This is a genomic window from Gorillibacterium massiliense, from assembly GCF_000455485.1.
Classification (GTDB): Bacteria; Bacillota; Bacilli; order Paenibacillales; family NBRC-103111; genus Gorillibacterium; species Gorillibacterium massiliense.
Map to the genome: position 1 here is coordinate 1 of NZ_CBQR020000177.1, position 55397 is coordinate 55397.

General features: G+C 51.0%; 71 protein-coding genes and 1 other annotated feature (1 of these 72 running past the window's edge). Of the genes, 4 read left to right on the forward strand and 67 right to left on the reverse strand.

Features of this window, described 5'->3' with window-relative positions; translation table 11 throughout:
- Positions 1-262: 262 nt before the first annotated feature.
- Positions 263-484, reverse strand: a complete 222-nt coding sequence (locus TJ79_RS25090; RefSeq protein ID WP_040953091.1) for a hypothetical protein — start codon at positions 482-484, stop codon at positions 263-265.
- 203 nt (positions 485-687) lie between these two features.
- Here TJ79_RS25090 and pdaB point away from each other — a divergent pair, with 203 nt between their 5' ends.
- Positions 688-1452, forward strand: a complete 765-nt coding sequence (pdaB, locus tag TJ79_RS25095; protein WP_040953092.1) for a polysaccharide deacetylase family sporulation protein PdaB — start codon at positions 688-690, stop codon at positions 1450-1452.
- A 15-nt stretch (positions 1453-1467) separates the two neighbouring features.
- Here the strand turns inward: pdaB and TJ79_RS25100 are convergent, their stop codons facing one another.
- On the reverse strand, positions 1468-2103 hold the full coding sequence (locus TJ79_RS25100) for a KinB-signaling pathway activation protein (RefSeq protein WP_052340010.1): 636 nt from the start codon (positions 2101-2103) through the stop codon (positions 1468-1470).
- 141 nt (positions 2104-2244) lie between these two features.
- Between TJ79_RS25100 and gerD the strand changes: the two genes are divergently transcribed.
- Complete coding sequence (gene gerD / locus TJ79_RS25105; protein ID WP_040953093.1) at positions 2245-2949, forward strand: spore germination lipoprotein GerD; 705 nt, start codon at positions 2245-2247, stop codon at positions 2947-2949.
- 72 nt (positions 2950-3021) lie between these two features.
- On the opposite strand, the gene TJ79_RS25110 is transcribed toward gerD, so the two are convergent.
- From TJ79_RS25110 to TJ79_RS25125, 4 genes are all read right to left on the reverse strand, one after another.
- On the reverse strand, positions 3022-4146 hold the full coding sequence (locus TJ79_RS25110; protein WP_040953094.1) for an Mrp/NBP35 family ATP-binding protein: 1125 nt from the start codon (positions 4144-4146) through the stop codon (positions 3022-3024).
- A 78-nt stretch (positions 4147-4224) separates the two neighbouring features.
- Positions 4225-5028 (reverse strand): N-acetylmuramoyl-L-alanine amidase CwlD, encoded by an 804-nt coding sequence (cwlD, locus tag TJ79_RS25115; protein ID WP_052340012.1) that lies wholly within the window; start codon positions 5026-5028, stop codon positions 4225-4227.
- Positions 5029-5143: 115 nt separating this feature from the next.
- The gene (gene sat, locus TJ79_RS25120; protein ID WP_052340014.1) at positions 5144-6349 is read right to left on the reverse strand and encodes a sulfate adenylyltransferase; all 1206 of its coding nucleotides are present in this window, start codon (positions 6347-6349) and stop codon (positions 5144-5146) included.
- A 24-nt stretch (positions 6350-6373) separates the two neighbouring features.
- Positions 6374-7066 carry a phosphoadenylyl-sulfate reductase gene (locus TJ79_RS25125; protein WP_040953095.1) on the reverse strand — a complete coding sequence of 231 codons (693 nt, stop codon included), beginning with the start codon at positions 7064-7066 and terminating at the stop codon, positions 6374-6376.
- Between the two features lie 233 nt (positions 7067-7299).
- Here TJ79_RS25125 and TJ79_RS25130 point away from each other — a divergent pair, with 233 nt between their 5' ends.
- Positions 7300-7764, forward strand: a complete 465-nt coding sequence (locus tag TJ79_RS25130; RefSeq protein WP_040953096.1) for a hypothetical protein — start codon at positions 7300-7302, stop codon at positions 7762-7764.
- 57 nt (positions 7765-7821) lie between these two features.
- Here TJ79_RS25130 and rpsI read toward each other — a convergent pair whose 3' ends face one another.
- The 59 genes from rpsI to TJ79_RS25435 form a co-directional block, all read right to left on the reverse strand.
- Positions 7822-8214, reverse strand: a complete 393-nt coding sequence (gene rpsI, locus TJ79_RS25135) for a 30S ribosomal protein S9 (protein WP_040953097.1) — start codon at positions 8212-8214, stop codon at positions 7822-7824.
- Between the two features lie 18 nt (positions 8215-8232).
- Entirely contained in the window at positions 8233-8670 is a 438-nt protein-coding gene (rplM, locus tag TJ79_RS25140; protein WP_040953098.1) for a 50S ribosomal protein L13, read from the reverse strand.
- A 145-nt stretch (positions 8671-8815) separates the two neighbouring features.
- Positions 8816-9604, reverse strand: a complete 789-nt coding sequence (gene truA / locus TJ79_RS25145) for a tRNA pseudouridine(38-40) synthase TruA (RefSeq protein WP_040953167.1) — start codon at positions 9602-9604, stop codon at positions 8816-8818.
- 130 nt (positions 9605-9734) lie between these two features.
- Complete coding sequence (gene rplQ, locus TJ79_RS25150) at positions 9735-10100, reverse strand: 50S ribosomal protein L17 (RefSeq protein ID WP_040953099.1); 366 nt, start codon at positions 10098-10100, stop codon at positions 9735-9737.
- A 27-nt stretch (positions 10101-10127) separates the two neighbouring features.
- Positions 10128-11072, reverse strand: a complete 945-nt coding sequence (locus tag TJ79_RS25155; protein WP_040953100.1) for a DNA-directed RNA polymerase subunit alpha — start codon at positions 11070-11072, stop codon at positions 10128-10130.
- A 127-nt stretch (positions 11073-11199) separates the two neighbouring features.
- Positions 11200-11598: a 30S ribosomal protein S11 gene (gene rpsK, locus TJ79_RS25160; protein ID WP_040953101.1), complete on the reverse strand. Its 399-nt coding sequence runs from the start codon at positions 11596-11598 to the stop codon at positions 11200-11202.
- A gap of 18 nt (positions 11599-11616) precedes the next feature.
- On the reverse strand, positions 11617-11985 hold the full coding sequence (gene rpsM / locus TJ79_RS25165; protein ID WP_040953102.1) for a 30S ribosomal protein S13: 369 nt from the start codon (positions 11983-11985) through the stop codon (positions 11617-11619).
- Between the two features lie 16 nt (positions 11986-12001).
- A complete protein-coding gene (gene rpmJ, locus TJ79_RS25170) occupies positions 12002-12115 on the reverse strand; it encodes a 50S ribosomal protein L36 (RefSeq protein WP_023388342.1) in 114 nt (37 codons plus the stop codon).
- Between the two features lie 152 nt (positions 12116-12267).
- Entirely contained in the window at positions 12268-12486 is a 219-nt protein-coding gene (gene infA / locus TJ79_RS25175) for a translation initiation factor IF-1 (RefSeq protein WP_010279644.1), read from the reverse strand.
- A 2-nt stretch (positions 12487-12488) separates the two neighbouring features.
- Positions 12489-12794, reverse strand: coding sequence for a KOW domain-containing RNA-binding protein (locus TJ79_RS25180; protein ID WP_040953168.1), 306 nt, complete (start codon positions 12792-12794; stop codon positions 12489-12491).
- Positions 12795-12799: 5 nt separating this feature from the next.
- The gene (gene map, locus TJ79_RS25185; protein WP_040953103.1) at positions 12800-13549 is read right to left on the reverse strand and encodes a type I methionyl aminopeptidase; all 750 of its coding nucleotides are present in this window, start codon (positions 13547-13549) and stop codon (positions 12800-12802) included.
- On the reverse strand, positions 13549-14199 hold the full coding sequence (locus tag TJ79_RS25190) for an adenylate kinase (RefSeq protein ID WP_040953104.1): 651 nt from the start codon (positions 14197-14199) through the stop codon (positions 13549-13551). The genes map and TJ79_RS25190 overlap by 1 nt, the downstream gene beginning before the upstream one ends.
- 48 nt (positions 14200-14247) lie before the next feature.
- Positions 14248-15552: a preprotein translocase subunit SecY gene (gene secY, locus TJ79_RS25195; RefSeq protein ID WP_040953105.1), complete on the reverse strand. Its 1305-nt coding sequence runs from the start codon at positions 15550-15552 to the stop codon at positions 14248-14250.
- Positions 15552-15992, reverse strand: a complete 441-nt coding sequence (rplO, locus tag TJ79_RS25200) for a 50S ribosomal protein L15 (protein ID WP_040953106.1) — start codon at positions 15990-15992, stop codon at positions 15552-15554. The genes secY and rplO overlap by 1 nt, the downstream gene beginning before the upstream one ends.
- An 89-nt stretch (positions 15993-16081) precedes the next feature.
- A complete protein-coding gene (gene rpmD / locus TJ79_RS25205) occupies positions 16082-16270 on the reverse strand; it encodes a 50S ribosomal protein L30 (RefSeq protein WP_040953107.1) in 189 nt (62 codons plus the stop codon).
- A gap of 13 nt (positions 16271-16283) precedes the next feature.
- The gene (gene rpsE / locus TJ79_RS25210; RefSeq protein WP_040953108.1) at positions 16284-16781 is read right to left on the reverse strand and encodes a 30S ribosomal protein S5; all 498 of its coding nucleotides are present in this window, start codon (positions 16779-16781) and stop codon (positions 16284-16286) included.
- A gap of 29 nt (positions 16782-16810) precedes the next feature.
- Positions 16811-17176: a 50S ribosomal protein L18 gene (gene rplR / locus TJ79_RS25215; protein ID WP_040953109.1), complete on the reverse strand. Its 366-nt coding sequence runs from the start codon at positions 17174-17176 to the stop codon at positions 16811-16813.
- Positions 17177-17214: 38 nt separating this feature from the next.
- On the reverse strand, positions 17215-17757 hold the full coding sequence (gene rplF / locus TJ79_RS25220) for a 50S ribosomal protein L6 (RefSeq protein ID WP_040953110.1): 543 nt from the start codon (positions 17755-17757) through the stop codon (positions 17215-17217).
- Between the two features lie 31 nt (positions 17758-17788).
- Positions 17789-18187, reverse strand: a complete 399-nt coding sequence (gene rpsH / locus TJ79_RS25225) for a 30S ribosomal protein S8 (protein WP_040953111.1) — start codon at positions 18185-18187, stop codon at positions 17789-17791.
- A 33-nt stretch (positions 18188-18220) separates the two neighbouring features.
- Positions 18221-18406: a type Z 30S ribosomal protein S14 gene (locus TJ79_RS25230; RefSeq protein ID WP_040953112.1), complete on the reverse strand. Its 186-nt coding sequence runs from the start codon at positions 18404-18406 to the stop codon at positions 18221-18223.
- Between the two features lie 24 nt (positions 18407-18430).
- Positions 18431-18973 carry a 50S ribosomal protein L5 gene (gene rplE, locus TJ79_RS25235; protein ID WP_040953113.1) on the reverse strand — a complete coding sequence of 181 codons (543 nt, stop codon included), beginning with the start codon at positions 18971-18973 and terminating at the stop codon, positions 18431-18433.
- A 29-nt stretch (positions 18974-19002) separates the two neighbouring features.
- Positions 19003-19356, reverse strand: coding sequence for a 50S ribosomal protein L24 (rplX, locus tag TJ79_RS25240; RefSeq protein ID WP_052340018.1), 354 nt, complete (start codon positions 19354-19356; stop codon positions 19003-19005).
- A gap of 45 nt (positions 19357-19401) precedes the next feature.
- Positions 19402-19770, reverse strand: a complete 369-nt coding sequence (gene rplN / locus TJ79_RS25245) for a 50S ribosomal protein L14 (RefSeq protein WP_040953114.1) — start codon at positions 19768-19770, stop codon at positions 19402-19404.
- A gap of 30 nt (positions 19771-19800) precedes the next feature.
- Positions 19801-20064 (reverse strand): 30S ribosomal protein S17, encoded by a 264-nt coding sequence (gene rpsQ, locus TJ79_RS25250; protein WP_040953115.1) that lies wholly within the window; start codon positions 20062-20064, stop codon positions 19801-19803.
- Positions 20065-20095: 31 nt separating this feature from the next.
- Positions 20096-20293 carry a 50S ribosomal protein L29 gene (gene rpmC, locus TJ79_RS25255; RefSeq protein ID WP_040953116.1) on the reverse strand — a complete coding sequence of 66 codons (198 nt, stop codon included), beginning with the start codon at positions 20291-20293 and terminating at the stop codon, positions 20096-20098.
- Positions 20290-20718 (reverse strand): 50S ribosomal protein L16, encoded by a 429-nt coding sequence (gene rplP, locus TJ79_RS25260; RefSeq protein WP_040953117.1) that lies wholly within the window; start codon positions 20716-20718, stop codon positions 20290-20292. The genes rpmC and rplP overlap by 4 nt, the downstream gene beginning before the upstream one ends.
- Before the next feature lie 2 nt (positions 20719-20720).
- Complete coding sequence (rpsC, locus tag TJ79_RS25265) at positions 20721-21383, reverse strand: 30S ribosomal protein S3 (RefSeq protein WP_040953118.1); 663 nt, start codon at positions 21381-21383, stop codon at positions 20721-20723.
- A 13-nt stretch (positions 21384-21396) separates the two neighbouring features.
- Positions 21397-21729 (reverse strand): 50S ribosomal protein L22, encoded by a 333-nt coding sequence (gene rplV, locus TJ79_RS25270; protein WP_040953119.1) that lies wholly within the window; start codon positions 21727-21729, stop codon positions 21397-21399.
- A gap of 58 nt (positions 21730-21787) precedes the next feature.
- The gene (gene rpsS, locus TJ79_RS25275; RefSeq protein WP_040953120.1) at positions 21788-22069 is read right to left on the reverse strand and encodes a 30S ribosomal protein S19; all 282 of its coding nucleotides are present in this window, start codon (positions 22067-22069) and stop codon (positions 21788-21790) included.
- 39 nt (positions 22070-22108) lie between these two features.
- Positions 22109-22939 carry a 50S ribosomal protein L2 gene (gene rplB / locus TJ79_RS25280; RefSeq protein ID WP_040953121.1) on the reverse strand — a complete coding sequence of 277 codons (831 nt, stop codon included), beginning with the start codon at positions 22937-22939 and terminating at the stop codon, positions 22109-22111.
- Positions 22940-22971: 32 nt separating this feature from the next.
- Complete coding sequence (rplW, locus tag TJ79_RS25285; RefSeq protein ID WP_040953122.1) at positions 22972-23262, reverse strand: 50S ribosomal protein L23; 291 nt, start codon at positions 23260-23262, stop codon at positions 22972-22974.
- Positions 23262-23885 carry a 50S ribosomal protein L4 gene (rplD, locus tag TJ79_RS25290; RefSeq protein WP_040953123.1) on the reverse strand — a complete coding sequence of 208 codons (624 nt, stop codon included), beginning with the start codon at positions 23883-23885 and terminating at the stop codon, positions 23262-23264. The genes rplW and rplD overlap by 1 nt, the downstream gene beginning before the upstream one ends.
- A 24-nt stretch (positions 23886-23909) precedes the next feature.
- Entirely contained in the window at positions 23910-24536 is a 627-nt protein-coding gene (gene rplC, locus TJ79_RS25295) for a 50S ribosomal protein L3 (protein WP_040953124.1), read from the reverse strand.
- Between the two features lie 59 nt (positions 24537-24595).
- Positions 24596-24904, reverse strand: coding sequence for a 30S ribosomal protein S10 (gene rpsJ, locus TJ79_RS25300; protein WP_040953125.1), 309 nt, complete (start codon positions 24902-24904; stop codon positions 24596-24598).
- A gap of 997 nt (positions 24905-25901) precedes the next feature.
- Complete coding sequence (gene tuf, locus TJ79_RS25310; RefSeq protein WP_040953127.1) at positions 25902-27092, reverse strand: elongation factor Tu; 1191 nt, start codon at positions 27090-27092, stop codon at positions 25902-25904.
- Between the two features lie 35 nt (positions 27093-27127).
- Positions 27128-29209, reverse strand: coding sequence for an elongation factor G (fusA, locus tag TJ79_RS25315; protein WP_040953128.1), 2082 nt, complete (start codon positions 29207-29209; stop codon positions 27128-27130).
- Positions 29210-29259: 50 nt separating this feature from the next.
- Positions 29260-29730 carry a 30S ribosomal protein S7 gene (rpsG, locus tag TJ79_RS25320; protein WP_040953129.1) on the reverse strand — a complete coding sequence of 157 codons (471 nt, stop codon included), beginning with the start codon at positions 29728-29730 and terminating at the stop codon, positions 29260-29262.
- Positions 29731-29790: 60 nt separating this feature from the next.
- Positions 29791-30213, reverse strand: a complete 423-nt coding sequence (rpsL, locus tag TJ79_RS25325; protein ID WP_040953130.1) for a 30S ribosomal protein S12 — start codon at positions 30211-30213, stop codon at positions 29791-29793.
- Between the two features lie 136 nt (positions 30214-30349).
- Complete coding sequence (locus TJ79_RS25330) at positions 30350-30601, reverse strand: 50S ribosomal protein L7ae-like protein (protein ID WP_040953131.1); 252 nt, start codon at positions 30599-30601, stop codon at positions 30350-30352.
- Positions 30602-30814: 213 nt separating this feature from the next.
- Positions 30815-34465: a DNA-directed RNA polymerase subunit beta' gene (gene rpoC / locus TJ79_RS25335; RefSeq protein WP_040953132.1), complete on the reverse strand. Its 3651-nt coding sequence runs from the start codon at positions 34463-34465 to the stop codon at positions 30815-30817.
- Positions 34466-34560: 95 nt separating this feature from the next.
- Entirely contained in the window at positions 34561-38097 is a 3537-nt protein-coding gene (rpoB, locus tag TJ79_RS25340; RefSeq protein ID WP_040953133.1) for a DNA-directed RNA polymerase subunit beta, read from the reverse strand.
- 465 nt (positions 38098-38562) lie between these two features.
- Positions 38563-39165: a class I SAM-dependent methyltransferase gene (locus tag TJ79_RS25345; protein ID WP_040953134.1), complete on the reverse strand. Its 603-nt coding sequence runs from the start codon at positions 39163-39165 to the stop codon at positions 38563-38565.
- Between the two features lie 226 nt (positions 39166-39391).
- The gene (gene rplL / locus TJ79_RS25350) at positions 39392-39754 is read right to left on the reverse strand and encodes a 50S ribosomal protein L7/L12 (protein ID WP_040953135.1); all 363 of its coding nucleotides are present in this window, start codon (positions 39752-39754) and stop codon (positions 39392-39394) included.
- An 83-nt stretch (positions 39755-39837) separates the two neighbouring features.
- The gene (gene rplJ / locus TJ79_RS25355; RefSeq protein WP_040953136.1) at positions 39838-40335 is read right to left on the reverse strand and encodes a 50S ribosomal protein L10; all 498 of its coding nucleotides are present in this window, start codon (positions 40333-40335) and stop codon (positions 39838-39840) included.
- Between the two features lie 67 nt (positions 40336-40402).
- Positions 40403-40555 (reverse strand) — a sequence feature (ribosomal protein L10 leader region).
- Positions 40556-40601: 46 nt separating this feature from the next.
- Positions 40602-41294, reverse strand: a complete 693-nt coding sequence (rplA, locus tag TJ79_RS25360) for a 50S ribosomal protein L1 (RefSeq protein ID WP_040953137.1) — start codon at positions 41292-41294, stop codon at positions 40602-40604.
- Between the two features lie 56 nt (positions 41295-41350).
- A complete protein-coding gene (gene rplK, locus TJ79_RS25365) occupies positions 41351-41776 on the reverse strand; it encodes a 50S ribosomal protein L11 (protein ID WP_040953138.1) in 426 nt (141 codons plus the stop codon).
- Between the two features lie 190 nt (positions 41777-41966).
- Positions 41967-42500, reverse strand: a complete 534-nt coding sequence (nusG, locus tag TJ79_RS25370; RefSeq protein ID WP_040953139.1) for a transcription termination/antitermination protein NusG — start codon at positions 42498-42500, stop codon at positions 41967-41969.
- Between the two features lie 19 nt (positions 42501-42519).
- On the reverse strand, positions 42520-42714 hold the full coding sequence (secE, locus tag TJ79_RS25375; RefSeq protein ID WP_040953170.1) for a preprotein translocase subunit SecE: 195 nt from the start codon (positions 42712-42714) through the stop codon (positions 42520-42522).
- 41 nt (positions 42715-42755) lie between these two features.
- On the reverse strand, positions 42756-42905 hold the full coding sequence (gene rpmG, locus TJ79_RS25380; RefSeq protein ID WP_040953140.1) for a 50S ribosomal protein L33: 150 nt from the start codon (positions 42903-42905) through the stop codon (positions 42756-42758).
- Between the two features lie 325 nt (positions 42906-43230).
- Complete coding sequence (gene sigH, locus TJ79_RS25385) at positions 43231-43872, reverse strand: RNA polymerase sporulation sigma factor SigH (protein WP_040953141.1); 642 nt, start codon at positions 43870-43872, stop codon at positions 43231-43233.
- A 113-nt stretch (positions 43873-43985) separates the two neighbouring features.
- Complete coding sequence (locus TJ79_RS25390; protein ID WP_040953142.1) at positions 43986-44510, reverse strand: NYN domain-containing protein; 525 nt, start codon at positions 44508-44510, stop codon at positions 43986-43988.
- Positions 44511-44528: 18 nt separating this feature from the next.
- Positions 44529-45269 carry a 23S rRNA (guanosine(2251)-2'-O)-methyltransferase RlmB gene (rlmB, locus tag TJ79_RS25395; RefSeq protein WP_040953143.1) on the reverse strand — a complete coding sequence of 247 codons (741 nt, stop codon included), beginning with the start codon at positions 45267-45269 and terminating at the stop codon, positions 44529-44531.
- Positions 45270-45346: 77 nt separating this feature from the next.
- The gene (locus TJ79_RS25400; RefSeq protein WP_040953144.1) at positions 45347-45820 is read right to left on the reverse strand and encodes a Mini-ribonuclease 3; all 474 of its coding nucleotides are present in this window, start codon (positions 45818-45820) and stop codon (positions 45347-45349) included.
- Positions 45821-45825: 5 nt separating this feature from the next.
- The gene (gene cysS / locus TJ79_RS25405) at positions 45826-47220 is read right to left on the reverse strand and encodes a cysteine--tRNA ligase (RefSeq protein ID WP_040953145.1); all 1395 of its coding nucleotides are present in this window, start codon (positions 47218-47220) and stop codon (positions 45826-45828) included.
- Complete coding sequence (cysE, locus tag TJ79_RS25410) at positions 47201-47869, reverse strand: serine O-acetyltransferase (RefSeq protein ID WP_040953146.1); 669 nt, start codon at positions 47867-47869, stop codon at positions 47201-47203. The genes cysS and cysE overlap by 20 nt, the downstream gene beginning before the upstream one ends.
- 635 nt (positions 47870-48504) lie before the next feature.
- Positions 48505-49965, reverse strand: coding sequence for a glutamate--tRNA ligase (gene gltX / locus TJ79_RS25420; protein ID WP_040953148.1), 1461 nt, complete (start codon positions 49963-49965; stop codon positions 48505-48507).
- A gap of 215 nt (positions 49966-50180) precedes the next feature.
- Positions 50181-50657, reverse strand: coding sequence for a 2-C-methyl-D-erythritol 2,4-cyclodiphosphate synthase (gene ispF / locus TJ79_RS25425; protein ID WP_040953149.1), 477 nt, complete (start codon positions 50655-50657; stop codon positions 50181-50183).
- Entirely contained in the window at positions 50654-51370 is a 717-nt protein-coding gene (ispD, locus tag TJ79_RS25430; RefSeq protein WP_040953150.1) for a 2-C-methyl-D-erythritol 4-phosphate cytidylyltransferase, read from the reverse strand. Before ispD ends, ispF begins: the two co-directional genes overlap by 4 nt.
- Before the next feature lie 89 nt (positions 51371-51459).
- On the reverse strand, positions 51460-52551 hold the full coding sequence (locus tag TJ79_RS25435) for a PIN/TRAM domain-containing protein (RefSeq protein WP_040953151.1): 1092 nt from the start codon (positions 52549-52551) through the stop codon (positions 51460-51462).
- A gap of 250 nt (positions 52552-52801) precedes the next feature.
- On the opposite strand from TJ79_RS25435, the gene TJ79_RS25440 reads away from it, so the two are divergent.
- Entirely contained in the window at positions 52802-53197 is a 396-nt protein-coding gene (locus tag TJ79_RS25440; protein ID WP_040953152.1) for a nucleoside triphosphate pyrophosphohydrolase family protein, read from the forward strand.
- A gap of 72 nt (positions 53198-53269) precedes the next feature.
- Here TJ79_RS25440 and TJ79_RS25445 read toward each other — a convergent pair whose 3' ends face one another.
- Positions 53270-54859, reverse strand: coding sequence for a helix-turn-helix domain-containing protein (locus TJ79_RS25445; RefSeq protein ID WP_040953153.1), 1590 nt, complete (start codon positions 54857-54859; stop codon positions 53270-53272).
- Positions 54837-55397, reverse strand: the 3' portion of a protein-coding gene (locus tag TJ79_RS25450) for a sensor histidine kinase (RefSeq protein ID WP_040953154.1). It continues 1257 nt past the right edge of the window; 561 of the gene's 1818 nt are visible here — the last part of the coding sequence; its start codon lies off the right edge, out of view — the gene reads right to left on this strand; the stop codon is at positions 54837-54839. The genes TJ79_RS25445 and TJ79_RS25450 overlap by 23 nt, the downstream gene beginning before the upstream one ends.

A 55397-nucleotide genomic window follows, 5' to 3' on the forward strand; every position in this document is an offset into this window, starting at 1 on the left:
TGTTCAGTTTTCAAAGGACCAAGTGTTGCGTTTTGAAGCTTTTCTTTCGTCGTTCGCTTTCAGCGGCGACTCAATTAATATATCACACTTCGTTAGTTCATTGCAAGCATTTTTTTTGGCTTCAATTGAAGTCGTTTATTAAATGCTGCATCCCCTTCGGAAGGGCGAATACTAAGATACCACAGGTTGTCGAAAGACGTCAACCCCAAAATGCTAGATTTCATCTGACTCTCGCAGAAGCCCTTCTCACACAGGGCTTGTCTCATTTATCACGAGCCCGGTTTCGGGCATACCGGGATATATCCTTAGGCGAAGCCAGTCTCGCATACATGCGGAAGACAACTCTATACCTTTGCTCGATGGCGTTTTTCACATCCCTATTTAACTGCTCATCCTTTAGATCAAAGGACATTTCATCTAACTCTTTTCGCAGCAAATAATCCAGTTCTCTACATTCCCTCTCGTTGAACAAAAACCCGAGCATCCCGACATACCCCTTCCGACATGATCCGTAAATCTGCCGTAAATAGACAGCCTTATAGTTATGCTCATTTATTTCCATTTTTAACACCGTAGGCGATTCGAAAAAAGGCTAACTTTGATGCGAAAACGATTCATATCCGTCCCGGACAAACCATACACATAAATCAAACAAGCCCCCACAGGCGCTCCGGGAGGTACATTCCAATGAACAGTTTTTATGTATTCAACGGTAAAAAGCTCAAACAGCTCTTCATCGTTATGGTCACACTCGTATTTGCCGCCGGAATCATTTACTCGGAAAAAGAAAACCTGTCGGTGTTTGATCAAAAAGAACCCGCCGCCGTTTTTAATGTGAAGACAGACAAAAAGATGATTGCCCTTACCTTTGATATCAGCTGGGGTGAAAAACGTCCGGAGCAAATTGCCGACGTCTTAAAGAAAAAGGGCGTGGCGGACGCAACTTTCTTCCTCTCCTCTGCATGGAGCGAAAGCCACCCCAAGGTGGTAGAAAAGCTGGTCAAAGACGGCTTTGAAATAGGCAGTCATGGCCATAAACACGAGAACTACAGTAAACTAAAACCAAATGAAGTTCGGGAGCAGATCGTCACCGCTCACCGCATTTTAACGGATCTAACAAAAAAAGCACCCACGCTCATCCGGCTGCCAAACGGAGACTTCAACAAAGAAGTACTCCAAACAGCAAATGAACTCGGGTACTCGGTTATCCAATGGGATACAGACTCTCATGACTGGGAAAATCCCGGCGTCGATACCATCGTCAATCGAGTGTTAAGCGGCGCTCATCCTGGGGACATTGTCCTTTTGCATGCCAGTGATACTTGCCAGCAAACGGATGAAGCACTGCCCATCATTATCGATAAGCTCCGGGCACAAGGGTATGATTTCGTTAGCGTATCGGAGCTGCTTAATCAAGCCCATGTCCAGCAGCGGGAAGTTCAAGATCAATAATGGCCTTCGTTTGATTCAAGAAGCCTTCGGCGTTTGCAGCGCCGGGGCTTTTCCTCTGGTTGGAGTCAATTTATGCAGGAGCAGAATCTGCCATCCATTGCAAACGAGAAGAATCGATAGCATCAGCAGTTGGGAAGGTACGCTCGAAACGCGCAGAGCCGGCACCGCTTCAAGAATTGTTACGGCAAACATGAAAAATAAGGTTGGGATAAATGCGTTGCGATTGGTTTGTTTTACTTTCACATAACAGACTGCGAGAGCAACGACAAGGACAGCAATGGGCAATATAACGGTATATAGCGGCTTTTCCTCATCCTTAAACGAGATTAAGCGCACATAAACGACATCGACGGCGACGACAATGGTGACGAATAGCTGCACGATTTCCCAGACCCATTTTCGCCGAAAAATACTCATCATCAGGTACCGGATGATCTGATAAGCAAAGAAGCCCATTTGACTGAATATGCCGATGAGCGCACCGCTCACGAATACGAAGGAAACGTTCAATAAGTTAAAGCCAGGCTTCATGTCCTCGATCAAGCTAAAATGTGGATAACCGGCCAGAACCAGCAAACCGAAGACACCGCCTGAAATAAGACCAAAGGCAAGTGTTGACCAAAACCAGTAAGTCAGCTTTTTCATTGTCATAATGGCAATCCTCCCGACCGATTCCAGTTTTGCAGATAAATTGTACCAACGTTCTCAAGAAAAAGCGAATCAACCGGAAATAATGTGCCGCGGAGAGAGCATACTAAGAGCAACTCTCCATGGAAAGGGGCCCTAACCCTCATGTCTAAAATCGGTTGGGCGGCAGGCAGCATCGCAGCACTCCTACTCACGACCTCTTGCGGTATGTCGGGCGGGTCCAGCGGCTCGTCGGGACAGAGCTATAAAGACACCAAAACGATTGTTCTGGATGTACTAAAGTCGGAAGAAGCTCAGGACACGATTAAAACAGCTATAAACAAAGGGATGGATAAAACAACCAAGCTTCTGTCAACCGGCGAAGGGATACAAATGCAGGTTGCGGTGAAAGAGATTTTAACAGGCTCCGATGGATCCAAGTTGATTGAAAAGACGATGAAGGACCCGAAATTTGCCAGCGATTTCGCAAAAGCGCTGAGCAAAGATAACGAGAAGCTTCAGAAGCAGTTGATCAAGGATCCCGAATACCAGAAGTCCATGCTGGATTTGATGAAATCCGGCCAGTACCAAGCCGTCGTTTTAAATGCGATGAAGGGTCCGGAGTATCGCCTGATGGTGATGGACCTTATGAAGGAATCCCTGCAAAGTCCCCTCTTCCGATCCCAGTTAATGGAGCTAATGTCCAAAGCCGTCGAAGAACAAACCAAACCGAAGGCGGCCGGACAAGTATCCGGGGAACAGAAAGGTCAAGAATCCTCCGATAAGTCCCAAGACGAGGAGAAGGGATCTGGGCAGGAAAGCGAAAGCGGCCAGGATCAAGGTGGCGGTGGCGGAAGCAGCGGACAGTAAATGATCACAGCAAAATAATAAACCGGTCTTCACGGGCGAACCCCATTGAAGACCGGTTTGCTTTTTCTAGAATCAGGCAAGTTTCTCAACGATCCGGGCTGCCACTTCTTGATACATGAGCCCGGTTTGCGTATCCGCTTTATAAACAGAAGGTGAATAATCCGGCTCAGCTGCATGATTGTCCGGGGCCCCTAACGGAATTTGCGCAAGCAGCTCAGCATGAAGCTCCTCCGCCAGCTTCGCGCCTCCCCCCCGTCCGAACACATACTCGTTTTCTCCCAAACGGTTGGTGTAATAAGCCATATTTTCAACGATGCCGAGGATTTCATGTCCGGTTTGCTGGGCCATCGCTCCAGCTCGCGCGGCGACAAAGGCGGCAGTAGCATGAGGGGTCGTGACGATGATCTCCTTGCTCGCCGGAATCATCTGGTGAACGTCGAGTGCGACATCCCCCGTTCCCGGGGGCAAGTCCAGAAGCAGATAGTCCAATTCGCCCCAGTCTACTTCCGTCAGAAAGTTCTTGAGCATTTTGCCCAGCATCGGCCCCCGCCAAATGATCGGGGCGTTGTCCTGTACAAAAAAGCCCATGGACATGACTTTTACGCCGAATTTTTCCACTGGAAGGATCTTGTCTCCTTCGGTTTGAGGATTTTCTTCGATCCCCATCATATCCGGTACGCTGAAGCCATAGATGTCGGCATCAATAATGCCCACCCGCTTGCCTTGACGGGCTAAGGCGACGGCCAGATTGACAGTTACGGTTGATTTGCCTACCCCGCCCTTGCCACTGGCTATCGCAATATAATGGGTCAACCCCGCTCCTGATGGAGAAGTTGCGGGTGTTCTCCCTGCCGCTGCAGCCCCTTGGCTGCCATCCTTCTGACCGGATACAGCGCCAGCTGCCGAACCCTCCCCGTTTTGTCCGACGGATCGTTGCAAATCGTTCCATTCGTATTCCGTAATCATCCGGAAGCGAAGATTGACCGTCTCCACTCCGATGCGCGCCAAAGCCTCTTTAACATCGTGTTCATATTGCTGTTTCGTATGCTCATCCTCGGTCGTCAGCACAAAGGTCAAATTTACTCGGTCATCCTTCGGCATAATGTCGCGGACAAGACGAAGCTCGACGACAGACTTATGAAATTCCCCATCGTAAATGGATGCCAACGCTTCTAATACCTGCTCTTTTGATACCATGACAGCACCTCGTTCGATATTTGCGGCGACTATGGAACCGTACTCATAAGTATAGCACACAGCCCCATTCGCTGGACATTATTCGGACGGGTCGGTCGGAGTGGACGGATCTGTGTTCGCATTAGCATCAGGCAGCTTCTCTCCCGAGTAATATTTAAGGATACCATGATAGATGGCAGCCGCCACTTTTTTCTGGTAAGAAGGCTGGTTCAAGAGCCGCGCTTCATCGGGATTGGACAAAAATCCGACTTCTACAAGGACGGCTGGGATACTCGTATTTTTCAGCAGATACACCTTCTTGTCCATCGGTTTGGCGAGCCTGTCCGTATTCTCCAAATTGCGTTTGATTTCGGACTGGATAAAAGTCCCCAACCTGACGTTCTCCGGATTGTTATCTTTGTAATAAAACGTTTGCGCGCCTCGCCAACGAGGGGAAGGAATACTGTTCATATGAATGCTGATTAAACTGTCCGCCTTGCGGTCCTGTACGAATTGCACTCGGTTATGCAAATCCTCCGTTTTTCGTTTACGGATTCGCTTCGTATCTTCTCCCGCCAAATCCTCATCCACTTCCCTCGTCATCACAACGACTGCTCCCGCCTGCTGCAGGTAATCACGCAAGTACAAGGAAATGGACAAGTTAAGATCTTTTTCAATGATGCCGTCATTGCTCACCGCGCCGCCGTCGATCCCGCCGTGGCCGGCATCGATGGCAATGGTTTTACCGGTTAAGGGCATCGTCCAATACGTCCAGGTTTGGGACGAGGGCAATTGAAAGGTATAGATGAAAACCAGCAGCAGGACGAGAACCGAAGCCATGGCAATTTTCAATCCGCCATGGAAGGTCATCCAGACTACGATTCGTTTGCGAAATTTGCGCATAAAAAATCCACCCCATCCCCGTGCGAGGTGCGCCAGCCGTCAAGCGCAGACGCACCTCGCAAATGATTCCTCACATCTATATGGGACAAGGCGGACAAATATGCCTTATAGCTTCTTATTTGATTTGCTCGCTCATTCCGTCAATCAGCACTTTCGCTACTTCTGGTCGGGTGAACTCCACCGGCGGGCAGATTCCGTCCCGCAGCAAGCCCCGTACTTTTGTGCCTGACAGGGTCAAGTGATCGGCGCTGTCGTGAGGACAGGTTTTACTGGAGGCCATGTTGCCGCACTTTTTACAGAAAAAGCTGTGTTCGAAGAACAGCGGTGTAATGCCCAATTCCTCGGCCGTAAACTCGCGGAAGATCTCCTGCGCTTCATACGTGCCGTAGTAATCGCCGACACCGGCATGGTCACGGCCGACGATAAAGTGGGTACAGCCGTAATTTTTCCGCACCATGGCATGGAAAATCGCTTCTCTTGGTCCCGCATACCGCATCGCAGCCGGGAAAACGCCAAGAAATACCCGGTCTTGCGGGTAATAATTTTCAAGGAGGACGAGATAGCTGCGCATCCGCACATCGGCGGAAATGTCGTCAGATTTGGTCTCCCCTACCAACGGATTCAGGAACAAGCCGTCGACGATTTCCATTGCACTTTTCTGGATGTATTCATGGGCGCGATGGACCGGGTTTCGGGTTTGGAAACCAACCACACGCTTCCAGCCTTTTGCGGCGAACTGAGCGCGAGTTTCAACCGGATCAAAGTAAAACTCTTGAAATTTATCCGGAACCGGACGATTCAATACCGTCACAGGACCCCCAACATAAGTGTCAGGCCGCTCCAAAAGCTTCTGTACACCAGGATGGGCTGTATCAGTCGTACGGAATACTTTAGCCGCTTCCAATTGCTGATCGGCTTTATAGATGCTCCTAACCTCAAGGATCGCGTAGAGCACACCATCCTCTGCACCTTGCAAGGCCACTTGTTGGCCTGTACGCAGCTTACTCGCCTGATCGGAATTAACCGCAAGGGTAATGGGAATGCTCCACACCGTACCGTCGGCAAGACGCATGCGATCAACGACAGATCGGTAATCCGCTTCCTCTAAAAAGCCATTCAGCGGAGAGAACGCTCCGACCGCGATCAAATCCAAATCGGAGACGGTCCATTTGTTGATCGCGATTTTATCCAGCCCTTCCGCCTGCTTGAGAAAACGTTCCCGATCTTCTGCGCTCGCCAAACGGTTAATCAAAACGCCTCCGTGAGGCTTGATGGTTTCTTCCGCTTTTACCGGTTGCTCCTGCTCCGTAACTCCTGCCATTTATCTAACCTCCGCATGCTTATCTTATTTGTGCAGACCGCACTCGGTTTTCTCAAAACCTGACCAACGCCCAGCCCGCGGATCTTCTCCCGGGAGCACTTGGCGAGTGCATTTTTCGCAGCCAATGCTAGGATAGTGTTGATCATGCAAAGGATTATAGATAATGCCCTCTTTGCGGATGTAATTCCAAACATCCTCGGAAGTCCAATCGGCCAGCGGGTTGAACTTCACCAAGCCGAACTTGGCGTCATACTCCACTTTCTTGGCGTTAGCTCTTGTAGGAGCCTGATCGCGGCGAATACCGGTAATCCAAGCATCATACTTAGATAGAATCCGGGTGAGCGGTTCTACTTTCCGCAGATTACAGCATTGGTTCGGTTCTACCGACCAAAGGGCTTCACCGTATTTTTCCGCCTGCTCTTCCAGGGTCAATTGCGATTTCACTTGAACGAATTTCAAACCATAGTGCTGTTCAAGCCGGTCTCGAGTTTCGTAAGTTTCTTTAAAATGCAGATCCGTATCCAGATAAAAAATATCGGTAGCCGGAGCAACCTTATGCAAAAGATCAACCAGCACCACATCTTCTGAGCCAAAACTGCAAGCCAAAGTCAAGCTCGGAAACATTTTTACCGCTGCGGCGATGACATCCTCCGCCTTTTTGTGCTCCAGATCTTCTGCAGCCTCGCGAATCCATTGTTCTTTTTCCAGCAGGTTCATGGTCTCCTCCTTATGCTTACAAAACATTATTCATACTATTTCGGTAGGAATTATCTTATATCCATTATAGAAGAATGTATTGGTTTGTCAACTGTAAAATCTGTGTTTCTTTTTCATTCCTTCTATCATTTTATTGAGTTATGTATGGGGATGTGCCCATTTTGGGGAAATGTCACTTAGAACATTATTTATGGTATATTTAGGAATATGCACAATTCGAACGGAGCGATTAAATGAGTTTAATAAATGCGCCCCTTAAAGGCGACTCAGTAGAACCCAACCCCCGAAAACATAGAGGATGGATTGTGGGTGCCGTCATTTTTGCAGTCTTCTGCATTGGTGTCTTGATATTAATTGTGATGCCATCAGAAAAGCCGACTACCTCAGAAATCCTCGCGGATAGCTATGATACCTTAATATCCCATTATAAATCATTAACCGAACTTCAGCAGGATGACTTCTGGAAAAATGCGCAAGGTGAAACTGTCACATGGAGCGGGAAAGTAGATGAGGTTCGAAAAGGCGAGATCTTGGTCGAAACAAAAAGTGGGAACCGTTTCAAGGCATATTTTACGAATCAAGACGATGAGTTGTTGAAAATAGATAAAGGTGATGATATTACATTGCGGGGAGAACTCTTTCAAAGAGCCAACCTTATTCATAATTGGGGAATACGGAACGTAGAGATCGTTAACTAACATAAAAAAAGCCTCTGGCTGATAAGGCCAGAGGCTTTTGTCCTTGTTGAACAAGGATTAACGTTTCGAGAATTGAGGAGCGCGACGAGCAGCTTTCAAGCCGTATTTTTTCCGTTCCTTCATCCGTGGGTCACGGGTCAGGAAGCCGGCTTTTTTCAAAGACGGACGGAATTCAGGATCGGCTTTCAGCAGAGCGCGGGAAATGCCGTGACGGATTGCTCCAGCTTGACCAGAGATACCGCCGCCGTTAGCGATAACGAGCACGTCGTATTTGCCAAGCGTGTCAGTCAGGTTAAGCGGCTGTTTTACGATGAGTTTCAGCGTTTCAAGACCGAAATATTCGTCCAGATTGCGCTTATTGATTACGATACGTCCTTCACCCGGAACAAGGCGCACACGCGCTACCGAGTGTTTACGACGACCGGTCCCATAGTATTGTACTTGTGCCATGAAACTGTCCTCCCTTTATTATCCGCGAAGTTCGTAAACTTCTGGTTTTTGTGCGGCGTGCGTATGTTCGCTGCCTGCAAATACTTTAAGCTTCGTCTTCATGCTGTCGCCAAGACGGGTCTTCGGAAGCATACCGTGAACAGCCAGCTCGATCATACGTTCCGGCTTGTTCTTCAGCATTTCCTCTGCAGGTGTAACTTTCAAACCGCCCGGATACATGGAGTGACGGTAGTACATTTTCTTTTGAAGTTTCTTGCCGGTCAAAACGACCTTGCTGGCGTTAATGATGATGACGAAATCACCGGTGTCGACATGCGGAGTAAACTCCGGTTTGTGCTTGCCGCGGATCAAACTTGCAGCTTCGCTTGCCAGACGCCCCAGGGTTTTGCCTTCAGCATCAATAACGTACCATTTGCGCTCAACTTCATTCGGTTTCGCCATATATGTGGTACTCATTTGCGTGTCCTCCTAAACTTCATAAAGATCCATTGAAATCTTCAGCTTGGTAAAAGTGAGCGGCTATTTCGACTCGGGGCGTGGGAGGCCAGTCGAAACACCAGCATTTATCATACCGCATTTCGCATAAATAATCAAGAAGAAATCATGAATAAAATGTGATGCCGGGCAAGTCATATTGTACATCCCATAACATCAATCCATGAGCCTCAGCTGTCGGTCCTGCCTTCTGCCTACTCATTGCAGCCAAAATAGCGGGAATCTCTTCCGCTTTGCGCTTTCCTTCTCCAACCTGAAGAAGCGTTCCTACAATAATCCGCACCATATTATGCAAAAAATCGTTTCCGGTAATATAGATCCGGATCACACCTGCCTCGCCATACCAGTCTGGGGGCGAGGGTTCGAACTCAAGTCGTGCCTCCATGATGGTGCGCACATGTGATCCTTTCGCGCTTTTGACGGAACAGAAAGAGGTGAAATCATGGGTGCATTCGAAATACTTCAGCGCTGTTCTCATCGCCTCTATGTCGAGTCTCAGCGGATGGTGAAACCGGTAGCCGCGCTCAAACACATCGGGAAACTTCGTGCGCTGAATAGTATATTGGTAAGTCTTCTGTAACGCGTGCCGACGAGCATGGAAGCCATCCGGCACCACAGCCGCGCGAAGGACGACGATATCCTTCGGTAACCGGGTATTCATCGCAAGAGAAAACCGTTCGACTGAGATTTGCGCATCCGTATAAAAGTTGACCATCTGAGCCTGAGCATGAACGCCCGCGTCAGTCCGGCCCGAACCGTATACTTTAACGACTTCTCCTGTCAGCTCGAAGATCGCTTTCTCCAGCATGTCCTGAATGGTGTTGCCAAAGGGCTGGGACTGAAAGCCGTTGTAGCTGCTTCCGTCATAGCTCACAACAAACGCTAAATTGCGCACTTGATATCCCCAACCTTTATTAAGGCCGTAGACCATTAACGGCCTAACCTCGCAAAAACACTTTTTGGGTATAAAAAAAGGGCTTCAGCAGAACCTTGACGGTTCTGTCCACCCTTTCCCCTTTTAAACCTTAAGCCCGGTCTACCAGTTCCAGATAAACCATAGGAGCTCCGTCTCCACGACGGGGTCCCAGCTTCAAAATACGAGTGTAGCCACCCGGACGATCCGCATAGCGCTTTGCCAGTTCGGAAAAGAGCTTTTGGATGGCGTCTTGGTTTTCGTCAGCCGCTTCACGACGAACAAATGCTGCTACTTGACGACGAGCGTGCAGGTCACCGCGCTTTGCAAGCGTGATGAGTTTTTCAGCGATGGAACGAACTTCCTTCGCCTTCGCTTCAGTCGTTTGGATGCGTTCCTGTATGAACAAGTCGGTTACCAGGTCACGGAACAATGCTTTCCGAGCGCTGGCGTCACGACCCAACTTTTGGTATGCCATGGTGTTCCCTCCTTCTTTAGGCGATGATTATTCTTCCATACGAAGGCCCAGGCCCAGCTCTTCGAGCTTCTCCTGAACTTCTTCCAGGGATTTGCGACCCAGATTCCGCACCTTCATCATGTCTTCTTCGGTTTTGGTGATCAATTCCTGAACGGTATTGATACCCGCACGCTTCAGACAGTTGTAGGAACGAACGGAAAGATCCAACTCTTCGATGGTCATTTCCAGGACTTTTTCTTTCTTGTCCTCTTCCTTCTCCACCATAATCTCAGCATCTTTCGCTTCATCGGTCAGACCGACAAATAGATAGAGATGCTCTGTGAGAATTTTGGCGCCAAGACTTACTGCTTCTTCCGGACGAATGCTGCCGTCCGTCCACACTTCCAGCGTGAGCTTGTCATAGTTCGTAACTTGCCCAACACGGGTGTTTTCCACGGAATAATTAACGTGCGTAATCGGCGTAAAAATAGAATCAATCGGAATGACGCCAATCGGCTGATCTTCCCGTTTGTTCTTGTCGGCTTGCACGTAACCGCGGCCCCTATTGGCATGGATACGCATGTGAACGCGGGCATCCGGGGAAAGCGTAGCGATATGAAGGTCAGGGTTCAAGATTTCCACGTCGCTGTCCGCACGAATGTCACCGGCCGAAATCCGGCCTTCACCTTCGGCGTCGATTTCCAGAATCTTTTCTTCGTCGGAATGAATCTTTAACGATAGTCCCTTAAGATTAAGGATAATCTCCGTTACATCCTCCATAACACCCGGGATCGTCGAAAATTCGTGGAGAACTCCGTCGATCTGCACGGACGAAACAGCGGCTCCAGGCAGCGAGGAAAGAAGAATACGCCGCAGGGAATTACCCAGCGTCGTGCCATAGCCGCGTTCCAGCGGCTCTACAACAAATTTGCCGTAGTTGCCTTCCTCGTTAACCGTCACGGTTTCTATTTTTGGCTTTTCGATCTCTATCATTAAAATGAACCCTCCTTCGAAACGTCGTTTCCTCGGGATTACCTAACGGATAATAACCTGGCAGTATGTCTATCCTCCTACACCATTATTAACCGGCAGAGGATAAATATACTACCCCGCGACTGGATTAGACGCGGCGACGTTTCGGAGGACGGCAGCCGTTATGAGGAACCGGAGTTACGTCTTTGATCATGTTCACTTCAAGACCAGCGGCTTGAAGGGAGCGGATAGCGGACTCGCGGCCAGCACCCGGACCTTTGACCATAACTTCTACAGTCTTCATGCCGTGATCCATTGCGGCTTTTGCAGCAGTTTCTGCGGCCATTTGAGCAGCGTAAGGCGTGCTTTTCCGCGATCCTTTAAAACCCAGGTTACCGGAGCTTGCCCAGGAAATTGCATTTCCGTGGGGATCCGTGATGGTAACGATGGTGTTGTTAAAAGTGGAGCGGATGTGGGCCACTCCGGATTCAATATTCTTCCGGTCACGACGTTTCGTGCGGGCAATTTTAGCTTTTGGTTTTGCCATTAGTGGTTTCCCCCCTTATTACTTCTTCTTGTTCGCTACAGTACGGCGCGGACCTTTGCGCGTACGAGCGTTAGTTTTGGTGCGTTGTCCACGAACCGGCAGACCGCGACGGTGACGAATGCCGCGATAGGATCCGATTTCGATCAGACGCTTAATGTTCAAAGAGATTTCGCGGCGAAGATCGCCTTCTACTTTGACATTCTTATCGATTGCTTCCCGCAGACGGCTAACTTCATCCTCGGTCAGATCGCGAACGCGAGTTTCCGGGCTGATTTCAGCAATACCGAGAATTTTTTGGGAAGTGGTCTTGCCAATGCCGAAGATATACGTCAAGGCGATTTCCACTCGTTTGTCACGGGGCAAGTCAACTCCAGCTATACGAGCCATTCAGGGCTGCACCTCCTTATCCTTGTTTTTGTTTGTGTTTCGGGTTTTCGCAAATCACCATGACGTTGCCTTTACGCTTGATGACTTTGCATTTTTCACAAATCGGTTTAACCGAAGGTCTTACTTTCATCGTGGTTTACCTCCCTCAAGAGCTTTCTGTCGGAAAGCTGTTCGCAATTTCATACGCTTCGCTTTCCGTTCTGGAAAGCTTGTTACTAAGGTCTGCACCGTCAGCGGCAGTATCGAGACTTCCCCGAAGGAAAGCGTAATATTCTTTATCGCTTACTTGTACCGGTAAGTGATGCGTCCACGCGTCAGATCGTAGGGTGAAAGTTCTACCGTCACCTTATCTCCAGGCAGAATGCGGATAAAGTGCATCCGGATTTTGCCGGAAACGTGGGCCAGGATTTTGTGTCCGTTCTCCAGTTCCACTTTGAACATGGCATTCGGCAAAGGCTCGATTACCGTGCCTTCCACTTCAATAACGTCTTCTTTGGCCACAGTCATTCTCCTTTCTGCTCAGCTTCAGCTTCACAGTCTTCTCTGAATTTGTTCAGGGAAAACCGCAGTTTTCCATTCGTGACACGTCCCGTGTCCCGCAGGCTGTCGGCGACTTCGCGGCTAATCGCATCCTGAAGTTGAACGTGAAGGATATTCTTGCGCTTCGGTTGGTCAAACTTTCGTTTGTCTCCGTCTGCAATCAGAATAAATCTTTCATCAACAACTCCAATAATGACGGCTAGCTTTTCGGTGTCGCGGCCACGCAGGATCCGCACGATTTGTCCCAGTTGAGGCTTTCGCGTTTCCACTTGATTCACCCGGCTTTCGTCAGGATCTCATACCCGTCTGCGGTTACCGCGACAGTATGTTCAAAGTGGGCGCAGAGAGAACCGTCCACCGTCACTACCGTCCAGTTATCGGACAAAGTGCGGACATAACGTTCACCCAGATTCACCATCGGCTCGATGGCCAGCACCATGCCTGGCTTCAAACGAGGGCCCCGTTCAGACGGACCGTAGTTCGGGATTTGCGGCTCCTCATGGAGCTCGGTCCCGACACCATGACCGACATATTCACGAACGATGGACATCCCTTCATTTTCCGCACAGACCTGAACCGCATGGGAGATTGTAAAGAGACGAGCATCCGGTTTAACTTCCGCAATCCCTGCGTAGAGGGATCGTTCCGTCACGTCCAAGAGCCGCTGCGCCTCTGGAGAAATCTTCCCTACTCCATATGTCCAAGCCGAATCGCCGTGATACCCCTTATATTGGGCGCCGATGTCGAGGCTGATCACATCGCCTTCCATCAGCTTTCGTTCGCCGGGAATGCCATGCACCAATTCATTGTTGACTGAAGCGCAAATACTGGCAGGAAAACCGTTGTAGCCTTTAAAAGACGGCACAGCACCCTGTTTGCGAATGAACTCTTCCGCCAATCGGTCTAACTCTTTTGTGGTGATGCCTGGTTGAATGAGTGGAGCCAACATGCGGTGCGTTTCAGCAACAATGCGTCCCGCTACCCGCATGAGGTCCAGTTCAGCCGCGGATTTACAGATAATCATTACTTCAGACCTCGCAGAATCGAATTGATCTCTGCTGTCACTGTGTTGATTTCCTGTTCTCCGTTCACCTTCCGCAAAATGCCCTGACGATCATAGTAGTCAAGGAGCGGAGCCGTTTTGTTGATGTACTCATCTAAACGGGTACCTACCTTTTCTTCTGTATCGTCAGATCGTTGATACAATTCTCCGCCGCACTTGTCGCAAACATTCTCCTTCGCAGGAGGATTGAAGACGACATGATAGGTAGAGCCGCAGGATTTGCAGATTCTTCTGCCCGTCAGACGGGCAAGCAAGAAACTGCGATCCACCTGCAGGTCAATGACGGCATCGATCTTGGTTCCCATCGATTCCAGGATGGCATCAAGGGATTCGGCTTGCGATATGGTCCGGGGGAAACCGTCCAACATGAATCCCTGGGCGCAATCCGCCTGATGCAATCTTTCGCGGACGATACCGACCGTGATCTCATCCGGAACGAGTAGTCCTTGATCTACAAACTTTTTCGCTTCCACGCCGAGGGGAGTACCCTCTTTCATGGCTGCGCGAAAAGCGTCTCCCGTGGAAATATGCGGGATATGGAATTCGCTCACGATCCGTTCCGCTTGCGTTCCTTTCCCCGCTCCAGGAGGTCCCATAAATATGATATTCACTTCTCTGCTACCTCCCCCGAGAGCATCAACAGAAGCAGACTACGCGGCTTACTTGTTGATAAACCCTTTGTAGTGGCGCTTGATCAGCTGGCTTTCGATGGTCTTCATCGTTTCCAGACCAACCCCGATTACGATCAGGATGGAGGTACCACCGATTTTCAAGCTCTGCGGCAAACCGAGTGCATCGGTGAAGATAAGCGGCAAAACTGAAATGGCAGCGAGGAAGAGCGCACCGGCTAACGTGATGCGAGTCATCACGCGGGTCAGGTAGACCTGCGTCGTTTTTCCAGGACGAATGCCCGGAATATATCCGCCATTCTTCTTCATTTGCTCGGCCATTTGCTGCGGGTTGATCTGCACGAAAGTGTAGAAGAACGTAAAGCCGAGAATCAGAAGAACGTAAAGCGTAATGCCAATGCCTGAAGCGTGCTGAATCGTAATGTTATTCATGATCCAGTCGGCAAATGCATGCCCACGCCAGAATTGGGCGATCGTCGCCGGGAACATCAGCAAGGATACTGCGAAGATGACCGGAATAACGCCAGCTGCATTAACCTTCATCGGAATGTGAGTCGATTGTCCGCCGTACATTTTACGTCCGACTACGCGTTTGGCATACTGCACGGGAATCTTGCGAATCCCTTGCTGGATGAAGATAACGCCAGCCACGATCAAAATGATAACGACAAACAGCAGAACGGCTTTTACGATGTTCAGGAACAGCGCGTCCCCGCCATCCAAAAACCATTGCTGGAACAATTGACGCACACCGGTAGGAATGGCAGCGACGATACCGGCGAAGATCAGGATGGAAATCCCGTTGCCGATGCCTTTTTCATTGATTTGCTCACCGAGCCACATCAGGAATGCCGTACCTGCCGTCAAAACGACCGCAATCAGCATGTATGTGGTGAAGCTCGCGTCAATGACAACACCGTTCAGAAGATTGTTAAATCCAACAGCATAGCCAAAACCTTGGACCAAGCCAAGAACGACCGTGCCGTAACGAGTAAATTGAGCCAGTTTCTTCCGTCCGGACTCCCCTTCTTTTGCCCATTGAGCAAAAGTCGGGATGACATCCATGGACAGCAGCTGCACGATGATCGAAGCTGTAATGTAAGGCATGATCCCCATGGCAAACACGGAGAAGCGGAACAACGCTCCGCCCGAGAAGGTGTTCATCAAGCCGAATACACTGCTGCTCTGCTCATCGAGTCTGCTCAATACATCGGTATCAATATTGGTGACGGGAATGAAGTTACCGATGCGGTAGACGATCAGGATCAAAAGAGTGAAAATGATCTTTTTCCGGAGATCCTCTACGCGCATAATGTTGGATAATGTTTTAAACATTAAATCACCTCGGTTTGACCGCCGGCAGATTGGATTTTTTCAATCGCACTCTGAGAGAACTTGTTCGCCTTAACCGTCAGTTTAACCGTAAGTTCCCCATTGCCCAAAATTTTGATGCCATCTTTAACGTCTTTGATTACGCCGGTCTCTACCAATACGATCGGAGTAATCTCCGTTCCTTCTTCAAAACGATTCAGATCGTCCAGGTTGACAATTGCGTATTCCTTGCGGTTTACGTTTTTGAAGCCGCGCTTAGGCAAACGTCGGAACAACGGATTTTGGCCGCCTTCGAAGCCGGGACGTACACCGCCGCCGGAACGGGCTTTTTGGCCTTTATGACCTTTGCCCGACGTTTTACCTGTGCCGCTACCGATACCCCGGCCCACACGTTTACGAGCACTAGTGGAACCTGGTGCAGGAGTCAACTCATGAATTTTCATCGCTCACGCACCTCCTTGTTAGTCTGTTAGATACTTGTATTATCCGCGAAGCTTGACGCTTCGGCAAGCTTATTGTTGAAGACAGAAGCTTACGCTTCGATTTCCTTGACTTCCACCAGGTGGCTCACTTGGTTGATCATACCGCGAATCGCGGCATTGTCTTGGTGAACAACAGTTTGGTGCATTTTGCGAAGTCCCAGCGTATTCACGGTTACACGTTGTTTTTCCGGGCGTCCGATCAAGCTGCGTGTGAGGGTGATCTCCAGTTGTTTCGCCATAGTTTCCCCCTCCTTAACCCTTGAGTTCTTCGACGGTTTTGCCGCGAAGTTTGGCCACTTCTTCCACTCTCTTCAAGCGCTGAAGACCTTCCAGCGTAGCGTTAACCACGTTGATAGCGTTGGAAGAACCGAGGGATTTCGTGAGAATGTCGCCTACGCCAGCCAGTTCCAATACGGCGCGAACCGGGCCGCCGGCGATAACTCCGGTACCTTCGGATGCCGGTTTCAGAAGCACTCGGCCTGCGCCGAAGCGTCCGATAACCAGGTGAGGAATGGTGGTCCCGACGATCGGAACGTGCACCAGGTTTTTCTTGGCATCTTCGATGCCTTTCTTGATCGCATCGCCAACTTCGGAAGCTTTGCCGATCCCGGCTCCAACCCAGCCATTCCCGTCGCCAACGACGACGAGTGCGCTAAAGCTGAAACGGCGTCCGCCTTTGACAACCTTCGCTACGCGATTGATGTGGACGGTTTTGTCTTTCAAATCTAAACTATTCGGATCTACACGCAAGTCATTAACCTCCTTATAGGCAAAATGGATCAGAATTCGAGTCCGGCTTCACGGGCTGCATCAGCCAGCGCTTGCACGCGGCCATGATACAGGTATCCTCCACGGTCGAAAACGACCTTTTCGATGCCTTTCTCTTTTGCGCGCTTCGCGATCAGCTCGCCAACAAGCTTAGCTGCATCCATGTTGCCGCCATTGCCGGCTTCAGTCAATTCTTTATCTTGGGTCGACGCAGCTGCAAGGGTTACGCCTTGGCTATCGTCGATGATTTGAGCATACATATGTTTGGAAGAGCGGTAGATGCTCAACCGAGGACGTGCAGCGGTTCCTTCAATCTTTTTACGCACACGCAAGTGACGTTTCAGACGGGCTGCATTTTTGTCGCCTTTTGTAATCATGGAATGGTTCACTCCTTTCGTTCAAGACGATTACTTGCTTACTTCTTCTTACCAGCTTTGCCTTCTTTACGCAGAATGCGTTCGCCTTCGTACTTGATGCCTTTGCCTTTGTAAGGTTCAGGTTCACGAACGGAGCGGACCTTAGCTGCAGTAGCGCCGACACGTTCTTTGTCGATGCCTCTAACCGTAATTTTGTTTTGTGCGGGAACTTCGAACTCGATGCCGGCTTCCGGTACGATTTCAACCGGGTGGGAGTAGCCCACGTTCAGCACCAGTTTGTCGCCATTCTTGTTGGCACGGTAACCGACGCCAACCAATTCTAGGTTTTTGCTGAAGCCTTCCGTGACTCCGCTCACCATATTCGCAACCACGCTCCGGGTCGTTCCGTGCAGGGAGCGGTGAAGCTTGTTGTCAGATGGACGCTCTACCGTAATGGCATCGCCTTCCACATTGACTTTCATATCTTTATGCAGTTCACGGGACAAGGTACCCTTCGGGCCCTTCACCGTAATGACTGTATTTTCCATCGTTACCGATACTCCGTTCGGAACTGCGATGGGTTTACGACCAATTCGGGACATGTTTACACCTCCATTCGTTCACGTTAGCGGATTACCAAACGTAGCAAATAACTTCTCCGCCGGACTTTGTTTGACGGGCTTCTTTATCAGTCATGACGCCTTTGGACGTCGAGATGATGGCGATACCCAGTCCGCCCAGCACGCGTGGAACCTCTTGGCTCTTCGCGTAAACGCGCAAGCCTGGCTTGCTGATTCTTTTCAGACCGGAAATGACGCGCTCGTTGCTAGCGCCATATTTCAGGAACAGACGGATGATGCCGTGCTTGTTGTCCTGAACATATTCCGCGTCACGAATGAAACCTTCACGCTTCAGGATTTCAGCGATTTCGCGCTTGATCTTGGAAGCCGGAATTTCAACCGTCTCATGACGGACAATATTGGCATTACGGATACGCGTAAGCATATCGGCAATTGGATCAGACATTACCATTGTGTGCGAACCTCCTTCCCGAAAGCGGGGTGATTACCAACTGGCTTTGCGTACGCCAGGGATTTGGCCTTTGTAAGCTAATTCACGGAAACAGATACGGCAAATCTTGAACTTGCGCAAAACGGAGTGCGGTCTTCCGCAGCGTTCGCAGCGAGTGTAAGCTTGCACTTTGAACTTCGGCGGGCGTTGTTGCTTGATTTTCATCGAAGTTTTTGCCACTCGATTACACCTCCATTGTCTGGATTACTTAACGAACGGCATCCCGAGTTGAGTAAGCAGTTCGCGGGACTCTTCGTCCGATTTTGCAGTAGTAACGATTACGACGTCCATACCGCGGATTTTATCAATCTTATCATAATCAATTTCAGGGAAGATCAATTGTTCTTTGAGGCCCAAGGTGTAGTTTCCGCGGCCGTCAAAAGCCTTAGAGGAAACACCGCGGAAGTCGCGAACCCGTGGCAGCGCTACATTGAACAATTTGTCCAGGAAGTAGTACATCCGGTCGCCGCGCAGGGTAACTTTAACGCCGATCGGCATGCCTTCGCGGAGTTTGAAACCAGCGATGGATTTCTTCGCCTTGGTGATAACCGGCTTTTGACCAGCGATCAGTTGCAGTTCTTCAACAGCAGCGTCCAGCACTTTGGAATTGGCAACAGCGTCGCCTACGCCCATGTTGATAACCACTTTTTCCAACTTCGGAACTTGCATCACGGTTGTATAGTTGAACTTCTGCATCAGGGCAGGAGTGATTTCGTTCAGAAAACGTTCCTTCATTCTTGCAGCCATGTTACGTTAGCCTCCTTTCCGACTTTTGCTTAGTCGATTACTTCTCCGGATTTTTTAGCAATCCGGACTTTTGTGCCATTTTCCAGAACCTTGTAGCCGATGCGGGTAGGTTTACCCGTTTTCGGATCGGCCAGCATGACGTTGGAAACGTGAATCGGCGCTTCCTGAGTGATGATGCCGCCTTGCGGGTTCTTTTGGGAAGGCTTGGCGTGCTTCTTCACCATGTTGACACCTTCGACCAGAACGCGGTTTTCACGAGGATAAGCCGCCAGAATCCGGCCCTTCTTGCCTTTATCTTTACCGGTAATGACGAATACCGTGTCGTCTTTCTTCACGTGGAGCTTGTTGCTGTGAGACTCCAGTCTTTTCTTTGGTTTAGGCATGTTCTTTACACCTCCTAAGTGGCGATTGTGTTCGTCGTCCCCTCATTAGATGACTTCAGGAGCCAGGGAAACGATTTTCATGAAGTCGCGGTCGCGAAGTTCGCGGGCTACCGGCCCGAAGATACGCGTTCCGCGTGGGCTCTTGTCATCTTTAACAATAACCGCTGCATTTTCATCGAAAGTGATGTAGGATCCGTCCTTACGGCGCGCACCGCGACGGGTACGAACGATAACCGCTTTGACTACATCGCCTTTCTTGACAACGCCACCTGGTGTTGCTTCTTTCACGGAGCAGATGATCATGTCGCCGATGTGTCCAACGCGACGGCCGGTGCCGCCCAATACGCGGATGCACATCAGTTGTTTAGCGCCCGAGTTGTCGGCAACGCTCAAACGTGTAAAAGGTTGAATCACGGGAATACCCTCCTTTCGGCTTCAGTCTTTTTAGATGATAACCGCTTTTTCTACGACTTCGACCAGTCTCCAGCGCTTGTCTTTGGACAGCGGGCGGGTTTCCATGATCTTCACCGTGTCGCCGATTTTGGCTTCGTTGTTCTCATCGTGTGCTTTGAATTTCTTCGTATATTTGATCCGTTTGTGGTACAAATCATGCTTCTTGTAGGTTTCAACGGCGACGACGATGGTTTTTTCCATCTTATCGCTTACGACCTTGCCGATCTGCACTTTACGATCATTGCGCTCTGCCATCTTTCATCCTCCTCTCTAACTATAGGACGGATTAACCGATCCCGAGTTCCCTTTCACGCAAAATGGTTTTAGCCCGCGCGATTTCTTTGCGCACATTGCGGATTTGGGTTGGATTGTCCAGTTGGCCGGTGGCCAGTTGAAAACGGAGGTTAAACAGCTCTTCCTTGAAACCGGCGATTTTCTGCTCGATTTCGGCAGTGGTCAAGTTCCGGAATTCGCTACCCTTCATTCTGCTTCACCACCCAGTTCTTCACGTTTTACAAATTTCGTTTTGATCGGCAGTTTGTGAGCAGCAAGACGCATTGCTTCGCGTGCAACTTCTTCACTTACGCCGGCCAGTTCAAACAGAATCTTGCCCGGTTTAACAACAGCAACCCACTTCTCGACGTTACCTTTACCGCTACCCATCCGGACTTCAAGCGGCTTTTGCGTAATCGGCTTGGAGGGGAAAATTTTGATCCATACTTTACCGCCCCGTTTGATGTAACGGGTCATCGCAATACGGGCTGCTTCGATTTGGCGGTTGGTTACCCATGCCGGCTCGAGAGCTTTCAGGCCGTATTCGCCGAAGGACACTTCCGTGCCGCCTTTGGCGTTGCCTTTCATCGTTCCGCGGTGTTCTTTGCGGTGTTTGACGCGCTTAGGTACTAACATGATCAGTTTCCTCCTTCCTGAACAGCTTTCTTCTTAGCCGTAGGAAGCACCTCTCCACGGTAGATCCATACTTTCACGCCGATCCGTCCGTAGGTGGTATGAGCTTCGGCGGTTCCGTAATCGATGTCGGCACGCAGTGTGTGCAGCGGTACGGTGCCTTCGCTGTAGCCTTCTGTACGGGCAATTTCCGCGCCGCCCAGACGACCGCTAACCGAAGTCTTGATTCCTTTGGCTCCCGATCTCATCGTCCGTTGCAGCGCTTGTTTCATCGCACGGCGGAACGATACGCGGCGTTCGAGCTGTTGAGCAATGCTTTCGGCTACGAGAATCGCGTCAAGTTCAGGGTTCTTGATTTCAGAGATGTTGATGTGCACTTTCTTGTTCGTCAGCTTGGTCAGGTAGCCACGGATGTTTTCAACTTCCGCTCCGCCTTTACCAATTACCATACCGGGCTTAGCCGTGTGAATGGTGACGTTCACGCGGTTGGCCGCGCGTTCGATATCGATATGGGAAACTGAAGAATCCTTCAGCTTGCCTTTCAAGTACTCACGGATTTTTACGTCTTCCATCAGCAGGGTGCCGAAATCTTTACCGGCGTACCACTTGGATTCCCAATCACGGATGATGCCGACACGAAGACCGATCGGACTTACTTTTTGACCCACACGTTGTCCCTCCTTATTTTTCAGATACCGCCAACGTAATGTGGCTGGTGCGTTTGTTGATGCGGCTTGCGCGGCCCATGGCGCGCGGGCGGAACCGTTTGATCGTCGGGCCTTGGGTTACAAAAGCCTGGGTGACGACCAGCTTGTTCGGATCCAGCGAGTAGTTGTGCTCGGCATTAGCGACAGCCGAGTTCAGCAGCTTCTCAACGATAGGGGAAGCAGCCTTAGGCGTGTGGCGCAGGATGGCGATCGCCTCGCCGACTTGCTTGCCGCGGATCAAGTCCATAACCAGCTGTACCTTACGAGGAGCGATGCGAATGTATCTTGCGTATGCAGTAGCTTGCATGGGATTACCTCCTCTCAAACATATCTCTTCCCGGCAGCGGGAACCTTTTTCCGATCAATTAGCGCTTGCCGGTTTTCTTATCGTCTGCCGTGTGACCTTTGTAAGTGCGGGTTGGCGCGAATTCGCCCAACTTGTGACCTACCATATCTTCCGTTACATATACCGGCACGTGCTTTCTGCCGTCATATACCGCAAAGGTTTGGCCGACGAACTGCGGGAAAATGGTGGAGCGGCGAGACCAGGTTTTGATAACAACCTTTTTGCTGGAGCTTGCGGCTTCTTCCACTTTCTTGAACAGGTAGTTGTCCACAAAAGGACCCTTTTTCAAACTGCGACCCATGGATGATCCTCCCTTCAACCGGTTTTATCTCAGGCGATCTTATTTCGTGCGGCGGCGAACAATGTACTTGTTCGAAGCTTTGTTTTTCTTGCGGGTTTTGTAGCCCAGGGTCGGTTTGCCCCAAGGAGACATAGGAGACTTGCGGCCGATCGGAGCGCGGCCTTCGCCACCGCCGTGCGGGTGATCCACAGGGTTCATGACGACACCGCGGACTTCCGGACGTTTGCCCATGTGACGGGCGCGGCCAGCTTTACCGATTTTGACCAACTCGTGGTCTTCGTTGCCAACGGAACCGATGGTTGCGCGGCAGCCTTTCAATACGCGGCGAACTTCGCCGGAAGAAAGACGGATCGTTACATAAGCTTCTTCTTTACCGAGCAGTTGAGCTTCCGTACCGGCTGCGCGAACCATTTGGCCGCCTTTACCAGGTTTCAGCTCGATGTTGTGGATAACCGTACCGACTGGAATGTTTTCCAAAGGCAAGGCGTTCCCAATCTTGATGTCGGAATCCGCACCGGATGTGATCACGTCGTTCACTTTCAAGCCTTTCGGAGCGATGATGTAGCGTTTCTCTCCATCAGCGTAGTGAATCAGCGCGATGTTAGCGGAACGGTTCGGATCATACTCGACAGTAGCAACGCGACCTGGTATTCCATCCTTGGTCCGTTTGAAGTCGATGATCCGGTATTTACGCTTATGACCGCCGCCTTGGTGGCGAGTCGTAATTTTCCCCTGGTTGTTGCGGCCTGCTTTGTTAAACAAAGGCGCAAGCAGAGATTTCTCCGGCGTTGATGTGGTGATTTCCTCAAACGTGGAAACGGACATCGAACGGCGGGCCGGGGAGGTCGGTTTGTATTTTTTTACTGGCACTTGGATTCCCTCCTCACTTTAAAAAATTTAACTTATACCGTTTCAAAGAACTCCAGTTCCTTGCTGTCCGGATGAAGGGAAACGATGGCTTTCTTCCATTCCGGCCTGAAACCGGAGTAGCGGCCGTAGCGTTTCGGCTTCGCGGGCATTCTCAAGGTATTAACGCCGACAACCTTCACTTTGAAGATTTGCTCGACGGCTTGTTTGATTTCAGTCTTGCTTGCGCGGATGTCTACTTCGAAAACATATTTCTTGGCAGCCATCAGATCGCTGGTACGTTCCGTAATAACCGGGCGCTTAATCAAATCGCGTGGGTTTTTCATTACGCAAGCACCTCCTCTACCTTCGATACTGCGTCCTTGGTGATGATCAACTTATCATGAAGCAATACGTCCAACACGTTCAATCCTTCAGCGCTAACGAACTTAACGCCTGGCAGATTGCGGGCGGACAGAGCCACATTTTCGTTGTACTCGCCAGTGACAAGCAAAGCACGGCTTTCGACTTTCAAGTTCTTCAAAAGGGCAACGACATCTTTCGTCTTCGGAGCTGCATAGTTCAGCTGATCCAGTACGAGAATATCGTTATCGATCACTTTGGAAGACAGAGCGGATTTAATGGCCAAACGACGGACTTTCTTCGGCAGCTTGTAAGCATAGCTGCGGGGAGTCGGTCCGAATACGATGCCGCCACCTTTCCACTGGGGAGCACGGATGCTGCCTTGACGGGCACGTCCGGTTCCTTTTTGTTTCCAAGGCTTACGACCGCCGCCGCGAACTTCCGAGCGACCTTTCGTTTTGTGCGTTCCTGCGCGCAGGGAAGCCTGCTGCATAACGACTGCCGAGTGTAGCACGTGCACGTTAGGCTCGATACCGAAAACAGCTTCGGAAAGCTCGATTTCGCCTACTTCCGAACCGTTGACGCTATAAACTGCAACTTTAGGCATGGATGATCCTCCTTTCCCGCTTTCTTATTTTTTCACGGTCGACTTGATGGATACGAAGCAGTTCTTCGGGCCCGGGATGGAGCCTTTCACGAGAAGAACATTGCGTTCTACGTCGACTTTCACGACCTGCAGGTTTTGCAGGGTAATGGTTTCTTTGCCCATGTGGCCCGGCAGGTGTTTGCCCTTCGGTACACGGTTGGCTTGAATGGAGCCCATGGAACCCGGTCCACGGTGGTAGCGGGAGCCGTGAGCCATCGGTCCGGTGTGTTGGTTCCAGCGTTTGATAACGCCTTGGAAACCTTTACCTTTGGAAGTGCCCGTGACATCAACGAATTCACCTTCGGAGAACACGTCAGCTTTCAACTCCTGGCCAACTTCATAGTCAGACAGTTGAACTCCGCGGAATTCTTTAATGTAGCGCTTAGGTGCTGCGCCGGCTTTCTTCGCATGGCCCAGCTCAGGTTTGGTAGCTTTTTTTTCTTTCTTATCGGCAAAACCGAGTTGAATGGCTTCGTAGCCGTCGTTCTCCACGTCTTTCTTTTGCATTACTACGCAAGGTCCAGCTTGGATAACCGTAACCGGCAATACCGTTCCGTCGGCGGCGAAAACTTGAGTCATCCCCAATTTTTTACCTAAGATACCTTTTGTCATGTTGACACCTTCTTTCCTTTAGCAGTAAAAATTTGTTTAGATCTGGTCTTTCGCGTCTATTACAGCTTGATCTCGATGTCCACACCGGACGGCAGGTCCAGGCGCATCAATGCGTCGACCGTTTGCGGGGTCGGGTTGACAATGTCGATCAAACGCTTGTGAGTGCGCATTTCGAATTGTTCCCTGGAGTCCTTGTACTTGTGCACAGCACGCAGAACCGTAATAACCTGCTTCTCAGTAGGAAGCGGAATCGGACCGGATACACCTGCACCGGAACGTTTCGCGGTTTCAACGATTTTTTCTGCGGACTGGTCAAGAACTCTGTGATCGTATGCCTTCAAGCGGATACGAATCTTTTGCTTTGCCATTTTGAGTCCCTCCTTCTATCGCCCAATTTTGATAATCGGACATACTCCGTGAAAATCCCCCGTTACACCGGCCACATATAGGCAAAGGGGCCGGGTGTATCGGCAACCTCTCACATCATCGCAACGTCACAGACCAACGTTCACTATTATATATCAAGACAATAGCGGAAAGCAAGGAAAAGTTGAAACTTTTCTGCGGGTGGTTGGGAGGCAAGTTTATAGGCGAAAAAACCTGGACGACGGTGTGGGTATTGGCTCCGGTCGCACTTGAAATCATGTCCTCTGATTGGAATAAGATCAAGTGGAATAGGAACATGATTTCAAAAGCGACACGTAAACTCTTCGCTCAATACCCTCACCTCTGTCCCTCTTTCATCTATATACAGGACCCAACTCCACTTAAGCCGTTTCAACTTTTGACATGCTTTCGCTCTGTCAACCCTGGGTGGAGAAATGCATTACTATGCGGACTCATGCCCCGCTATCAATAGGAGAAAGCGGCTTTGCTTGTTTTCGCGGACTGTGGTTTCCTTATTGCTTGCAAAACAGGGATGAACTATCTGTTTTCCAGCCAATAAGTCCTGTGAGTTTGCGAAATCGCAAACTATCGCTTTTCTGTCAAATAGCGGAACCGCATTCCGCATCCCCTACCCCCGCGACTTTCACCGCGGGGGTGTACTTATAATGAAGGAAGATGAGCGAATCCGGAGCTCATCTTCCGACAAAAGCTCCATCTGCTTAAAAGCAGGTGAATGTTGAGAAGGACGGGATGAATTAAGGAATTAGGTGGCGGGGTATGGAGCGAAGAGTTTACGTGTCGCCTTTGAAATCGTGTTATTACCGATCGCTTTTATTTCAATGAAGAAAACACGATTTCAAGAGCGACCGGAGCCCACATTCCCCACCGGTTTCCGTCTCGTTCATCAGATTTTTCCCACGAACAAAAAAAGCCTCTGCCAAAGACAGAGGCTTTTGTCGGGATGACTCCCGGATTTGATTACTTGGAGATACCGGATACGGAACCAGCACCAACGGTGCGGCCGCCTTCACGAATGGAGAAGCGGGTTCCTTCTTCGATAGCAACCGGGGAGATCAGCTCAACGGTAACTTCGATGTTATCGCCAGGCATAACCATTTCGGTGCCTTCCGGCAGAGTGATAACGCCGGTTACGTCGGTTGTCCGGAAAAAGAATTGCGGACGGTAGCCGGAGAAGAAAGGCTTGTGACGGCCACCTTCTTCTTTGGTCAGGACGTAGATGGAAGCATTGAAGTTGGTGTGTGGCTTAACGCTGTTCGGTTTAGCCAAAACTTGACCGCGTTCGATGTCCTTACGGTCAACGCCACGGAGCAGTGCGCCGATGTTGTCGCCAGCTTGAGCGGAGTCAAGCAGTTTGCGGAACATTTCAACGCCCGTTACGACGGATTTACGAGGAGCTTCGTTCAGACCGACGATTTCAATTTCATCGCCGACTTTAACGGTTCCGCGTTCTACACGGCCGGTAGCAACGGTACCACGACCGGTGATCGTGAACACGTCTTCGACTGGCATCAAGAATGGCTTGTCAACTTGACGTTCTGGCAGCGGGATGTAGGTGTCGATTTGCTCGAACAGTTCTACGATCTTTTGTGCCCATTCGCCATCCGGGTTTTGCAAAGCTTCACGAGCGGAGCCTTGGATGATCGGTGTGTCGTCGCCCGGGAATTCGTATTCGTTCAGCAGGTCGCGAACTTCCATTTCAACCAGTTCAAGCAGTTCAGCGTCTTCAACCATGTCGCATTTGTTGAGGAATACAACGATGTAAGGAACGCCTACTTGACGGGACAGCAGGATGTGTTCGCGAGTTTGCGGCATAGGGCCGTCAGCTGCGGATACAACCAGGATAGCGCCGTCCATTTGAGCTGCGCCGGTGATCATGTTTTTAACATAGTCGGCGTGTCCTGGGCAGTCAACGTGAGCATAGTGGCGGTTCGGTGTTTCGTACTCAACGTGAGCCGTGGAGATCGTGATACCACGTTCGCGCTCTTCCGGAGCTTTGTCGATTTGATCGAATGCTACGGCAGCGCCGCCGTATTTTTTGGAAAGAACGGTGGTGATAGCAGCCGTCAGAGTCGTTTTACCGTGGTCGACGTGACCGATAGTACCGATGTTTACGTGCGGCTTCGTGCGTTCGTATTTAGCTTTTGCCATTTGAACGATTCCTCCTTAATAGTTAACTGGATTAATTATGATTGTGCGCCTCTGTGTTTCGAAATGATTTCTTCCGAAATCGACTTCGGCACTTCTTCATAGTGGGAGATCTCCATGGAGTAAACGCCACGGCCTTGCGTCCGGGAACGCAGGGTGGTGGAGTAACCAAACATTTCGGACAGCGGCACCTTCGCACGGATGATTTGGGCGCCGAAACGAGCGTCCATACCTTCGATGCGTCCACGGCGGGAGTTCAGGTCGCCCATTACGTCGCCCATGTACTCTTCCGGAACGGTTACTTCTACCTTCATGATCGGCTCAAGAAGAACCGGGTTACATTTCTCTTTCGCAGCTTTCAGCGCCATCGATCCTGCGATCTTAAACGCCATTTCACTGGAGTCGACATCATGGTAAGATCCATCAAAGATCGTCGCTTTGATATCAACGAGCGGGAAGCCGGCAAGCACGCCGTTCTTCATGGACTCTTCAATACCGGCTTGAACCGGAGCAATGTATTCACGAGGAACGACACCGCCGACGACTTTGTTTTCGAACAGGAATCCTTCGCCTGGTTCGCGAGGTTCGAACTCGACCCATACGTGACCGTATTGGCCGCGACCACCGGATTGGCGAACGAACTTGCCTTCGACTTTTGCCGATGCTTTGAAGGTTTCGCGGTAAGCAACCTGTGGCTTGCCCACGTTGGTTTCTACCTTGAACTCACGAAGCATACGGTCAACGATGATTTCAAGGTGGAGCTCGCCCATACCTTGGATAATCGTTTGGTTGGTTTCTTCATCGGTGTAGTAACGGAAGGTCGGGTCTTCTTCGGCCAGTTTAGAAAGGGCAACGCCCATTTTGTCCTGGTCAGCCTTTGTCTTCGGTTCTACAGCGATCGAGATAACCGGATCCGGGAAGTTCATGGACTCCAGGATCACGTGGTGTTTCTCATCGCAAAGGGTATCGCCCGTGGTCGTATCCTTCAAGCCTACCGCAGCTGCAATATCCCCTGCATAAACCTCGGAGATTTCTTGACGGCTGTTGGCGTGCATTTGCAGAATACGGCCTACGCGCTCGCGTTTGCCCTTCGTTGCGTTCAACACGTAGGAACCGGAGTTCAATACGCCCGAGTATACGCGGAAGAAGGTCAGACGACCGACGAAGGGGTCGGTTGCGATTTTGAACGCAAGAGCGGAGAAAGGCTCAGCGTCAGACGAATGACGGATGACTTCCGAACCGTCTTCCAGATGTCCCTGAATATCCGGAACATCGATTGGAGCAGGAAGGTAGTCAACAACGGCGTCCAACATCGGCTGAATCCCTTTGTTGCGGTAGGAAGATCCGCAGATAACCGGGAAGATTTTAACTTGAACCGTACCTTTACGGAGAGCGGTTTTGATTTCCTGAACGGTAATCTCTTCGCCTTCCAGGTACTTCATGGTCAATTCTTCATCCAGTTCAGCTACCTTTTCTACCAGTTCAAGGCGCAGCTCTTCAGCTTTGCTCTTGAGTTCAGCAGGGATTTCGGTTGTCTCGATATCCTTACCCAAGTCGTCTTTATAGATATAGGCAACTTGTTCAATCAAGTCGATAATTCCTTTAAAATCATTTTCCGCACCGATAGGCAGTTGAATCGGCACGGCGTTCGCTCCGAGCTTTTCGCGCATTTGCTCGATTGCTCCGAGGAAGTCGGCACCGATGATGTCCATCTTGTTGACGTACGCGATCCGCGGTACGCCGTACCGGTCGGCTTGACGCCAAACGGTTTCGGACTGAGGCTCAACGCCTTCTTTGGCACTGAATACGCCTACGGCCCCATCCAGTACGCGCAGGGAGCGTTCAACTTCGACAGTGAAGTCAACGTGTCCCGGGGTATCGATGATATTGATGCGGTGACCTTTCCATTGAGCAGTGGTAGCGGCAGACGTAATCGTGATGCCGCGCTCTTGCTCTTGTTCCATCCAGTCCATCGTGGCTGCACCTTCGTGCACTTCCCCGATTTTGTGGGTACGGCCTGTATAGAACAGGATCCGTTCCGTGGTGGTGGTTTTACCGGCGTCAATATGAGCCATGATCCCAATGTTACGCGTATCTTTCAAGGAGAACTCTCTTGGCATGGAATGGTCTCCTTTCTATTTGCAAGATCCCCGTTATCAGGGGAATGATTCTACCAGCGGTAGTTGGCAAACGCCTTGTTGGCTTCAGCCATTTTGTGCGTATCTTCGCGTTTCTTAACGGAAGCTCCGGTGTTGTTGCTGGCGTCGATGATTTCGGCAGCCAGACGGTCTTCCATGGTCTTCTCGCCGCGGAGGCGGGAGTAGTTGACCAACCAGCGAAGTCCAAGCGTCGTACGGCGCTCAGGCTTAACTTCGATCGGCACCTGGTAGTTCGCGCCGCCTACACGGCGGGCTTTTACTTCCAGAACCGGCATGATGTTTTTAAGGGCTTGTTCAAACACTTCCATCGGTTCCTTGCCGGTGCGCTCTTTAATGGTGTTAAACGCGTTGTACAGGATCTTTTGAGCGGTACCCCGTTTGCCGTCGATCATGATGCGGTTGATCAAACGAGTAACGAGTTTGCTGCTGTATATGGGATCAGGCAGTACATCTCTGCGTGTTACGGGTCCTTTACGTGGCATGGTTATCCCCCTTTCTTGCAAAATCGGTTGCGTTCAGCTTATGCAGCATAGTACGCCTTATTATTTCTTAGCGGCTTTAGGACGCTTCGCTCCGTATTTGGAACGAGCTTGTTTCCGGTTGTTGACACCAGCGGTATCAAGCGCTCCGCGAACGATGTGGTAACGTACACCAGGCAAGTCTTTAACCCGGCCACCGCGAACCAGCACCACGCTGTGCTCTTGAAGATTGTGTCCAATCCCGGGAATATAAGCGGTAACTTCGATTTTGTTGGTCAAACGTACCCGCGCATATTTACGGAGAGCAGAGTTTGGTTTCTTTGGCGTCATTGTACCGACACGAGTACATACACCGCGTTTTTGCGGAGCACTCAGGTCGGTTTCCTCTCTCTTGAGAGCGTTGAAGCCTTTTTGCAGAGCAGGAGATTTGGATTTTTCAATCTTCGCTTTGCGGCCTTTACGAACCAATTGGTTGATTGTCGGCATTTCGGCACCCCCTTCCCAGTCTTAGTAAAATCAATGAACTGCAAGCCCACAGATCCAGGTGAATCGTAAAAGAACAAAGGAAACGTTTTTGCCCCCGAGTCCGAACCCGGCCGGAAACAAAAACGTGCTCATTCCGTTATGATTTTACGATCGCCGCCATGGCTGCCCCAACCTCAATCCCACAAGCTTTACCAAGCTGCTTCATGGAATCGACATAGGTGACCTTCACTCCGCTTTTTTTGCAGAGGTTGACGATTTTATTGGTAATACGCGGATCTGCATCTTTGGCGACATATACTTCGGAGGCTCTTCCGAGCTCTACCATTCGCGTCGCTTGCTTTGTACCTATGCTCAGCTTTTCGGCCTGTTTCACTTCTTCATAAGACATAGAAGTTACATCCTCCAAAGGACAGGGAAAATTGGGTTTTGGCACACTTCGATATATTAGCAAATTCGATATGCCGTGTCAAGGGAAGTTTATAAGGAAATCTTCATCCTTAGACCGGGCAATGAAGCAGTCTGGCACACGATTCGTTCGCGCACTGCAGACTGCCCCAACGCTATCCGGTTATCGATTCCGGTTAACGGAATACTTTACTTCTTACTTTACTTCGATCGGCTCATCCTCTTGAACGGCTTCCGGGTTTCCCTGGGCCGCCAGTTCATCGTCAATAAGCTGCTCGTCTTCAGAACCGACCATCCGGATGTTGCGGTAGCGAGCCATGCCCGTACCAGCCGGAATCAGTTTGCCGATAATGACGTTTTCCTTCAGGCCGAGGAGTTGGTCCACTTTGCCCTTGATGGCAGCGTCAGTGAGAACCCGCGTCGTTTCTTGGAAGGAAGCCGCCGACAAGAAGGAGTCGGTTTCCAGAGATGCTTTGGTAATCCCAAGCAGTACCGGACGGGCAACTGCCGGCTCATCACCGTTCAGGAGTGCTTCCAAGTTGGCTGCTTCGTATTCATGCATATCGGTGAAGGAACCCGGCAGCAGCGTTGTATTCCCCGCGTCGACGACACGGATCTTCCGCAGCATTTGACGGATCATGACTTCGATATGCTTGTCGTTGATTTCTACACCCTGATTCCGGTAAACCCGCTGAACTTCTTGCAGAATATAGTTCTGCACGCCGCGGATCCCTTTGATGCGGAGCATATCTTTCGGGTCGATGGAGCCGTCGGTGAGTTCGTCCCCGGCTTCTACCGCTTGCCCCTTGGATACGCGAATCCGCGAGCCGTAGGTAACGGAATAGGTTTTGGATTCCGCTTCGCCTTGGACTTCGATTTCGCGACGGTCCTTGGTTTCACGAATATCTTTGATAACGCCGTCGATTTCGGTGATGATCGCTTGGCCCTTCGGATTCCGTGCTTCGAAAAGCTCTTGAATCCGCGGCAGACCTTGGGTAATATCATCGCCGGCAACGCCGCCGGTATGGAACGTACGCATGGTGAGCTGGGTTCCTGGTTCACCGATAGATTGAGCGGCGATGATGCCTACGGCTTCACCGATCTCCACGTGAGCTCCGGTAGCCAGGTTGCGGCCGTAGCATTTCTTGCAGACGCCATGACGAGCGCGGCAGCTGAGTACGGAACGGATATGCAGCTTCTCGACGCCCGCGTTCACGATAGCATCCGCGATATTCGATTCGATCAGCTCGTTGCGGTGAACCAGAATTTCTCCGGTCTTCGGGTGTTTAACCGTTTCAAAGGAGTAACGACCTTCGATACGGTCGTACAGATCTTCGATAACTTCCTTGCCGTCTTGGATCTTGCTGACCAGGAAGCCTTTATCGGTTCCGCAATCTTCTTCACGTACGATAACATCCTGAGCTACGTCGACGAGACGACGAGTCAAGTAACCGGAGTCCGCCGTACGCAGAGCCGTATCGGCCAAACCTTTCCGAGCGCCGTGGGTGGAAATAAAGTATTCCAAAACCGTCAGGCCTTCGCGGAAGTTGGAGATAATCGGCAATTCGTAAATCCGTCCGGTTGGCGTGGCCATCAGGCCCCGCATACCGCCGAGCTGGGTAATTTGCGATTTGTTACCCCGCGCTTTGGATTCCACCATCATGTTGATGTTATTGAATTTATCGAGGGACTTCATCAAGATGTCCGTCAATTCGTCCTTGGTGCGGCCCCAGATGTCGATGACCCGGTCATAGCGTTCTTCGTCGGTGATCAAACCGCGACGATATTGCTTTGTGATCGTGTCAACCTTCTCATGAGATTCGCGGATAAGTTTTTCTTTCTCATCCGGCACGACGACGTCGGATACCGCAACGGTGATGCCGGCTTTGGTGGAGTACGTAAAGCCAGTTTGCTTGATCCGGTCAAGAATAACGGAGGTTTCCGTCGTTTTGTAGCGGCGGAAGCATTCCCCGATGATCGAACCAAGGTATTCCTTGCCGACTGCTTTAGGATCAGCAGCCGTTTCAATCGCTTTACGGATGTCCCCGCCCTTCTCAAAGACGAAGTGGCTGTCCGGTATTCCGTTCAACAGATTGGCTTTCGTAGCTTCGTTGATGTATGGGAAGTCCGCCGGGAAAATTTCGTTGAAAATGAGTTTCCCTACGGTGGTAATCAACATGGCATTTTGTTGCGCTGGCGTAAAGCTGGTTTTGTTCAGCCGTGCAGCCGGGATGGCAACAATAGCGTGCAAGGAGGCGATTCCCCGGTTGTACAGGGATACAGCTTCCCGAACTGAGGTTAAGACCATTCCCGTACCCTTGGCATTCTGATCGGACATAGTCAGGTAGAAAGAACCGAGAACCATGTCCTGAGAAGGCGTAACGACAGGCTTGCCGTCTTTCGGGTTCAAGATGTTACCGGAGGCCAGCATCAAAAGGCGAGCTTCAGCTTGGGCTTCGGCGGACAACGGAACGTGCACGGCCATTTGGTCACCGTCAAAGTCAGCATTATACGCGGTACATACCAGCGGATGCAGTTTGATGGCGCGGCCTTCCACCAAAATCGGTTCGAAGGCTTGAATACCCAAACGGTGAAGCGTGGGGGCACGGTTCAAAAGCACCGGATGCTCTTTGATGACTTCTTCGAGTACATCCCAAACGTCGGCGCTGCTGCGCTCCACTTTCCGCTTGGCACTCTTGATGTTATGAGCCAGGCCTTTGTTCACCAGTTCCTTCATGACGAAGGGCTTGAACAGCTCCAGTGCCATTTCCTTAGGCAGACCGCATTGGTACATCTTCAAAGACGGGCCAACGACGATAACGGAACGACCGGAGTAGTCAACCCGCTTACCCAGCAGGTTTTGCCGGAAACGGCCTTGCTTCCCTTTCAGCATGTGGGAAAGGGACTTGAGGGGACGGTTGCCGGGACCCGTTACCGGACGGCCGCGGCGGCCGTTGTCGATCAAAGCATCGACGGCTTCCTGCAGCATCCGTTTTTCGTTTTGCACGATGATGTCCGGAGCACCTAGGTCCAGAAGACGTTTCAAGCGGTTGTTCCGGTTGATAACCCGGCGGTACAAGTCGTTCAAGTCGGAGGTGGCGAAACGGCCACCGTCCAGTTGAACCATCGGACGAAGCTCCGGAGGAATGACCGGCAATACATCAAGAACCATCCAGTCCGGCTTGTTCTTCGAATTGCGGAATGCTTCGATGACTTCCAGACGCTTGATCGCACGGTTGCGGCGTTGGCCTTGAGCCGTGCGCAGCTCTTCCTTCAGCATTTCCAGCTCGCGATCCAGATCGATGTCCTGCAGAAGCTTTTTAACAGCTTCCGCACCCATGCCGGCCTGGAAGGCATAGCCATATTTTTCCCGATAGCTGCGGTATTCCTTTTCGGACAACAGCTGTTTTTTCTCAAGCGGCGTATCGCCTGCGTCCGTGACGACATACGATGCGAAGTAAATGACTTCTTCCAAAGAGCGCGGGGACATGTCGAGAGCAAGTCCCATACGGCTCGGAATGCCTTTGAAATACCAGATGTGGGAAACGGGAGCGGCCAGCTCGATGTGGCCCATCCGTTCCCGGCGAACCTTCTGCCGGGTTACTTCGACACCGCAACGGTCGCAAACGACGCCTTTATAGCGTACACGCTTGTACTTGCCACAGTGACACTCCCAGTCCTTGGTCGGTCCAAAGATCTTTTCGCAGAACAGGCCTTCTTTTTCCGGCTTCAAGGTCCGGTAGTTGATGGTTTCCGGTTTCTTGACTTCCCCGCGAGACCAAGAACGGATTTTTTCCGGAGACGCCAAGCCGATTTTCATATATTCAAAGTTATTTACGTCGATCAAGGAGCAACCCTCCTCAAGATTGTACTGCCCGGAAGCAGAAGTAATGCGGATCTAACTTGCGTTTATCTTGCGGCTATAGCTTAAATGCCCACTCGTTACTCGGCGCCTATTTCGGTGCCTTCGAGATTCAAATTCAGCTTGTCGCCGCTGGCATCGTCTTCGTCGTCGATCTCTTTCATTTCGATCTCTTCTTCGTTCTCGGAGAGGATCTTCACGTCCATGCCCAAGCTTTGCAATTCCTTGATCAAAACCTTGAAGGATTCCGGAACGCCAGGTTCCGGTACATTCTCGCCCTTCACGATGGACTCGTAGGTCTTCACGCGGCCGACGACATCATCGGATTTGACCGTAAGGATTTCCTGCAGCGTATAGGCAGCGCCATAAGCTTCAAGCGCCCACACTTCCATTTCCCCGAAGCGTTGTCCGCCGAATTGAGCTTTACCGCCCAAAGGCTGCTGGGTAACGAGAGAGTATGGACCCGTGGAACGGGCGTGGATTTTATCGTCGACCATGTGCGCCAGCTTGATCATGTACATAACGCCGACGGTGACTTCGCGTTCGAATTCTTCCCCGCTACGGCCGTCATACAGCTTCGTTTTACCGTTGCGCTGCATGCCTGCTTCTTCCATGGTGTCAAACACATCGTTTTCGTGGGCGCCGTCGAATACCGGCGTCGCGACGTGGATACCAAGCTGCAGAGCAGCCATACCCAAGTGAACTTCCAGTACTTGACCGATGTTCATCCGGGAAGGAACGCCCAACGGGTTCAGTACAACTTGCACCGGCGTGCCATCCGGCAGGAACGGCATGTCTTCTTCCGGCAGAATCCGGGCGATAACCCCTTTGTTGCCGTGACGTCCAGCCATTTTGTCGCCTTCGGAAATCTTCCGCTTTTGAGCGATGTAGACGCGAACCAGTTGGTTCACGCCTGGAGGCAGTTCGTCGCCATTCTCGCGGGTGAATACCTTCACATCAACGACGATGCCGTCGGTACCATGCGGTACGCGCAGAGAAGTATCGCGAACTTCACGTGCCTTTTCACCAAAGATGGCGTGCAGCAAACGCTCTTCCGCAGTCAGCTCCGTAACCCCTTTAGGCGTTACTTTGCCTACCAATATATCGCCTGCGGCGATTTCCGCGCCAATGCGGATGATTCCGCGCTCATCGAGGTTCTTGAGGGCTTCTTCTCCGACGTTCGGGATATCCCGGGTGATTTCTTCCGGTCCCAACTTGGTGTCCCGAGCTTCCGATTCGTATTCTTCAATATGAATCGAAGTGTATACATCTTCTTTAACCAAACGCTCGCTCAGCAAAATCGCATCTTCGTAGTTGTAGCCTTCCCAAGTCATGAATGCTACGACTACGTTCCGGCCAAGTGCCAATTCACCTTGTTCGGTGGAAGGACCATCCGCCAAAATATCTCCCGCTTTGACAATTTCGCCACGGCGGACAAGAGGCCGTTGGTTGATGCAAGTGCCTTGGTTGGAGCGTTCGAATTTATGCAATTTAAATTTATCGATATTGCCGCTGACTGGCTTGCCGTTTACCGTTTCCTGGCGGCGAACCCAGATCTCGTTTGCCGAGGCACGTTCCACGACGCCGTCATGCTTGGCGACGACACAGACGCCGGAGTCCTTGGCGGACTTGTGCTCCATCCCGGTGCCGACAAAAGGCGACTTGGGTACAAGGAGCGGAACCGCTTGACGTTGCATGTTGGATCCCATGAGCGCACGGTTGGAGTCGTCGTTCTCCAGGAAGGGGATCATCGCCGTAGCGACGGAAACGACTTGCTTCGGCGAAACGTCCATGTAATCGACGCGAGCCTTCGGAAGCGTCAAAATGTCGTCCTTAAAACGGACGATGACGTTGTCTTCCGCAAACTTGTTCTCTTCGGACAGGATCGCGTTCGCCTGGGCAACGACGTAGTTGTCTTCCTCGTCGGCAGTCAAGTAATCGATATGGTTGGTAACGACGCCCGTAACCGGATCAACCCGGCGGTACGGAGCTTCGATAAAGCCATATTCGTTAATGCGTGCAAAGGTCGACAGGGAGTTGATCAACCCGATGTTCGGACCTTCAGGCGTTTCAATGGGACACATCCGGCCATAGTGGGAGTGGTGAACGTCCCGTACTTCAAAGCCGGCTCTCTCCCGGGTCAGACCGCCGGGTCCGAGAGCGGACAAACGGCGCTTATGCGTCAATTCAGCCAGAGGGTTAGTCTGATCCATGAATTGAGACAACTGCGAACTGCCGAAAAACTCTTTAATCGAAGCGATGACCGGACGAATGTTGATCAACGCTTGTGGTGTAATAACATTGGCGTCTTGAATGGACATCCGTTCGCGAACAACCCGTTCCATACGGGACAACCCGATACGGAATTGGTTTTGCAAAAGCTCGCCTACAGAGCGCAGACGGCGGTTGCCTAGATGGTCGATGTCATCGGTGTTTCCGATGCCATGCAATAGGTTAATAAAATAATTGATAGACGAAATGATATCCGCCGGCGTGATATGCTTGACGGATTTATCAATTTTCGCATTGGAAATCACTTTGATGACTTTTCCGTCTTCTTGGGGAGAATAGACATTCACCGTTTGCATCGGGATGCTGTCATCTTCCGTAACGCCACTCACAACCGGATGGTTGTGCAGGTTTATGCCGTTTTCCAAACTGGGCAAAATTTGATCCAGCAAGCGGCGGTCCAGCATTTGACCGGCTTCGGCGATAATTTCACCAGTTTCCGGATCAATCAGGGTCTCAGCTAGCCGTTGATTAAACAGCCGGTTCTTAATATGAAGCTTCTTGTTAATCTTATAGCGACCGACACTGGCGAGATCATAGCGTTTTGGGTCAAAAAAACGTGCCACAAGAAGACTCTTGGCATTATCAAGAGTAGGAGGCTCACCCGGACGCAGGCGTTCGTAGATTTCAATAAGCGCCTTATCCGTAGAATCGGTATTGTCTTTATCAAGTGTGTTGCGAATGTATTCGTTATCGCCGAGAAGCTCTAAAATTTCCGCATCTGTTCCGAAGCCGAGGGAGCGCAGCAATACCGTTACCGGTATTTTGCGAGTGCGATCGATCCGTACATAGATGATATCTTTGGCGTCCGTTTCCAGTTCCAGCCAAGCACCCCGGTTCGGAATGACCGTTGCGGTAAACGTCTTCTTGGCGTTCTTATCCACTTTGGTGCTGAAGTAGACGCTGGGAGAACGAACGAGCTGACTGACAATGACGCGTTCCGCTCCGTTGATAATGAAGGTACCGGTTTCCGTCATCAAAGGGAAATCTCCCATGAAAACTTCTTGTTCTTTCACTTCGCCGGTTTCCTTATTGATCAGGCGCACTTTCACGCGCAAGGGAGCTGCATAGGTAACATCGCGTTCTTTGGAATCATCCACCGTATATTTGGGCTCGCCCAAGCTATAATCGATGAATTCCAGCACCAGATTCCCGGTAAAATCCTGAATCGGGGAAATATCCTGGAACATCTCCCGAAGCCCCTCATCAAGAAACCACTGGTAGGATTTCTGCTGAATTTCAATCAGATTAGGGACTTCCAGAACTTCGTTGATCCGCGCGTAACTCCTGCGTGTTCGACGTCCATATTGTGCAAGATGACCTGCCAACTTTTCTTCACCCCTTGTGTCTACTCAATAAAAACGCAAGGAAATAGGGCATCCTTATTAGGGAAAACCTATTCGCTTACGCAAAAAGCTTAGTCTTCATGAAACTTGGGTCACGATCGGAATATAAACAAGAAAAAGCTTCTTAAGGAAGCCCTCCACACCGGACCCCGTCTCCTCATCGCCTCATACGCCAATGTCTTGGTGTTCCCTCACGGCAGACAAACGGTTAACTCACCTGCGCAAACGAACGTGAATAAACGGCCAGAATCCTCTAACTTGTAGAATTTGCCGAAAAAAGGAGGTTTATACCTAATCTCCGCACTTTTTTCAGAAAAAGAGACTGCCGCATTCCCGAAAAAAAGACTTGACTTTTTAGCCGACTAAAGACATGTAGCCCATTTTATACTGACATTTTATTATAATACCACAGACAAAAATGGAAGTCAACTTAAAACTCTCTGGGAATTAGTCCGATTTTACACAGCGAAAAATCCAATATCCTTTGTCTTTGGCCGCTTCTTGCACCTCGCCAAACAAAGCTTCCAATTTGGTAAAAGCCGAAGGTGCACCCTGTTTCTTCTGAATGACGACCCATAGACTTCCACCTAGAGCTAGATGCTGATAGGCTTCCTCAAATATCCGATGCACCGTTTCCTTGCCGGCTCTTATCGGCGGATTGGTCAGAATACAATCAAACTCTTGCTCCTGCACCGCCTCAAACAAATCGCTGGTAATGATCGAGACATTGGCGATGCCATTCTTTTGCGCATTCGATTTCGCCAACTCTACCGCACGCTCGTTGATATCCACCATGGTCACGGCCCCATGCAGGGCAAGGGTTGCCGCCGTTAACCCGATCGGGCCGTAGCCGCAGCCGACATCCAACACGCGGTCGTTCTCCCTAACCTCCATTGTTTCAATAAGCAGCCGACTACCAAAGTCAACGCCGCCTTTTGAAAATACACCCGCATCCGTAAGAAAGGTAAACGCGCGGCCCCGCAGTTTATCCTGAATGGTCCGCTGCTCATGCTTCGCGGTAGGTTTTCCTGTATAGTAGTGCTCGCTCATATCGGAACCCTTCCTCCTTTGAATCATGCTTATCTTTCTACCCTGAAATAACCTTCTTCCATTAGGTTAAGCCTCAGGCGGCTGCGCCGAGTTTTCATACATTCGTTTATGATACGCTAGCGGCATGTATGTCTTATAGTGTGAAAAAACCCCTTGAGGGCAAGACCGCCGCCTTCGCTTTCGCAAACGGCCAGCCTCGCGATTCCTCAAGGGGATTTTATGGCAATTACTTAACTTCTACAACAGCGCCAGCTGCTTCCAGCTTGGCTTTGATGCCTTCTGCGTCTTCTTTGGAAACTTTTTCTTTGATCGGCTTAGGAGCGCCGTCAACCAGATCTTTCGCTTCTTTCAGGCCGAGACCGGTGATTTCGCGAACGGCTTTGATAACGTTGATTTTGGACGCGCCGGCGTTAGCCAGGATAACGTCGAATTCGGATTGCTCTTCAACTTCAGCTACAGCTACAGCGCCGCCAACGGCTACAGGGGCAGCGGCAGTTACGCCGAATTCTTCTTCGATTGCTTTTACCAGGTCGTTCAGTTCCAAAATCGTCATGCCTTTAATGGCTTCCAAGATTTGCTCTTTGCTCATGGGTTTGAACCTCCATTATTCATATAGTTTGATTGGATGCATCGCAGCCGCTTCAAGCAGCCTGCGTTAGGTGCGTAATCGGATTACGCTTCTTGCTTCTCGGCAACAGCTTTAACCGCAAGGGCAAAGTTGCGCACAGGAGCTTGCAGTACGGACAGCAACATGGACAGAAGGCCTTCGCGGGACGGAAGATCCGCCAGAGCTTTGATTTGATCATAGCCGACTACTTTACCTTCTACAACGCCGCCTTTAACATTCAGCTTGTCGTTTTTCTTGGCGAATTCGGACAAGATTTTTGCAGGAGCTACAGCGTCTTCCTTACTGAAAGCGATAGCCGTCGGTCCGGTCAGGTATTGGTCCAGGTCGGACAATTCCACTTCTGCCGTCGCGCGGCGTACCACGGTGTTTTTCAACACTTGGAATTCAACGCCTGCTTCACGCAGTTGCTTCCGCAACGTCGTTACTTGGGATACGTTCAGACCGCGGTAGTCAACCACTACGGTGCTGGAGCTATCTTTCAACTTGCTGGAAATTTCCGAGACCAGCTGTTGTTTTTCTTCCAAAACTTTTGCGTTTGGCATCATTACACCTCCTATAGCTTATTGCATACCGAGATGAGCATCCGGCCATATGCCCGCTTCATCCCGCGTTTGAAATAGAAAAGCCTTCGCGAGACATCACGAAGGCTTGAGATTGACGTATTTCCACAAGGGAAAGCACGAACATTTATCAAACGCCTCGGAAGGATATTAAGCCCAGGTTGTGGGCACCTGCTGTCTGCGGCAGCTTTATTCAATTTCAGAAAAACCTACATCAGATTATCAGATTCGGTTTCCCGAGTCAAGCATTATCTGAAGGATTGCAGGCTTAGTTTTACGCTCGGTCCCATGGTGGACGAAACAGCGGCGCTCTTCAGGTATACCCCTTTAGCTGCAGCCGGTTTGGAACGAACCAGGGCGTTGACGAGCTCGCGGAGATTGTCAGCCAATTGTTGTTCCCCGAAGGAAACTTTACCGATAGGAGCGTGGATTTGACCCGCTTTATCCAAACGGTATTCAATTTTACCGGCTTTGATCTCTTGAACGGCTTTGGTCACGTCGAACGTAACGGTGCCGGCTTTCGGGTTAGGCATGAGACCTTTACCACCAAGCAGACGACCCAGTTTACCGACTTCGCTCATCATGTCAGGCGTAGCCACGCAGACGTCGAAATCGAACCAGCCTTGCTGAATTTTGTTGATCATATCTTGATCTCCGACAAAGTCGGCGCCAGCGGCTTCGGCTTCCTTAGCCTTATCCCCTTTGGCAAATACCAGTACGCGCTTCGTTTTACCTGTCCCGTGGGGCAGTACAACGACGCCGCGAACGGCTTGATCTTGTTTTCTCGGGTCAACGCCGAGACGGACAGCCACTTCGACGGTTTCGTCGAATTTGGCGCTAGCTGCTTTCTTAACCGCGGTTACGGCTTCAAGCGGCTCGTATTGAGCTTCTTGATCAACCAGCTTGACCGCTTCTGCATATTTCTTACCATGCTTTGGCATGTCTTGTTCCTCCTTCGTGGTATTAGCGGAATATCCTCCCACTTATTTTGCGCAGATTAGTCGACGATGCTAACGCCCATGCTGCGAGCGGTGCCTTCAACCATGCGCATTGCAGCTTCAACTGAAGCGGCATTCAAGTCTTCCATTTTTTGCTCGGCGATTTCGCGCACTTTGGAGCGTTTTACCGTAGCGACTTTCTTCTTGTTCGGTTCGCCTGAACCCTTTTCGATGCCAGCGGCAACGCGAAGCAGAACAGCGGCAGGCGGAGTCTTGGTGATGAACGTAAAGGAACGGTCTTCGAATACAGTGATTTCAACCGGGATGATAAGACCGGCTTGATCAGCGGTACGCGCATTGAATTCCTTACAGAACGCCATGATGTTAACGCCAGCTTGACCGAGTGCAGGACCGATAGGCGGAGCAGGATTTGCTTTACCTGCAGGAACCTGCAATTTTACCATTTTGATTACTTTTTTAGCCATGCAGAATACCTCCTTGCTAGAATGTGGTAATCGGGAACTTACCCTCCCACTTGAACCCCAAATTCACGAGGGTGAACTCGGGACTTACATAAAAACGCGATCCGCCCGTTCAGCAGACCGTCGGAAACCAGGTGCTTAAAACGCTTAAAGCTCCACCGCGTACGAGAGGGCCTTCCCCTAAGGGAGCGTTCTATACTTTCTCCACTTGAGTAAAATCAAGCTCAAGCGGGGTTTCCCTGCCAAACATGTTAACGTGCACCCGCAGTTTGCTCTTATCGGGGAGAATCTCCTCGATGGAGCCTACGAAGTCGGCGAAAGGACCGGCTTTTACGCGAACGTTTTCCTTCAGCTCAAAGTCAATTTTCGGCTTCGGCTCTTCCATGCCCATGTGTTTGAGAATGGCTTCGACCTCTTCTGGCAATAGCGCAGTCGGCTTCGAGCCAGATCCAGTGGATCCAACGAAACCGGTCACGCCCGGCGTATTGCGGACGACGTACCACGAATCGTCGGTCTGGATCATCTCCACGAGGACGTATCCGGGGTAAACTTTACGCATGACGGTTTTCTTCTTCCCGTCTTTGTTTACCAATTCCTCTTCCATCGGGACGAGGACGCGGAAAATTTTATCCTGCATGTTCATAGATTCGACGCGCTTCTCCAAATTGGCCTTGACTTTGTTCTCATACCCGGAGTAGGTATGGACGACGTACCATCTCTTCTCCATGTTCGTCTCCTCGGTTCCCTTAGCGAATGACAAGTTCTACTAAATGGGAAATGATGACGTCAAGAACGGTAAAGTAGAGACCGACACCGATCACCGTACCCATGACGACGATGGTGTAGCTCGTCAACTCTTTCCGTCCCGGCCATTTGACCTTACGCAATTCCGACCAGCTTTCGGAAAAGAAAGACATTGCGGACTTGAAGCTCTTTTTCACGCTTGCGAAAAATCTTCCCACAACTACACCTCCGATTTACCTTAACGGGTCTCGCGATGAAGCTGATGAGAATTGCAGAATTTGCAATATTTCTTCTTCTCCAAGCGGTCCGGATTATTGCGCTTGTTTTTGTTAGACGTATAGTTTCTTTGCTTGCAGCTTGTACAAGCCAACGTAATGATAACCCGCATGGAACCCACCTCCCGAGACAACCTGAATTAAAGAACCCCGATTGTCCTGAGACGGCCTCCGACAAATAGGGTTACCCAAAACACTTTATCACACCGCATATACCGTGTCAAGAATTAATGGCTTACGTCACCATAGATAGACGCATGGTAGTTCACGCTGTGAAATAAGGCTACGAAAGGAGTTTCTATCTTCCTTCTTGCTGAGAGTATCGTTCTCAGTATAGACTCCTTTTCTTTCCTGCATACTCTTTTTAGTGGAAAAAAAGAGCGGCCTCGCAGTCATCTATGATGACTTGAGAAACCGCTCCTACTTTCCTAGTTATGTTCAATCCCGAACTTCGAGATAGCGTTCCAGCTTGCGTTTGACCCGCTGCAGCGCGTTGTCAATGGATTTGACGTGCCGATCCAAATCGACGGCGATCTCTTGATAGGAACGTCCATCCAAGTAGAGCATCAGCACCCGCCGTTCCAAATCGCTGAGGATCTCGGACATCTTGTCCTCCAGGCCGCTGAACTCCTCCTGGTTGATGATGAGTTCCTCCGGGTCCGTCACTTTCGGCCCGCAAATAATATCCATCAGGGTACGGTCCGAATCTTCGTCGTAAATCGGCTTATCGAGAGAAACATAGGAATTAAGTGGAATATGCTTCTGCCGGGTGGCCGTTTTGATGGCCGTTATGATCTGCCGGGTAATGCACAGTTCAGCAAAGGCCTTAAAGGAAGAAAGCTTGTCTCCACGAAAATCGCGAATAGACTTGTAAAGGCCGATCATGCCTTCTTGTACGATATCCTCCCGGTCGGCGCCGATAAGGAAATAAGACCGAGCCTTAGCCCGAACAAAATTCTTGTATTTCCCGATCAAGTGCTCCAGTGCTTCACTGTTGCCTTCGCGCACCGCTTCGACGTTGTCCTCATCGGTCATCTGGGCGATATCCCGCTTTCTTGATTCATTGAGGTCAACACCCACCAAAATCCCTCCGGCTTAAGCCTGTAAGGCAACGATTGCTGAAAATATGTGTTAAGTATACATGAACGGTCGGATTATCGTCAACATGCTGGAAACGGATATAGCCAAAATATTCAAGACTTATCGCTCTTCCCTCTGCGCCAGTCCTCGAAGAGGTTTCTCATCTCCGGGCTGAGCCTGCTGTCAAAGGTGTTGCGCGCCGGTTTTCGGTCGTCCGCGATCTGCTTGCGCACTTCTTTACGGCTTTCCTTCACCTTGACCAATAGCTCCCGGGCTGGTAAACGCAGAGCGCCTTTTCCGAAGGTGACATGCTGTTCCGCCATATCCGAAGTGGCGACATAAATCAGCTTGCGGCGCCCAACCAAATCCGTCACTAGCCGTTCGATGAGCTCGTCAGCGGTTTCCTTCTCCCGGGTATAAAGGATTCGCAGCTTGCTCTGCTCGTACTTGCCGCCAAGTCCTGGCACCTGATGGGCGTCAAATACCAGGTAGACGGTCATGCCGGAGAACCCTTGGTAATCTGACAAAATATCGATGAGCCGGTCGCGGGCATCCTCCAACCGGATATCCCGCAGTTTTGCCAGCTCCGGCCAGGCGCCGATTATGTTGTAGCCATCGACTATCAAAAAATCCTTCATGGCCGGCCTTCTCCCGAATTATTGCGGAATCCGGCGTTGACGGACCACTTCATACATGAAGACGGACGCGGCGACGGATGCGTTAAGGGAATTGATGCTGCCAAACATGGGGAGCTTCACGAGAAAATCGCATTTTTCCCGGATCAGCCGACCGATGCCTTTGCCTTCATTTCCAATGACCAATGCGAGAGGGATACGCAGATCGGTGGTATAGACTTCCTGCTGCGCCTCGCCAGCTGCGCCTGCTACCCAAATGCCTCGCTCCTTCAAATCATCGATAGTTTGCGCCAGGTTGGTCACTTTGGCAACCGGTACATACTCGATGGCTCCTGCGGAGGTTTTGGACACGGTGGCGGTGAGCCCCGCCGAACGGCGCTTCGGGATGACGACGCCATGTACGCCAGTGCACTCCGCCGTTCTTAGGATGGACCCCAGGTTGTGGGGGTCCTCGATCTCGTCGAGCAGTAGTAGAAACGGCGGCTCTCCGCTTGCGGCAGCGCTATCGAGGATTTCGTCGAGATCGGCGTATTCATAAGCAGCTGCCTGGGCGACGATGCCTTGATGCTGCACGCCACCTGCCATTTGATCCAGCTTCCGCTTGTCTGCTGTTTGGACGACGACGCCAAGCCTTTTCGCTTCTGCCAAGATGGGCTGGGTCATATGCTTCTGAGCGCCTTCGGCAATCCACACCTTGTGGATGGCACGACCGGAACGGAACGCCTCCAACACTGAATGCTTGCCAGCAATATATTCTTCCATAATGTAACCTCCAGATCGGGATGAAGCTTTCGACTGTTATACCATTTGTTGTTCAACTTGTATAGTAGCCTATCCCGTTACTCGTTCTCTCCGGTTTCCTCCGGAACTTTCTGACCGCTTTGTTCGCTTGAAATGCTTACCGGGTCGAGACTGGCCATCATAATTTCCTGCAAACGGGCAAATTCCTTGCGGTAATACAGGAACCCAATAAGACATTCGAAGGCGGTGCCGTGACGGTAAACTTGCACATCGGTATTTTTCGGAACCGTACCCGATTTGGCGTTGCGGCCGCGGCGTACGATATCGAGTTCTTCCTCATTTAAAAGCGGCATTATAGAAGCAAGGGCCTTGGCCTGAGCTTTAGCCGACACAAAGCGCGTCGCTTCCCGGTGCAGATGGTTCGGCCGATGGTTCGGCTGCGAGGTCACGTACTGGCGGATAAACAGATCGTAGACCGCATCCCCGATGTACGCAAGAGCGAGCGGATTCATCAGCTTCGGTTCCTTGGCGGGAGCGAAGAAAAACAGAGAAAGGTTGTCTGAGTCCGTCATCGCTCTCACTTCCTCCGCCACCGCAAGCCTTGAGGCGTATCCTCCAGAATAATCCCCTTCTCCGTCAAAATATCCCGAATTTCATCGGCTCGGGCCCACTCCTTCGCTTTGCGGGCAGCAGTACGCTCTTCGATGAGCTTATCGATTTCCGCATCTCCAAGCTCCTCTTCTGCTGCTGGCAATATTCCGAGTACGCCGTCCATTTGCTCAAAAGCATCGAGAATCAGCTCCAGCATACCTTTGGATGTGCGCTCTTCCTGCAGGTAACGGTTGGCAGCAGCAGCCAGTTCAAACATGGCAGTGATCGCATCGGCAGTGTTGAAGTCGTCATTCATCCGCTCGCTAAAAAGGGCAAGAGCGGCTTCGACGGCCGTCGCCAAATCTTCGTTCTTTTCTCCCGGAATTGCAGCGGACAATCGGTGCCGTACGTTGGCGACGCTGTTTCCCAGCCGTTCGACTCCCGCCTCCGCCTGATGCAATACCTCATCGCTATAATTGAGCGGATTGCGGTAGTGGGCGGACAAGATGGCGAAACGGACGGCTGCTCCCGAGGTGCGAGTCAAAATATCCTTCACACGCAGACCGTTGCCCAAGGATTTGGACATCTTTTCATTATTGATATTGAGATAGCCGTTGTGCATCCAATAGTTGGCCAGCGGATGACCGTGCAGGGCTTCCGACTGTGCCGCCTCGCACTCGTGATGGGGAAACTCCAAATCCTGTCCGCCGCCGTGAATGTCGATGGTAATGCCCAAATACTTTTCCGCCATGGCAGAGCATTCGATATGCCAGCCGGGGCGCCCTTCGCCCCAAGGGCTGGACCACTTGATTTCTCCGGGCTTAGCCGCCTTCCACAAGACGAAATCCTGCGGACTTTCTTTCCGCTCGTCCACCTCAATGCGGATACCGTACTGCAATTCATCGAAGTTTTTGTGGGAGATTTGCCCGTATTTCGGGAACTGCCGGGTACGGAAAAAGACGTCCCCTCCCTTCTCATAAGCGATGCCCTTCTCAACAAGTCCGGCGATGAAAGCGATGATCTCATCCATGTTTTCCGTCACCCGGGGATGGATCGTATCTTTCACCCCAAGCCCTGCCGAATCCTCCAAAAAGGCGGCAACGTATTTGTCCGCGATCACGGGGACAGGTTCGCCGGTATTCTCGGATTTGCGGATCAGCTTGTCGTCCACGTCGGTTAAGTTGGTGACGTACCGTACCTCGTAGCCGATTGTTTGCAAGTATCTCCGGACCGTATCGAATACGATCACCGGCCGGGCGTTCCCGATATGGATGTAATCGTAAACGGTCGGACCGCATACGTACATGGTCACTTTTCCCGGTTCGATGGATTTAAACTCCTCTTTGGACCGGCTTAGACTATTAAATATTTTTAACGTCATCGTACTGACTCCCTCTGCTGGCTCGTTCCCGCTCCAGCTCTTTCTTTAACTCATCTATTTGCTGCTGCAGGCTCCGGCAAACATCCGTGACCGGGTCCGGCATATCCGTATGGTTCAACCGCTCGACGCGGACGCCGTCCCGCTTGACCACCCGCCCCGGGTTTCCGACTACCGTGCTGTTGGATGGAACCTCGCTCAACACCACCGCGTTGGCGCCGATACGCGCTCCATCGCCGACCCGGAAGGACCCGAGCACCTTCGCTCCGGAGCCGACCACCACATTATTCCCTACAGTAGGATGCCGCTTTCCTTTCTCTTTTCCTGTACCGCCAAGGGTAACTCCTTGAAACAGTACTACGTCGTTGCCGATTTCGCAGGTTTCCCCGATGACGATGCCCATGCCGTGGTCGATGAACAGCCGCTCTCCGATTCTCGCTCCGGGGTGTATCTCGATTCCCGTCATGAAGCGGCTAAACTGGGAGATACTACGGGCAATAGAATAGCGATGATGGCGGTAAAACCAATGGGCAATCCGATACATCCAGATGGCATGGATCCCCGAGTAGGTGAAGATGACTTCAAAAACGCTGCGAGCCGCCGGATCGTTGTCAAAAACGGCACGGACATCGGAGCGGATACGTGCAAACATGCTATTCACCAACCTATTCATAGGATCACAAGGATTAGCGGCTAATGCCGACACCGAACCCCAAAAAGTGAAGCCAGTCCTGATGAAGCTTATTCAGGTACTTTTCGGGAACCCAATGCCAGGAAGAGCAGCGTTTACCATAGCGGACGTACTATAAATGCCATTAATAAATTCTTATGAAGTGAAAAAACGAAAAAAAGCGCCTCAACAGCCCATCAGGCTGCAGAGGCGCTGATCCATTTCGCGCGGTTCCACTCTGCTTGGAAGCCCTTTTCCCGCTAAAAAGCCCGGATGCCAACGTTTGAACGTTAGTCATACCAAGCGACGGGATAGCAGACCGGACGATTCGTCCCCCTGTCTGCGACTCAGGTCTTCCCTCATCGGCTTTTATCGGAGCAACCCGGCAAAGTCTACGGTGGTCCTTTCGACTCTGCTGCTCGCGGGTGCATTTCCATCCAGCGGAAGCGGGATATTTCACAGCCAACGGGACTTTGCAGCCTCGAAGAATATCCTCTCTGTGCGCTTCCGTCCGGAGTACTTTCCCGGTCAACGCATTCATTCTTATTCCACATATGCCCGAATCGATTCCGCACCCGGGCAGGTACTATTGCGCTAAGTATAGCCAATTCTCGCTCTTATGACAACAGGCTGGAGAGCCGGTTTGTCACTTTTTCCCGACCGAGCAATGCAACGGTTTCGTTAAGATCCGGTCCGTGCATTTGGCCGGTAAGAGCAACCCGTGTTGCCATGAACAAAGGCTTGCCTTTGTAGCCCGTTTCCTTCTGCACGTTTTTCAACAGCGCCTTAACGGTTTCCGCCGTCAACTCTTCTGCTTGCTCGATCTGGGCCAGAAAGCTGCGCAGAACGACAGGTGCGGATTCCTCGGTGAGGATCGCCTTCGCTTCTTCGTCCTCAATCTCCACATGATCCCGGAAAAAGAGCTCAGACAGCTCGACGATTTGCTCCCCGAATTGCATTTTCTCTTGGTTCAGCTTGATCAGGGAAGTTGCCCATGCCCGCTGTTCGTCTGTCAGAATCTCCGGCAGATAGCCTGCTTTTTGCAGATGGGGCAGACAGATCGCCACGATCCGCTCCGGATCGGCCGATTTCATATAATGACCGTTCATCCAGTTGAGCTTTTCCATATCGAAGACCGCCGGACTCTTGGACACCCGATCCAGATCGAACTGAGCAATCAACTCTTCCTTACTGAAGATTTCCTGTTCACCAACAGGGGACCAGCCCAACAGAACGATGAAGTTCAATACAGCCTCAGGCAGATAGCCCTTTTCGTTGTACTGGTTCATGAACTGCAGAGTCGTCTCGTCCCGTTTGCTCATTTTCTTCCGGTCCTGGTTCAGGATAAGGGAAACGTGGGCAAATTCCGGAACAGGCATACCCAAAGCTTCATACAGCAAAATTTGCCGGGGGGTATTGGTCAGATGCTCTTCCCCGCGAATGACCAGATTGATCTTCATCAAGTAGTCATCGAGAATAACGGCGAAGTTGTACATGGGAATGCCGTCTGGCCGGGCGATGATGAAATCTTGAATGTCATCGGTGCCGAATTCCACATGGCCGCGGATTTTATCCTCAAAAGCGATAGTCCGGCCGGCGGGAACCTTAAAGCGCACCGTCGGTTTACGGCCTTCCGCCTTAAAAGCAGCGATTTGCTCCGCCGTCAAATGACGGCAACGCCCCGAATACCCCAAGGTAGCGCCGCTTGCTTCCTGCTCGGCCCGTTCCTGCTCCAGTTCTTCCTCCGAACAGTAACAATGATAAGCCGTGCCTTCGGCCAGCATTTTTTCGGTGAAGGGACGATACAAATCCAAACGTTCCGTTTGCCGATAAGGACCGTAAGGACCGCCGATATCGACGCTTTCATCCCAATCGAGGCCGAGCCATTTCAGACCGTCCAGCTGATCTTGAATGCCGGATTCTTTATGCCGCGTTTGATCCGTATCCTCAAAGCGGACGACAAATTGGCCGCCGAAGCGGCGTGCCAGCAAATAATCGAATAAGGCCGTGCGGGCGCCGCCAATATGCAGATGTCCGGTGGGACTCGGCGCGTAGCGTACGCGTAAATTTTCACTCATAAGTGATACCCCTTTCTCTATAAGAAAAACATCTATCGATGTATATTCAAAGAAGCCAGACCGCGTATAAAGGTTATTTTTCTTGTGATACAGATTTACACGCTATCCCGAAAAAACCATCGATAAACGACGGTTGATTTCGGACGGCTATGCCTATTTTTCACACATTCGCTATTGCCGCGCAAGCGGCATGTGTGGCTATAATAGCACAGTTTTCACATTTTCAAAAGACAGACCACCGCTTGGGCGGCGATTCCTTCTTCTCTGCCGGTAAAGCCCAGCCTCTCCGTCGTCGTCGCCTTGACGTTGACAGCATCCGCATCGGCTTCCAGCGCCTTCGCGATAATCTCCGCCATAGCCGGAATATGCGGCGCCATTTTCGGCCGCTGGGCGATGATGGTGCAGTCCAGGTTGCCCAGCTTGTAGCCTTTTTCTTTCGCCAATCCCCACACATGCTCAAGCAGCTTCAAGCTGTCCGCATCCTTGAATTCCACAGCCGTATCGGGAAAATGCTTGCCGATATCCCCGAGAGCCAGCGCTCCCAAAACAGCGTCGGTGACGGCGTGCAGCAGCACGTCCGCATCGGAGTGGCCCAAAAGTCCCTTTTCAAAAGGAATCTCCACTCCGCCGATGATGCATTTGCGTCCTTCCACCAACTGGTGAACGTCATAGCCTTGACCGATCCGAATCATGATTCTCCCGTCCCCTCTCCCTCTTGGCTGTCTGCCAAAAAAGCTTCCGCCCACTTCAAATCCTCAGGCGTCGTAATTTTAATATTATCGTAACGTCCTTCCACCACGCGAACCGGTGCTCCGATCCGCTCTAACAAGCTCACGTCATCGGTGCCGAGAAAGCCATCCCGCAAAGCCCGCTCATGGGCTTCCCGGAGCAGGGAAAAGCGAAAAGCCTGCGGGGTTTGCATCGCCCACAAGCTTCGCCGCTCCGGTGAGTGTTGGATCATGCCGGACGAATCTACCACTTTGATCGTATCCTTGACCGGAACGGCAAGAACCGCGCCGCCGGTTAACTGAGCTTCCCGCCAACAGGCAAGGATTTCGGGAGCCTGAACAAATGGACGAACCCCATCGTGAACCAGCACCCAATCCGTTTCTTCAGGTAAAGCAGCAAGTCCAAGCCGGACGGAAATCTGACGCTCGGCGCCGCCAGCCAGAACCGCTTTCACTTTCGTAAGGCTGTACTCCCTGACGTAATCGCGGCAGCGGTCGACATCTGCAGCACCCGTGACCAGCACGATATCCGCAGCTTCCGGAATGGATTCGAAGACTTTCAGTGTATGTACAAGAATCGGCAGGCCGCCTACCGTCAGAAACTGCTTGCTCTCCGGAGTCCCCATCCGCGAACCACGTCCCGCCGCTACGACAACCACACCGAACGAATCATTCATGATGATTTCAATCCCCCGCCCAAAGCAATTTCGGTTATAACGTAAAGAACGGCTCCGCAAGGCGGAGGCTCGTCTCTATGATAATCGTTTTATTGGGCTTTTTCCAACAATTTCGGCTTGGCGAAGATCATCCGCCCCGCAGAGGTTTGCAGCACGCTGGTGACCATGACCTCCATCGTCGTTCCGATGAAATCACGGCCTCCCTCGACGACTATCATGGTGCCGTCGTCCAGATAGGCGACCCCCTGGCCATGTTCCTTGCCGTCTTTGATGACCTGCACGACGATTTCTTCCCCCGGCAGCACCACCGGCTTCACCGCATTGGCCAAGTCATTGATATTCAAGACCGAGACGCCCTGCAGCTCGCATACTTTATTAAGATTGAAGTCGTTGGTGATCACTTTGCCGTGAAGCACCTTGGCGAGACGCACCAGTTTGCTGTCCACTTCGGAAATTTCCTCGAAATCCCCTTCATAGATCAGAACCTTTACGTCCAGCTCCTTCTGGATTTTATTCAGAATGTCGAGCCCCCGGCGTCCCCGATTGCGCTTCAAAAGGTCGGAGGAATCAGCGATATGCTGCAATTCTTCCAGCACAAAACCCGGAATAACGAGCGTGCCTTCAATAAAGCCGGTTTTGCAAATATCGGCGATTCGGCCGTCTATGATAACGCTGGTATCCAGAATCTTATGTTCTTCCGGAGATTTCCGTTCCTTTTCCTGGTTCTTCAAAAATCCGCCCTTTGCCGCAATCGCAATAAAACCCGCCATTTCCTCCCGTTTTGCATATCCGATCCGATAGCCCAATACACCGAGAAGGGCAGTCACCAAACCTGGTACAAATACCCCGCCTCCTGCCGTATGCAGCACCGGATATAATAGCGCCGCCATAGTCAGCCCCAGAAGCAGCCCGGATAGACCTGCAGCAAAATCCGACGATGGAATGCTGAGCAGCTTGTTTTCGCTTTGTCTGATGAACCGGATGACCGTTTCCGCCATAAGCGACGCCGTTGCTAAAAATAACAGGGCCATAAGCCCCGCCATTAACAGGCTCTGTATCCCGAAAGTTCCACCAAGGCGAATGCCGAGAGAATCCTTCAGCAGATCACATAATGGCTTACTCCATCCATAGCCAAGAACCGCTCCCAAAAGTGTTACCGTCATAATGATCCATTTTTTCATCTTCATCACCTCCGAAAATTAACGCCATAAAGCAAACGAACCATGCGGACCTGTCCCAAGCTGATCTCGTTCCGATCGCTCTCGTGGCAGAGGCGGGCATAAACCCAGCCCTTCGGCCATTTGCTTTTTACCAGTATGGTCCATGAACGTGGGCGTTAAACCTGCGGGGCGGCAAAGATGGAAATTGAATTCGTCATACCGTTCCGATATAATAAGCTTAACTGTAAATCCTTTCGTTGGGGTGAAGGAAATGAACTCGCTTAGCTTGAAGCAATTTCAGGATCAGGTATCCGAACTGCTATTGCGGCATCGCAGCCTGCTTGACGTTTTGTCAAAATATACCCAATCCGGAGCGGCTGTTCAGCGCTCTGTAGCCAAAGGCATAACCGAATGCGGGTGCATTCAGGTTCATGCTGGCAAACAGCACTATTCCACGGAAATGACCATCGAAGACGCCAAAAAGCTGCTGGATACCCATATGGCTGGCGAGCTCTGCGAAAACTGTACGGAGATTATTTCGGCGGAAATCGGCCGCAACCTTTTCTATACCGCTTCCCTTTGCAACCTGCTGGGCATCAATTTGGAAACCGTATTGGAACAAGAATCGAAGCGCTGCTCGACCCTCGGCTTTTTCAATATGTCTTGAGCGCCTTCCTTTATGACGCATAACCAAAGAAATGGCTGCCCGATCGTCCATGAGACGAAAAGGCAGCCTTTTTCATTTTTTTCGGTATTCGTTTGGCGCCACATGATAAACTCGCTTGAACATGCGTGCGAAGTGGGAAAAGTTCCCGTAGCCTAGTTGGACGGCAATCTGGCTCACGGTCTGATCGGTGTTCTGCAGCAGATCAGCCGCCGTATCCATTCTCTCCTGGAGAATGTAATCCGAAAGGGAAACCCCTGTTTCTTTGCGGAACAAACGGGAGACATAGGCTGGGTTCAGGAAAACGTACTCCGCCAAATCCTCCCTGGAGAAATCGACATGGAGATTCTCCTTGATATACGACTGGAGCTTCAGCACGATGGAGCTGGTGGTGCGTTTGGCCGACAGAATGTTTATCACCGTCACGTTCATCATCTTCATCCAGTTTTTCAAATCATCGATGGAATTCGTGACGTCCTCTATGCCGGAAAACGCCGGGTCTTTATAAATTTGCTGAGCGTCGATGCCTTTGCGATGAAGGACGTAATAGACCACTTGCAGAAAGCTGTGATAAACCGCCAAAAGCATGTCATGGGTTCCTTGCTGCTCCGCGATATGATCCAAAGTTTCATCTGTCAGCCGGTGCAGAACCTCAACCTCACCATTCTCAAACCAATCCGTCCAATCCATCAAGGAGAGTACAGTCTCATCCCGCCGGTCATGATCCCTTAGCTGGCTAAGCAGCAGCACGCTATTCCTCTGCACCACATTGCGCTGCTCCCACGCCAGCAAGCCGTGATAGCCCTTCATGATCTGCCCCATCTGTCCGGACAACCCGATATAACAGGAAAGCTGGCAGTAAAAATGACGGTTACACGCTTCCATGTACGTCGCGCATCTGGTCTGCATTACGCTTTCTGCCTCGGGCTGGCCGTTAACGCCGTCTCCGTAGAGCAAAATCACGATATTGCCTCTGCTGTCCTCCACCACATGGCCGCACTGGCTGCCGACGATGATCTCCTCCGCAGCGTTGCGCAGGGCAAAGAGCATAATCTCCTCATCCCGGGCGTTAAATGGCCGCATCCATTTCTCTACGCTGATCAGAATCATCTGCAGCGGATACTCGGCTCCAAGGGGAAGCTGATAATCCACAGATGCCGCTTGGAAGGTGGCGGAGTTGGGCAATAAGCGCTGGCTCAAAATATCCTGCCAAAAGCGTTCGATCAGCGCCGGCTTTTTCTGCTCAAGGAATTTCTGCAGTTGATCCGAGTTGCGCTTCGTTTCCTGACGCTCCTCTAAAGCATTCAGCGCCCTACCTACAACCTCTGCCAATTCCTTGTAGATAACCGGCTTGAGCAAATAGTCGAAGCTGCCCAACTGTATAGCTTTCTGGGCAAAAGCAAAATCCGCGTGGCAGGTGAGGAAAATCGTCATCGTATCCGGAAATTGAGATTTGATCCACGATGCTAGCTCCAAACCGTTTTCCTCCGGCATTTCGATATCACAGATGACAAGGTCGATAGGAGCTTGCTCCAGCTTCTCCCGGGCGTCTTGAGCATGGAAGGCTTCATATACCTCGCAGATGCCCAGTCCCGCCCAATTCACCCCCGACACCATAGCTTTTACGGCAAAGATCTCATCGTCAACCAACAGCGCTCTGTACAACCCCATCCCTCTCTTCGTTTCGTGTTTGTCTAGGCACCCGGAGAACCACGACGCCTCCCTGTTCCTTGTCGTTAATAAAATCGATTTCAACTTGCTCTTTATAAAACAACCTACAGCGGCGCAGAACATTCCACAGGCCGATATGATTTCCAATGGGTTCTTCCTCGGTTATGATCGACTCCATCAGCGCAAGCTTCTCCGGAGAAAAGCCTTTACCGTTATCCCTCACCTCGAGGAACAATTTGTCCGGCACGCTTTCCTCCACCGCGGCTCGAATGCAGATGTGGAAGGGCGCATTCGGGCGGATGCTGAATCCGTGAATAATTGCGTTTTCCACCAAAGGTTGAATGGTGGATGGTGGAATCTGGCAGTCCCCCGCCTCCTGGTCCATCTCGATGGAAAACGTGAGGGCTTCGGGAAAACGCATCTTTTGGATAGATAGATAACTGTACACATGCTCCAATTCCTCCGTCAGCGTCACCGAAGACAAGTGAGTGCGGATAGATGAGCGGAAGTATTTGACCAGATGCACTGATAG

Excerpts from the sequence above, each read along its gene's own strand:
- TJ79_RS25090 (WP_040953091.1), bottom strand. The coding sequence starts at position 484 with ATGCTCGGGTTTTTGTTCAACGAGAGGGAATGTAGAGAACTGGATTAT.
- pdaB (WP_040953092.1), top strand. The coding sequence starts at position 688 with ATGAACAGTTTTTATGTATTCAACGGTAAAAAGCTCAAACAGCTCTTC.
- TJ79_RS25100 (WP_052340010.1), bottom strand. The coding sequence starts at position 2,103 with ATGACAATGAAAAAGCTGACTTACTGGTTTTGGTCAACACTTGCCTTT.
- gerD (WP_040953093.1), top strand. The coding sequence starts at position 2,245 with ATGTCTAAAATCGGTTGGGCGGCAGGCAGCATCGCAGCACTCCTACTC.
- TJ79_RS25110 (WP_040953094.1), bottom strand. The coding sequence starts at position 4,146 with ATGGTATCAAAAGAGCAGGTATTAGAAGCGTTGGCATCCATTTACGAT.
- cwlD (WP_052340012.1), bottom strand. The coding sequence starts at position 5,028 with ATGCGCAAATTTCGCAAACGAATCGTAGTCTGGATGACCTTCCATGGC.
- sat (WP_052340014.1), bottom strand. The coding sequence starts at position 6,349 with ATGGCAGGAGTTACGGAGCAGGAGCAACCGGTAAAAGCGGAAGAAACC.
- TJ79_RS25125 (WP_040953095.1), bottom strand. The coding sequence starts at position 7,066 with ATGAACCTGCTGGAAAAAGAACAATGGATTCGCGAGGCTGCAGAAGAT.
- TJ79_RS25130 (WP_040953096.1), top strand. The coding sequence starts at position 7,300 with ATGAGTTTAATAAATGCGCCCCTTAAAGGCGACTCAGTAGAACCCAAC.
- rpsI (WP_040953097.1), bottom strand. The coding sequence starts at position 8,214 with ATGGCACAAGTACAATACTATGGGACCGGTCGTCGTAAACACTCGGTA.
- rplM (WP_040953098.1), bottom strand. The coding sequence starts at position 8,670 with ATGAGTACCACATATATGGCGAAACCGAATGAAGTTGAGCGCAAATGG.
- rplQ (WP_040953099.1), bottom strand. The coding sequence starts at position 10,100 with ATGGCATACCAAAAGTTGGGTCGTGACGCCAGCGCTCGGAAAGCATTG.
- TJ79_RS25155 (WP_040953100.1), bottom strand. The coding sequence starts at position 11,072 with ATGATAGAGATCGAAAAGCCAAAAATAGAAACCGTGACGGTTAACGAG.
- rpsK (WP_040953101.1), bottom strand. The coding sequence starts at position 11,598 with ATGGCAAAACCAAAAGCTAAAATTGCCCGCACGAAACGTCGTGACCGG.
- rpsM (WP_040953102.1), bottom strand. The coding sequence starts at position 11,985 with ATGGCTCGTATAGCTGGAGTTGACTTGCCCCGTGACAAACGAGTGGAA.
- rpmJ (WP_023388342.1), bottom strand. The coding sequence starts at position 12,115 with ATGAAAGTAAGACCTTCGGTTAAACCGATTTGTGAAAAATGCAAAGTC.
- map (WP_040953103.1), bottom strand. The coding sequence starts at position 13,549 with ATGATTATCTGTAAATCCGCGGCTGAACTGGACCTCATGCGGGTAGCG.
- secY (WP_040953105.1), bottom strand. The coding sequence starts at position 15,552 with ATGTTTAAAACATTATCCAACATTATGCGCGTAGAGGATCTCCGGAAA.
- rplO (WP_040953106.1), bottom strand. The coding sequence starts at position 15,992 with ATGAAAATTCATGAGTTGACTCCTGCACCAGGTTCCACTAGTGCTCGT.
- rpmD (WP_040953107.1), bottom strand. The coding sequence starts at position 16,270 with ATGGCGAAACAACTGGAGATCACCCTCACACGCAGCTTGATCGGACGC.
- rplR (WP_040953109.1), bottom strand. The coding sequence starts at position 17,176 with ATGATTACAAAAGGCGACAAAAATGCAGCCCGTCTGAAACGTCACTTG.
- rplF (WP_040953110.1), bottom strand. The coding sequence starts at position 17,757 with ATGTCCCGAATTGGTCGTAAACCCATCGCAGTTCCGAACGGAGTATCG.
- rpsH (WP_040953111.1), bottom strand. The coding sequence starts at position 18,187 with ATGGTAATGTCTGATCCAATTGCCGATATGCTTACGCGTATCCGTAAT.
- rplE (WP_040953113.1), bottom strand. The coding sequence starts at position 18,973 with ATGGCTGCAAGAATGAAGGAACGTTTTCTGAACGAAATCACTCCTGCC.
- rplX (WP_052340018.1), bottom strand. The coding sequence starts at position 19,356 with ATGCCTAAACCAAAGAAAAGACTGGAGTCTCACAGCAACAAGCTCCAC.
- rpsQ (WP_040953115.1), bottom strand. The coding sequence starts at position 20,064 with ATGGCAGAGCGCAATGATCGTAAAGTGCAGATCGGCAAGGTCGTAAGC.
- rpmC (WP_040953116.1), bottom strand. The coding sequence starts at position 20,293 with ATGAAGGGTAGCGAATTCCGGAACTTGACCACTGCCGAAATCGAGCAG.
- rplP (WP_040953117.1), bottom strand. The coding sequence starts at position 20,718 with ATGTTAGTACCTAAGCGCGTCAAACACCGCAAAGAACACCGCGGAACG.
- rplV (WP_040953119.1), bottom strand. The coding sequence starts at position 21,729 with ATGCAAGCTACTGCATACGCAAGATACATTCGCATCGCTCCTCGTAAG.
- rpsS (WP_040953120.1), bottom strand. The coding sequence starts at position 22,069 with ATGGGTCGCAGTTTGAAAAAGGGTCCTTTTGTGGACAACTACCTGTTC.
- rplW (WP_040953122.1), bottom strand. The coding sequence starts at position 23,262 with ATGAAAAACCCACGCGATTTGATTAAGCGCCCGGTTATTACGGAACGT.
- rplD (WP_040953123.1), bottom strand. The coding sequence starts at position 23,885 with ATGCCTAAAGTTGCAGTTTATAGCGTCAACGGTTCGGAAGTAGGCGAA.
- rplC (WP_040953124.1), bottom strand. The coding sequence starts at position 24,536 with ATGACAAAAGGTATCTTAGGTAAAAAATTGGGGATGACTCAAGTTTTC.
- rpsJ (WP_040953125.1), bottom strand. The coding sequence starts at position 24,904 with ATGGCAAAGCAAAAGATTCGTATCCGCTTGAAGGCATACGATCACAGA.
- tuf (WP_040953127.1), bottom strand. The coding sequence starts at position 27,092 with ATGGCAAAAGCTAAATACGAACGCACGAAGCCGCACGTAAACATCGGT.
- fusA (WP_040953128.1), bottom strand. The coding sequence starts at position 29,209 with ATGCCAAGAGAGTTCTCCTTGAAAGATACGCGTAACATTGGGATCATG.
- rpsG (WP_040953129.1), bottom strand. The coding sequence starts at position 29,730 with ATGCCACGTAAAGGACCCGTAACACGCAGAGATGTACTGCCTGATCCC.
- rpsL (WP_040953130.1), bottom strand. The coding sequence starts at position 30,213 with ATGCCGACAATCAACCAATTGGTTCGTAAAGGCCGCAAAGCGAAGATT.
- TJ79_RS25330 (WP_040953131.1), bottom strand. The coding sequence starts at position 30,601 with ATGTCTTATGAAGAAGTGAAACAGGCCGAAAAGCTGAGCATAGGTACA.
- TJ79_RS25345 (WP_040953134.1), bottom strand. The coding sequence starts at position 39,165 with ATGAGCGAGCACTACTATACAGGAAAACCTACCGCGAAGCATGAGCAG.
- rplL (WP_040953135.1), bottom strand. The coding sequence starts at position 39,754 with ATGAGCAAAGAGCAAATCTTGGAAGCCATTAAAGGCATGACGATTTTG.
- rplJ (WP_040953136.1), bottom strand. The coding sequence starts at position 40,335 with ATGCCAAACGCAAAAGTTTTGGAAGAAAAACAACAGCTGGTCTCGGAA.
- rplA (WP_040953137.1), bottom strand. The coding sequence starts at position 41,294 with ATGCCAAAGCATGGTAAGAAATATGCAGAAGCGGTCAAGCTGGTTGAT.
- rplK (WP_040953138.1), bottom strand. The coding sequence starts at position 41,776 with ATGGCTAAAAAAGTAATCAAAATGGTAAAATTGCAGGTTCCTGCAGGT.
- nusG (WP_040953139.1), bottom strand. The coding sequence starts at position 42,500 with ATGGAGAAGAGATGGTACGTCGTCCATACCTACTCCGGGTATGAGAAC.
- rpmG (WP_040953140.1), bottom strand. The coding sequence starts at position 42,905 with ATGCGGGTTATCATTACGTTGGCTTGTACAAGCTGCAAGCAAAGAAAC.
- TJ79_RS25390 (WP_040953142.1), bottom strand. The coding sequence starts at position 44,510 with ATGAAGGATTTTTTGATAGTCGATGGCTACAACATAATCGGCGCCTGG.
- rlmB (WP_040953143.1), bottom strand. The coding sequence starts at position 45,269 with ATGGAAGAATATATTGCTGGCAAGCATTCAGTGTTGGAGGCGTTCCGT.
- TJ79_RS25400 (WP_040953144.1), bottom strand. The coding sequence starts at position 45,820 with ATGACGGACTCAGACAACCTTTCTCTGTTTTTCTTCGCTCCCGCCAAG.
- cysS (WP_040953145.1), bottom strand. The coding sequence starts at position 47,220 with ATGACGTTAAAAATATTTAATAGTCTAAGCCGGTCCAAAGAGGAGTTT.
- cysE (WP_040953146.1), bottom strand. The coding sequence starts at position 47,869 with ATGTTTGCACGTATCCGCTCCGATGTCCGTGCCGTTTTTGACAACGAT.
- gltX (WP_040953148.1), bottom strand. The coding sequence starts at position 49,965 with ATGAGTGAAAATTTACGCGTACGCTACGCGCCGAGTCCCACCGGACAT.
- ispF (WP_040953149.1), bottom strand. The coding sequence starts at position 50,657 with ATGATTCGGATCGGTCAAGGCTATGACGTTCACCAGTTGGTGGAAGGA.
- ispD (WP_040953150.1), bottom strand. The coding sequence starts at position 51,370 with ATGAATGATTCGTTCGGTGTGGTTGTCGTAGCGGCGGGACGTGGTTCG.
- TJ79_RS25435 (WP_040953151.1), bottom strand. The coding sequence starts at position 52,551 with ATGAAAAAATGGATCATTATGACGGTAACACTTTTGGGAGCGGTTCTT.
- TJ79_RS25440 (WP_040953152.1), top strand. The coding sequence starts at position 52,802 with ATGAACTCGCTTAGCTTGAAGCAATTTCAGGATCAGGTATCCGAACTG.